Source organism: Salinivibrio sp. MA427, assembly GCF_001996115.1.
GTDB classification, from domain to species: domain Bacteria; phylum Pseudomonadota; class Gammaproteobacteria; order Enterobacterales; family Vibrionaceae; genus Salinivibrio; species Salinivibrio costicola.
The window spans coordinates 1-44,767 of record NZ_MUFH01000010.1; the positions used below are offsets into that span (position 1 = coordinate 1).

Annotated in this window: 33 protein-coding genes and 2 pseudogenes; 21 read left to right on the top strand and 14 right to left on the bottom strand. The window is 49.7% G+C overall.

Features of this window, described 5'->3' with window-relative positions; all coding sequences use genetic code 11:
* From BZG79_RS02150 to BZG79_RS02175, 6 genes and pseudogenes are all read left to right on the top strand, one after another.
* On the top strand, positions 1-2,263 hold a 2,263-nt coding region (locus BZG79_RS02150; protein ID WP_206779490.1), incomplete at its 5' end, for a type I secretion C-terminal target domain-containing protein.
* Positions 2,264-2,478: 215 nt separating this feature from the next.
* Positions 2,479-4,279: pseudogene (locus BZG79_RS02155) on the top strand (ATP-binding cassette domain-containing protein).
* Positions 4,276-5,670, top strand: coding sequence for an HlyD family type I secretion periplasmic adaptor subunit (locus BZG79_RS02160; RefSeq protein WP_077678986.1), 1,395 nt, complete (start codon positions 4,276-4,278; stop codon positions 5,668-5,670). Before BZG79_RS02155 ends, BZG79_RS02160 begins: the two are co-directional and overlap by 4 nt.
* A gap of 24 nt (positions 5,671-5,694) precedes the next feature.
* Positions 5,695-7,083, top strand: coding sequence for a TolC family outer membrane protein (locus BZG79_RS02165; RefSeq protein ID WP_077577128.1), 1,389 nt, complete (start codon positions 5,695-5,697; stop codon positions 7,081-7,083).
* Positions 7,083-7,685, top strand: a complete 603-nt coding sequence (locus BZG79_RS02170; protein WP_077773629.1) for an OmpA family protein — start codon at positions 7,083-7,085, stop codon at positions 7,683-7,685. Before BZG79_RS02165 ends, BZG79_RS02170 begins: the two co-directional genes overlap by 1 nt.
* Positions 7,686-7,743: 58 nt before the next feature.
* Positions 7,744-9,666 carry an EAL domain-containing protein gene (locus tag BZG79_RS02175; RefSeq protein WP_077773630.1) on the top strand — a complete coding sequence of 641 codons (1,923 nt, stop codon included), beginning with the start codon at positions 7,744-7,746 and terminating at the stop codon, positions 9,664-9,666.
* Positions 9,667-9,674: 8 nt separating this feature from the next.
* On the opposite strand, the gene rimI is transcribed toward BZG79_RS02175, so the two are convergent.
* From rimI to BZG79_RS02190, 3 genes are read right to left on the bottom strand one after another with little or no spacing between them, the layout of a single operon-like run.
* Entirely contained in the window at positions 9,675-10,136 is a 462-nt protein-coding gene (gene rimI, locus BZG79_RS02180) for a ribosomal protein S18-alanine N-acetyltransferase (protein ID WP_077773631.1), read from the bottom strand.
* A complete protein-coding gene (locus tag BZG79_RS02185) occupies positions 10,129-10,521 on the bottom strand; it encodes a DNA polymerase III subunit psi (protein WP_021023633.1) in 393 nt (130 codons plus the stop codon). Before BZG79_RS02185 ends, rimI begins: the two co-directional genes overlap by 8 nt.
* A gap of 16 nt (positions 10,522-10,537) precedes the next feature.
* Positions 10,538-10,939: a hypothetical protein gene (locus BZG79_RS02190; protein WP_077773632.1), complete on the bottom strand. Its 402-nt coding sequence runs from the start codon at positions 10,937-10,939 to the stop codon at positions 10,538-10,540.
* 333 nt (positions 10,940-11,272) lie between these two features.
* Between BZG79_RS02190 and BZG79_RS02195 the strand changes: the two genes are divergently transcribed.
* Positions 11,273-13,348: an EAL domain-containing protein gene (locus tag BZG79_RS02195; RefSeq protein WP_077773633.1), complete on the top strand. Its 2,076-nt coding sequence runs from the start codon at positions 11,273-11,275 to the stop codon at positions 13,346-13,348.
* A 79-nt stretch (positions 13,349-13,427) separates the two neighbouring features.
* Here BZG79_RS02195 and nlpI read toward each other — a convergent pair whose 3' ends face one another.
* Together nlpI and pnp are read right to left on the bottom strand one after the other, a co-directional pair.
* Positions 13,428-14,258 carry a lipoprotein NlpI gene (nlpI, locus tag BZG79_RS02200; RefSeq protein ID WP_242414113.1) on the bottom strand — a complete coding sequence of 277 codons (831 nt, stop codon included), beginning with the start codon at positions 14,256-14,258 and terminating at the stop codon, positions 13,428-13,430.
* 116 nt (positions 14,259-14,374) lie between these two features.
* Positions 14,375-16,522 carry a polyribonucleotide nucleotidyltransferase gene (gene pnp, locus BZG79_RS02205; RefSeq protein ID WP_077461819.1) on the bottom strand — a complete coding sequence of 716 codons (2,148 nt, stop codon included), beginning with the start codon at positions 16,520-16,522 and terminating at the stop codon, positions 14,375-14,377.
* Between the two features lie 425 nt (positions 16,523-16,947).
* Here pnp and prfC point away from each other — a divergent pair.
* From prfC to deoB, 7 genes and pseudogenes are all read left to right on the top strand, one after another.
* Positions 16,948-18,387 (top strand): annotated as a pseudogene (gene prfC / locus BZG79_RS02210) (peptide chain release factor 3); the annotation flags it as partial.
* Between the two features lie 156 nt (positions 18,388-18,543).
* Complete coding sequence (locus BZG79_RS02215; protein WP_077773636.1) at positions 18,544-19,314, top strand: TatD family hydrolase; 771 nt, start codon at positions 18,544-18,546, stop codon at positions 19,312-19,314.
* Between the two features lie 210 nt (positions 19,315-19,524).
* Positions 19,525-20,811 (top strand): NupC/NupG family nucleoside CNT transporter, encoded by a 1,287-nt coding sequence (locus tag BZG79_RS02220; protein WP_077461821.1) that lies wholly within the window; start codon positions 19,525-19,527, stop codon positions 20,809-20,811.
* Positions 20,812-20,944: 133 nt separating this feature from the next.
* Complete coding sequence (locus tag BZG79_RS02225) at positions 20,945-21,115, top strand: XapX domain-containing protein (RefSeq protein WP_021023640.1); 171 nt, start codon at positions 20,945-20,947, stop codon at positions 21,113-21,115.
* A gap of 369 nt (positions 21,116-21,484) precedes the next feature.
* Positions 21,485-22,261, top strand: coding sequence for a deoxyribose-phosphate aldolase (gene deoC, locus BZG79_RS02230; protein WP_077577113.1), 777 nt, complete (start codon positions 21,485-21,487; stop codon positions 22,259-22,261).
* Between the two features lie 83 nt (positions 22,262-22,344).
* On the top strand, positions 22,345-23,676 hold the full coding sequence (gene deoA / locus BZG79_RS02235) for a thymidine phosphorylase (RefSeq protein WP_077461823.1): 1,332 nt from the start codon (positions 22,345-22,347) through the stop codon (positions 23,674-23,676).
* An 11-nt stretch (positions 23,677-23,687) separates the two neighbouring features.
* Positions 23,688-24,908 (top strand): phosphopentomutase, encoded by a 1,221-nt coding sequence (gene deoB / locus BZG79_RS02240; protein ID WP_021023643.1) that lies wholly within the window; start codon positions 23,688-23,690, stop codon positions 24,906-24,908.
* A gap of 96 nt (positions 24,909-25,004) precedes the next feature.
* Here the strand turns inward: deoB and BZG79_RS02245 are convergent, their stop codons facing one another.
* Positions 25,005-25,598, bottom strand: coding sequence for an AhpA/YtjB family protein (locus BZG79_RS02245; protein ID WP_021023644.1), 594 nt, complete (start codon positions 25,596-25,598; stop codon positions 25,005-25,007).
* 131 nt (positions 25,599-25,729) lie between these two features.
* Between BZG79_RS02245 and serB the strand changes: the two genes are divergently transcribed.
* Entirely contained in the window at positions 25,730-26,704 is a 975-nt protein-coding gene (gene serB / locus BZG79_RS02250) for a phosphoserine phosphatase (RefSeq protein ID WP_077773637.1), read from the top strand.
* Here serB and BZG79_RS02255 read toward each other — a convergent pair.
* Complete coding sequence (locus BZG79_RS02255; RefSeq protein ID WP_077773638.1) at positions 26,701-29,058, bottom strand: PilZ domain-containing protein; 2,358 nt, start codon at positions 29,056-29,058, stop codon at positions 26,701-26,703. The genes serB and BZG79_RS02255 overlap by 4 nt on opposite strands.
* A 123-nt stretch (positions 29,059-29,181) precedes the next feature.
* On the opposite strand from BZG79_RS02255, the gene radA reads away from it, so the two are divergent.
* Positions 29,182-30,558, top strand: coding sequence for a DNA repair protein RadA (radA, locus tag BZG79_RS02260; protein ID WP_021023647.1), 1,377 nt, complete (start codon positions 29,182-29,184; stop codon positions 30,556-30,558).
* A 15-nt stretch (positions 30,559-30,573) separates the two neighbouring features.
* Here radA and BZG79_RS02265 read toward each other — a convergent pair whose 3' ends face one another.
* The 3 genes from BZG79_RS02265 to ettA form a co-directional block, all read right to left on the bottom strand.
* On the bottom strand, positions 30,574-31,578 hold the full coding sequence (locus tag BZG79_RS02265; RefSeq protein WP_077678977.1) for a peptidoglycan DD-metalloendopeptidase family protein: 1,005 nt from the start codon (positions 31,576-31,578) through the stop codon (positions 30,574-30,576).
* A gap of 48 nt (positions 31,579-31,626) precedes the next feature.
* Entirely contained in the window at positions 31,627-32,007 is a 381-nt protein-coding gene (locus BZG79_RS02270; RefSeq protein WP_077678976.1) for a PilZ domain-containing protein, read from the bottom strand.
* 209 nt (positions 32,008-32,216) lie between these two features.
* Positions 32,217-33,884 (bottom strand): energy-dependent translational throttle protein EttA, encoded by a 1,668-nt coding sequence (gene ettA / locus BZG79_RS02275; RefSeq protein ID WP_021023650.1) that lies wholly within the window; start codon positions 33,882-33,884, stop codon positions 32,217-32,219.
* A gap of 207 nt (positions 33,885-34,091) precedes the next feature.
* On the opposite strand from ettA, the gene sltY reads away from it, so the two are divergent.
* Positions 34,092-36,098 carry a murein transglycosylase gene (sltY, locus tag BZG79_RS02280; RefSeq protein ID WP_241833870.1) on the top strand — a complete coding sequence of 669 codons (2,007 nt, stop codon included), beginning with the start codon at positions 34,092-34,094 and terminating at the stop codon, positions 36,096-36,098.
* Between the two features lie 41 nt (positions 36,099-36,139).
* A complete protein-coding gene (gene trpR, locus BZG79_RS02285; RefSeq protein WP_025744414.1) occupies positions 36,140-36,454 on the top strand; it encodes a trp operon repressor in 315 nt (104 codons plus the stop codon).
* A gap of 71 nt (positions 36,455-36,525) precedes the next feature.
* Here trpR and yjjX read toward each other — a convergent pair whose 3' ends face one another.
* On the bottom strand, positions 36,526-37,041 hold the full coding sequence (gene yjjX / locus BZG79_RS02290) for an inosine/xanthosine triphosphatase (protein WP_077461829.1): 516 nt from the start codon (positions 37,039-37,041) through the stop codon (positions 36,526-36,528).
* Between the two features lie 5 nt (positions 37,042-37,046).
* Positions 37,047-37,886 carry a sterol desaturase family protein gene (locus tag BZG79_RS02295; protein WP_077773639.1) on the bottom strand — a complete coding sequence of 280 codons (840 nt, stop codon included), beginning with the start codon at positions 37,884-37,886 and terminating at the stop codon, positions 37,047-37,049.
* A 343-nt stretch (positions 37,887-38,229) separates the two neighbouring features.
* On the opposite strand from BZG79_RS02295, the gene BZG79_RS02300 reads away from it, so the two are divergent.
* The 3 genes from BZG79_RS02300 (at position 38,230) to BZG79_RS02310 (ending at position 41,998) form a co-directional block, all read left to right on the top strand.
* Positions 38,230-40,137, top strand: a complete 1,908-nt coding sequence (locus BZG79_RS02300) for a S8 family serine peptidase (protein WP_199877511.1) — start codon at positions 38,230-38,232, stop codon at positions 40,135-40,137.
* Positions 40,138-40,149: 12 nt separating this feature from the next.
* Entirely contained in the window at positions 40,150-40,554 is a 405-nt protein-coding gene (locus BZG79_RS02305) for a hypothetical protein (RefSeq protein WP_077773640.1), read from the top strand.
* A 199-nt stretch (positions 40,555-40,753) separates the two neighbouring features.
* On the top strand, positions 40,754-41,998 hold the full coding sequence (locus tag BZG79_RS02310) for a dicarboxylate/amino acid:cation symporter (protein WP_077773641.1): 1,245 nt from the start codon (positions 40,754-40,756) through the stop codon (positions 41,996-41,998).
* Between the two features lie 45 nt (positions 41,999-42,043).
* Here BZG79_RS02310 and BZG79_RS02315 read toward each other — a convergent pair whose 3' ends face one another.
* Together BZG79_RS02315 and BZG79_RS02320 are read right to left on the bottom strand one after the other, a co-directional pair.
* On the bottom strand, positions 42,044-43,102 hold the full coding sequence (locus BZG79_RS02315) for an alanine/ornithine racemase family PLP-dependent enzyme (RefSeq protein WP_077669969.1): 1,059 nt from the start codon (positions 43,100-43,102) through the stop codon (positions 42,044-42,046).
* Positions 43,099-44,199: a DUF1611 domain-containing protein gene (locus BZG79_RS02320; protein WP_077773642.1), complete on the bottom strand. Its 1,101-nt coding sequence runs from the start codon at positions 44,197-44,199 to the stop codon at positions 43,099-43,101. Before BZG79_RS02320 ends, BZG79_RS02315 begins: the two co-directional genes overlap by 4 nt.
* Positions 44,200-44,767 lie beyond the last annotated feature (568 nt).

A 44,767-nucleotide genomic window follows, 5' to 3' on the forward strand; every position in this document is an offset into this window, starting at 1 on the left:
CAACGGCAGCGTCGCGACCTCGTTCGATGCGCCAGCGGAAGGTGAAACCCTCACCGTGACAGCGGTGCTGGAAGACCAGTTCGGCAACACCTCGGCAGAAGGCAGCGACAGCGCCGTGCTCGACACCACACCTACAATAACTATTGTTTCTGAAGTGACTGTTTCTGAAGAAGGACTGGCAGGCGGTATTGAGGATTCATTACCATCTGGGACGGATACAACGAATAGTGTTTCAGGTTCTGGTCAATTTACCGTAACAGGCGGTTCAGGAGATATGACCGTCGCACTTGCCGGCGGCAGCGGATTGACCTCAAACGGTGAAACGGTAGCTTGGACCTGGGATGCATCTACAAACCGTTTGTTGGGTCATACAAATGCGACAGATCCTGTCATAACTGTCACGCTCAATGAGCCAATGAGCGGAAGTCTTGAATGGACTTATGATGTCGAGCTACATAGCCCTCTGGATCATCCGGACACAGAGATGGAAGACACATTGTCGCTTCCTATTAGTGTCGTCGTAAACGATGATAACCGTACTGACTTGAGTAAGCCGTTAAGTGTCACTATTGAGGATGACAGCCCCGAAACTATAGCGGTAGAGGTTGTACCGGTCGAGTTGCAGGATATTCCCGATGTGCTGATAGGCAAAGTCTCGTTCACAGGGCAAGGCTCGGGAGACCGTCTCACCCTTGATGATGTTACGGTGACTGCCCTCGGGTTTGCGAATGACTACAACACTCAACTTGAATACGACAAAGTTAATTTATCGTCTGATGGTATTGGTGTTGATAGTGGTTCTTCGTCTACTCCTTGGCCTTGGCCAAGTAATCCTGATGAACACGGTCATCCTTTGTCCAATGAGATTGAATATCGCATCACGGACACCGGCCAAGGCGTATCTGAGCAACTGATATTCTCGTTGAATGGCCAAGTTGCTTATGGCGCACAAATTGAGTTCTCTAAAATGTATGGGGGAGAACTCGAGTCTGGTATTGCACGCTTCTATCGAGATGGCGAACTGGTCGCTGAAAGAGAATTCACGTCCGATGAGACAAGTGGTGACTACGCGAAGAACTTTGATATTCAAGAAGGTGGGTTTGACCAAATCACCATTGAAGCGACTGATAATGGAAACCGTAGTAGTCAAGATAATAGTGATCTAACCGTTAAGTCGATAACTTTCACGGGCGCATCGGATGAACAAGCAATTGCTGTTGCTGATGGTACGTTGCAGTATCATGCAGGCGCTGACGGACTTGACTCTATCATGCTTGAAGGCATTGAAGATGGTTTATTCACGGCGCAAGGTTTAGCGATTACGACTCAATTTGATGGCAATAATCGTCTGATAGCAACAGATGAAAATGGCGCGTTGGTCTTTGAGGTGCAACTGACGCCAGCAACAGGTAAGTGGGAGTTCTACCAGTATCAAGTGATGCAAGCACCTGAGGGTGATTCAGACATTGATTTCTCCTATAAGGTTGTTGATGGTGATGGTGATACTACATTAGGCGAATTCGCCGTTCAGCCTACAAGTAAACCTGAATCGCAAAACCACTCAATAGAAACCGGTGATGGTGTTGATCAAATTGATATGCTTAGTAGCGCTGGCGTCGGTTGGTTATCGCTAAACGTCGGTTTAAGCGGGTCTGAAAAAGTTGTCATTAATGACGAAAACTTCAGCATTAATGGGCCAGAGGTTCATTGGATGTCAGAATTTGAGTCAGATTGGCAAACAACAGATAACCATTATATTGATGCCGGGGATGGAAATGATCAGGTTCGTGGTGGAGAAGGTGATGATATTATCGTCGGTGGCCGTGGCAGCGATATGCTTACCGGTTCTGAGGGGGCAGATACCTTCTCCTGGTCAATGGATGATGTGAATTCACAAAATGGTCATGAATACACCGACACGGTCAGTGATTTCTCCGCTGAGGACACTCTAAATCTAAATGATCTGTTCAAAGGTGATGAGGTGAATGGAGACTTTAGTCGCTTTAGTGTCACCATGAATGATACGAATCCTTATGATGATTCGGTGAATGTGACGCTGAAGTTTGACTATGACAAAAAAGAGGACGCGGATCAGACAATTGAACTTACCAATGTCAAGTTAGAAGGCGGTCAAGTGGTGCTTAACACGCTGATTGAAGGTGAGAAAGGCTCTTTGACCATCAATGATAATGGTGATGGCACCATATCGGTATCCTCCGACATGACAGCCCTCGATGATATTGAGATCGATACAGACTGGTAATCACCCTCAGGCAGCGGCTATCATGTCGCTGCCTTTTGTTTTCGGTCAAAAGAGAGATGTAAGTGACTGACCCTTCGAATAATAATCAATCGGTGCAGTGGCGAATCGCAGCGGGCGAACAGCCCACCGACGATCCCTTGCTAGATTGTTTGGTATTGCTGACCGAACACTATGGCACCCCCTGCTCGGGGGATGCGTTAGTTGCGGGCTTGCCGATGACCAATGCACTACTTACCCCGGATATGTTTCCGCAAGCGGCGGGTCGTGCGGGCCTTGCTGCACGTTTGTCACGCCGTAATTTGGATAATTTAGGGCCGTTATTGCTCCCTTGCGTGTTACTGTTAGCAGATCAAAAAGCCTGTGTGCTGCGTGAAATTGATAATGAGGCAGGCACTGCCCTGATTCAGTTGCCCGAAAATGGCGGCGAGCAAACCATGCAGCTTGAAGCCCTTGAGGCGATGTATGTCGGGTATTGCTTTTTTATCAAGCGCCAGTACCGCGGTGATCAGTCGGTCGATTTACACCTGCACGACAATAAAATCCACTGGTTTTGGCAAACGGTCAAAGACGCTGCGCCTATTTATCGCGATGCGTTGCTCGCCTCCGTGTTGGTGAACCTCTTTGCTTTGGTGTCGCCGCTGTTCGTAATGAACGTCTATGACAAGATCGTTCCTAATTTGGCGTTTGAATCCTTGTGGGTGTTAGCTAGCGGCGCCACCTTGGCCTACTGCTTTGACTTTATCATGCGCAAGTTGCGCTCCTACATGATTGATATGGCCGGGAAGAAAGTCGATATTATTGTTTCGTCTCGACTGTTTGCACGGCTGATGGGTACGCCGCTGGCCAATCGTGGCGGCAGTGTGGGGGCCGAGTAATAAATACGCGTCTGAGCGCCATGGCCATCTCATTGAAAGTTTATCGGCGTTGGAAGGCATCAAAGCCAATGGCGCCGAAGGCATCGTGCAGCGCAGTTGGCAGCAAATGACCGCGCACACGGCGAATTGGAACTTTAAAGTCAAACAAATCACCAATAACGTTTCTTACATTGCCACTTTCATCACCCAGATGATGGCGATCGCCGTGGTGATCTTGGGGGTGTATCGGGTGGCGGACGGCGATATCTCCATGGGGGGGATCATCGCGGCAGTGATGCTTTCCAGCCGAGCGGTATCACCCATGGCGCAGATGGCGAGTTTGTTCAACCGTTGGAATCAAACCAGCACCTCGCTGCGCCAACTGAATGCGATGATGGAGCAAGAGGATGAGTTTGCTGATAAAGGACATCTTGTCAGTCGTAAACGCCTTAAAGGTGAACTCAGTGCCGACAACTTGGCCTTTAATTATCCAGAGACGGAAAAACCGGCGCTTTATCCATTGAATTTTCGCGTTCAGCCGGGTGAAGTAATCGCCATCTTAGGTAAAAATGGCTCGGGTAAAACCACGTTACTCAAACTGTTAGCCGGCCTTTTTCAGCCCAACCAAGGCAGTTTACGGTTTGATGGCGTCGATAGCCGTCAAATCCATCCTTCAGATTTGCGTCGCAACGTGGGCTATTTGGCACAAGATGTGACGCTGTTTCATGGCACTATTCGCGAAAACATTATGTTTGGTACGCGCCAAGTCACTGAGCACCAGCTGATGCGCGCCGTGCAGCTGTCAGGCGTGAGTTTGTTTACCGCGCAAGACCATGAAGGCCTAGATAAACAGGTGGGAGAGCGTGGCGAACGCCTTTCTCGCGGTCAGAGGCAGGCGGTGTCTTTAGCACGGGCGTTGCTTAATGAGCCGCCTGTGCTGGTGATGGATGAACCGACGGCGAGTTTAGACGCACACGCTGAAAACCAATTTATTAAAGCCATGGAAGTGGCGGCCAAATCACGAACACTGGTGATGGTGACCCATAACATGTCACTGCTCAACCTCGCGCAGCGGGTGATTGTGATGGACAAAGGACGCATTGTGATGGATGGTCCGCGCGACAAAGTCCTCAGTAAGCTCAACAAAGGAAATGCGTCATGAGCAAGGTCGTTAAAAAGGCCAGCCAACCCGCTGATCTCGACATGATTGACGATGTTTATGGCGCGATGATGACAGATACCCCGCTCAAGTACCGTGCGGTGGTTTGGGTTGCCTTGCTGCTGATTGCAAGCTTTATTGTATGGGCCGCGGTGGCGGAGCTGGATCGGGTCACTCGGGGCAGTGGTAAAGTCATTCCTCCTTCTCATGTCCAGCTGATCCAAAGCCTAGATGGTGGCATTTTGCAGGCGATGTATGTTGATGAAGGGCAATTGGTTGAAAAAGGGATGCCTCTCGCGCGTATTGATGCCACCCGCTTTCGTTCTGATCTGGCTCAGCAAGAGCAAGAAATTGACAGTTTGCGGGCTTCGGTCACGCGCATGTACAGTGAACTTGATAGTGTCATTCTGCAGCCACCTAGCCAGCCATGGCAGCAACAAATTGAGATTGTGCCGCGTCCCATCAGTTTTCCTGACTCACTCACCAGCCGTAAACCCCAGTTAATTGCACGGCAAAATTCGGAATATCGGAGCCGACTGGACAGTCTGCGCAATCAACTGGAGATTCAGGGACAACAAATCGTTCAGAAACGTCAAGCGTTAGAAGAAGTGGGCTCCAAGATAAAAACGCTGACTAACTCGTTATCGATTATGGATCGTGAGATCAATATCACACGTCCTTTAGTAAAAAAGAAGATTGTCTCAGAAGTGGAGCTTCTCAAACTGGAAAGACAGATCAATGATATGCAGGGTGAGCTGACCAACTTAAAACTGTCGCGGCCTAAAATTAAAGCAGCGTTAGATGAATCTATCTTAAAACGCCGTGAGGCTGCTTTGCAGTTTATTGGTGAGACACGGGCCAAGCTGAGTGAAAGCGAGGCACGGCTGTCTCGACTCACAGAGGCGACCGTCGGGGCACAAGACAAAGTGAACAAAGCCGTCATTACTTCACCTGTCGATGGCACGGTGAAAACGGTGCACATCAACACATTGGGTGGTGTCGTGGGCCCCGGGGAAGATGTGATAGAAATTGTACCCACTGAAGATCAGCTGCTCGTACAAGTGAAAATTTTGCCCAAAGACATTGCATTTTTACATCCTGGGTTACCGGCCGTTGTAAAAGTCACCGCGTATGACTTTACCCGCTATGGCGGGCTAGACGGTAAAGTGGAGCACATTAGTGCCGATACCACGCAGGATGAAGAAGGGAATAGCTTTTACCTCGTGCGAATCAGGACTGAGGCATCGCACTTAACGCGGGATGATGGCACGCCGATGCCGATTATTCCTGGCATGCTGACCTCGGTTGATATTATTACCGGCAAGCGCACGGTGTTGGATTATCTTCTCAATCCTATTTTACGGGCAAAAGAAAACGCACTACGCGAGCGCTAAATAATCACAACAAGGAGAAACAAGATGCCGACCCTTTCGCATCTGTGTCATAAAACGCGCATAACGGCTATCGCGCTAGCCATGAGCTTGATTTCACCCGTTGCAATATCGCAAACATTGGAGCAAGCGGTGGCTCGCTCACTCGAGTCTCATCCACAAATACGTGAAGCCTTTGCGCGCTATAAAGCGCGTGAGCAATCTATAGACCAAGCCAAAGCCGGTTATTATCCCACACTGGATGCGACCGCTGGTGTGGGGCAGGAATGGACGGACTCACCAGGCACTCGCCGTGATACCAGCACGGATGATGAAGTAGACCTAACTCGTCGTGAGCTTGGGTTATCATTACGCCAAATGCTTTTTGATGGCTTTCGTACCCAACATGAAGTGGCGCGGACACAAAACGAAGCCACGGCCGAGCAGTGGGGCTTGATTGCCACCGCAGAAGATAAAGCGTTGGAAGTGTCACGTATTTATCTGGATGTGCTCGTAGCTGAAGAGATTGTGATCCTGGCAGAAAAAAACCTAGATAACCATCAGGAAATCTACGATGCGATTGAAGAAAGCAATCAAGGTGGATTTGCCAAAGCCAGCGACTTGTCTCAGGTGACAGGACGCTTAGCGCGTGCGAACGCAAACTTAATGTCGGCGCGTAATAACCTCGCCGATGCGCGTAGTGCTTTTATGAAGGTCGTCGGTATCGCACCTGAGGATTTACACTTACCCAGCCCCGATGCCGCGATGCTGCCGCAGTCGCTGGATACTACCTTGGATATGGCGTTAGATAACCATCCGCGTTTGCAATCTGCACAAGCAGATATTGCGGCGGCGAATGCAGCCCGTGATGGCTCTCGTGCCGCGTATTTACCGACCATCAACGTAGAAGTCGATGCTAATTGGAACGAAAACATTGGTGGCGAAGACGGTGCGGGTCCGCCAGATGTCGGTGGCGAGAATAATAATATCCAAGCCATGGTACGCATGCGCTACAACTTATTTAATGGTGGTGCCGATCGTGCCCGAGAGCGACAAACGGCTTATCAAACCATCGAGGCGCGAGAAGTTAATGAGATGACCCATCGCCAAGTGGTTGAAGGGGCCACTTTAGCCTGGAACGCGCGAACCTATCTTGAACAGCAGCGTGACTTTATGCGCCAACATGTCGAAGCCGCTACCGATACCCGAGATGCCTATCGCGAAGAGTTTCGCCTCAATGCGCGGACGCTTTTGGATGTATTGGACTCGCAAAATGAGTTGTTTGAAACACGCCGTGAATACCTAAGTAAAGAAGCCGATGAGCGGTATGCACAATATCGAATATTAAACGCTACTGGGCAATTACTGGCCTCACTAAGAATCGATACGCCTGCAAGCTGGGACACGGCATCGCTGTACAGTGAGGGGAGTGAATAATGAAGCAGTTGAGTTTACTTCTTTTTACCGGGCTCATGATCAGTGGCTGTGCGCCACAGTTGGTTGATCCCATGGAAATGAAGATCATACAAAGCCGTGACCTCACCGATCAAGACAAAGATGGTGTAATTGCCGCGCGCGATCAGTGTAACGCGACGCTTGAACAAGCTCGGGTCAATAATGAAGGATGCCCGCAAGAGCGAATAGAAACAGCATCGTTCGAGCTGAATGTCCAATTTGCTACGGATTCGGCCCAGGTTCGTGAGAGTCAGTATGGTGATATCCGTGATCTTGCCGAATTTATGCGCCGTTATCCTAAGGCGTCGGTACTCATTGAAGGTCATGCCAGTAAAGTGGGTGCGGCGAGCTACAATTTAGCGTTGTCACAGCGACGCGCAGAGGCGATTGCGGACGTGCTCGTTAATCAGTTTTACCTTGACCGCAGTCGTGTTAGCGCGCAAGGCTTCGGTGAGACACGCCCATTAATCGATGCTGAGACAGACAGAGCCAATGAAACAAATCGCCGAGTGGTCGCGACTGTTTCTGGCGAACACGGCATAACGGAGAAACGATGGACTATTTATTCATCGGAATCAGATTAGCGGCTACGCCAATGGTCACTTCGATAGTCATTTCACGTATCGGCTGGCGAGGCGCGCAATGACACTGCATCAACGTGTGCTTTCGTTTGTTGTCGCCGCCACTGTGGTCACTGTATTGGTGACCACAGCAGTGGTATTGCAGTTGAGCGCGGAACAACGCAAACAACAGCAGCAGCAACAATCAAACTTACTCAGCAAGACGCTGGCTGAAGCGCTGCCCGCGGTACTTGAACAAAGTGATGGACAACGACTCACGCAGTTAGCTTCCCAGTTTATCAGTATGCCCCAAGTGAGTCAGATCACGATCGAGCCCATGCTATCTGGGGAACGCCAAGTATGGGAATCTGACCGTCCGGCAATGCATGTGCCGAATTGGTTCGCGACAGCGACGGGCTTAACGGTGAACACAACCTCCGTCTCGGTGAGTAACGGCTGGACACAGTTAGCGAAGCTGACCATGACGTTCGATCCTCATCAAGATATTGCTGAGTTATGGCAACGACTGATGCGATTAGTCGGTTGGTTATTGGCTGCGGGTGTGGCCGTTATTGTCGCCGCGTCTTTTATGTTCCGTCGTGTTACCGTCCCTCTGGGGGAGCTCAGTCAGCGACTGACGTCGTTAGGACATGGTGATTTTCATCCGACACAAGTGGCAACCAGTGTGAGTGATTTATCGGCACTGCAAAACGCCTTTAATCTTGCCGGGCAACAAGTCGCACGGATGCAGCAATCACAACAAGACGAATTGGCACGCTTGCGCGATAAACTCATGGTGGATCCGGTATCACGCTTACCGAACCGTGGCTATTTTCAGCACCAGCTGCAAAGCTTTATCAACGATGAAGTCGGTTGCAGCTTAATTCTGTTAGAGGCGGATTGGTTATCACGTTTACGTGCGCGTTACGGATATCAATACCGGGATCAATGTTGGCGATTACTAGGAGAAGCGTTAACGCAGGAGAGCTTAGCCAGCACGCATCAAGTCGTGGCAAGGTTGAGTCATAATGAAATCGCGATCTTACTGGTTACCGATGAAGAGAAAGCATTACGGCGTTACTTACGCCAGTTATTACGGGTGATCAATCAAGAGCTAGAGAATATCTCGCTACCGGTCAATCAAGGCTTTCACTTAGGTATTGCGCAAACGCGTACCGACGAGACGGTGAGCCTGATGGCGAAAGCGGATAATGCATTACAACACGCGAAGCGCCAAAACGAGGTTTACTTTTGGCCAACGGATGAACAAGTTGATAGTCGGACCCGAGAGCAATGGCGGCATATTTTGCTTGATGCGTTGCACAAAAACCCATTAGCGCTTTATGCCCAACCGGTTCGTCATCGTGATAATCAATATAATTGGCATCAAGAGGTGTACGCACACCTTTGGGTGGACGATAGCTGGCTATCTGCGGGTCAGTTGCTCAACCGTATTGAGATGTATGCATTAGGCGAAGAGTTTGATATTCACGTGCTAAATAGGGTGAGTGACTACCTTAATAAAAATCCTCACAGTGACAAGCTCGCGATCAATATCACCATTGAAAGTGTCCAAAGCCAAACATTCTATGATTGGTTAAGTCACTTTTTACTCAAAACCTATCTCGCCGATAAACTGGCGTTTGAAGTGTCAGAAAAAGCGGTGCATGCTGATCCTGAAGCTTGCAAGGCATTGTTTCGTTTAATCCGTGGTCAAGGCTTTGCCGTTGGGGTTGATCACTTTGGCCGTAATATGGATAACGTCGACTACATCAAAAATATCGAGCCTGATTATGTCAAATTGGATATCGGGTTTGGTCAGCAGTCGAGCGATGTGGATGATGTATTCATTCGCATGCTAGTCAATATTGCGCTGGGACGAGAGATCACTGTCATTGCCACTGGGATTGAACAATCAGAGCAGCACCAGTATTTTCATCAGTTAGGTTGTCAGGGCTATCAAGGCTATATTCTGCCACCGATCAGGTTAGATAGTGGTGAGTAGCCTTAGTTTCAATCGGCTATTTTTTGCATCACCCACGCATCTTCTCGTCGACCGTCGGCACACGCATAATAGTGTTTTCGGCGGCTGACGGGCTTAAAGCCATATTTTTGATACAAGACTTGCGCCGCGATGTTGCTTTCGCGTACCTCCAGCCAGATACTCTCCGCACCGGCTTCATTTAGGCGTTTGATCATCGCCTCAAGTAAAATACTTCCCCATCCTTGCCCTTGATAGGTGGGCTCAATCGCAATGTTCAATAATTCTCCCTCCCCGGCGACACAGCGCGCGTAAAAATACCCAATCAGTAATGCGTGTGGCTGCATTAAATGAAGCCCATACGCGTGGTCAAAACGGCCAGTTGACGCCGCTAGTTGGGTGTCTGACCAGGGGGAACTGTGGGCGCGCCGCTCGATGGTGCTGATGGCTGTGATGTCATCGTGCGCCAGCGGACAAAGATAATAATCAGTCATATTGGCAAATCTGCCGCCACAGATCGCGTTTGGCGGTTGGGTTATCGTGCATCTGCGCTAAGGGAATCGAATCTAAACGTCGTACGCCATCAATAATCACATCCGGTGTGTCAATATACCAGCACCAAGTTAAGCGATGTTCACCCAGTGCCGACAACGCTGCATGCGGTAATTGACGCGCCTGCTCGGGGCGCAACTTCATGCTCTTGAGTATATTGCCGAACAACCACGCATCTTTTTCACTGAGCGGCGTATCACAGACCAGCAATAATTGGCAGGCGTCTGGTAACTGAATAACTTCGTGCGTTTGGTCATAAATGGCTGGATGACGTAACTGCCAGACGTCTAGGCCCATCGCTTGTAAACGTTGAATGTCGGTTAACATCGTTTTGGCATCCGTATTAAGCGGTCGCGGCGGCTAATTGCTTATACCACCAGGTATCGTTGGCCTGTATCGGGGCAAACTCAGCGCGCGCCGCCTCAGCGCTGGGCATTATTTTAAGCCGGGTATAGCCAAACTCAAAGAGGGTGGATTCCGCTTCGTCCAAGAGTGGCATTAAAAGGTCGGGATCTGGACTGTGCCATAACGCGATTTCTTGGCTGTTGTTATCCATTTGCGCATCAATCACCACAATATGGCCCTGTACCTCTCCCATATCGCTGGTCGCGAGCAACGACAGAGAAATAAGCCCGGCTTCACGCCATTGCTTGAGTTGGTCGGCTTGATAAGGACGCGTGATATCGTCGCGCCACCAACGATCCAGTTTAACCAAGTCGGCGGGCGCTTCTGAGCGAATAAGCATAAGACATACAGCGGTGAGTAAATGTTGTGGTCAGGATAACCGATTCCCGATCCGGTGCAATAGTGACAGTGAGTCTCGCACAGATTGTTACGCAGCTAAATGCATAAATAGCCGCCAAATTGTGCGATTTGGCAACATACTCTCGCTTTTTTACTGATTTTGAGTGCCTTTTCTCTTTTTACCGATAAATGTGCGGTATATAGTGAGAAAAGCTTGAACCTATGACGTGTGCCTCATAAAGTGCTACTGACAATGAAGTTAAAAGTGTCTAATATATGAGACGCTTGTCTCGATGATGATATAATCGAGCGTGATTACCCAATGTGAGCCCCCATGCCAATATCGTCGTTAAATGATTGGTTTTACTGCTTAACCGATAACAGTCCGTTCCTTTTTGCCATTCTAGATAGTACCGATCGCTACGTGTACGCTAACCCGCGCTATTGTGAGTTGGCGGGTCTTTCTTCTGTCTCGTTGAAGGGGCTTTGTGACAAAGACACGCTAGGCGAGGCGTTTTATCAAGCGGTAAAACCGCATTATGAGAAAGCAAGACGCGGGGATGGCGCGGAAGGAGAAGTGGTGATTGCGGATGAGTATCATAGCTCAAGCTTTCATTTCAGTGTGGCACCGCTTAAAAACTATAAGGATGAGCAAGGACAGCCTTGTGTTATTTTCCATGCAGTTGACACCTCGGAGCGTCAAATCTTAGCCAGTGCGCTGGAAGAAGCGGATGAAAAATATCATCGTTTAAGTTCGTTGATCGACGATGGCTGTTGCCTGGTGGAGGACGGTTGTATTCTCTCCGCGAACCCTGCTGCAGCGACCTTGCTAGGGGTGGCATCCGCAGACGACTTGCTCGGTGAGCCGGTGGCGAATTATTTAGCGCTTGCCGATCAAAACCATTCGGTGATAGAGCGCTTGGCGAGTGCCAATGATCGCGAGTGCATTGACGCATTGAGTAGTAAAAAAGGTGCGTCTGTGCGCCTTTCTCAGTCGCCGATTCAGGTATTAGGTAAACAAGCCACTATGTTGCGCTTACACGCGCCTTATACAGAGGTGAAGCGGCTGCAACCCGCACAACACGATGAAATAAGCAAAGTCGGCGAGCCGCAATGGGCCAATATCGATGCCTTGACAGGATTGTATAATCGCTATGGCTTTAGCAGTGAACTGGATAAACTGATCCGTGCGCAGACGCCTTTAGCCATGTTATATCTTGACGTGGATAATTTTAAAAACATCAATGACTCGCTAGGCCACCACGTGGGTGATCGGGTGTTGCAAGATATCGCACAACGTTTACGCGCACTGCTTTCCGCCGACACCATTATTGGTCATTTGGGGGGCGATGAATTTGCGGTGATCCTACCCAAACCTGCCACTGAAGACATGGTCGAGCAGTTAGCTGACAAGGTTGTTGGCGCGATTAGCCAGCCTTTTGAACTGCACTACTTTAGCAAATATTTGGCCTGTTCCCTGGGGATGGTGCGCTACCCTGAAGACGGCAAAGATGCCAGACAATTACTGCAAAATGCCGACACGGCAATGTATGAGGCGAAAGAGCAAGGCCGAAACCGTGTGGTTGAGTATAACGACAGTATGAGTAAAGAAGCGCGGATGCGTCTGTGGCTGGAAATTGAGCTGCAAAAAGCATTGCAAAGCAAAAGCCTAGAAGTCTGGTATCAGCCCAAAGTGAATGCGGGTGATTTTCGTATCAATGGCGCAGAGGCTTTGGTGCGCTGGAAGCATCCAGTGGAAGGTTACATCAGTCCAGGGCGTTTTATCCCTGTGGCTGAGCGCTGCGGCTTGATAGAGGCGCTTGGGCGCCATGTGATGCGGGAAGTGTTTCAAAATGTTCATCGTTGGCGGCAACAAGGATTATTACCGGGCCGGGTCGCGATCAATTTATCGCCTGAGCAATTTAGTAGTCCTAAGTTAATTGAACANACCGGCGCCAATCCTGAAGATATTACCTTTGAACTTACCGAAAGCGCGGTAATGAGAAATGATGAGCACGCGCTGACCATGTTGAATGCGATTAAATCATTAGGGTTTGCGTTATCGATTGATGATTTCGGGACAGGGTACTCGTCGTTGTCCTATCTCGCGCGCTTTCCGCTTGATGAGCTCAAAATCGATCGCGCCTTTATCCATGAGATGGATGCGCTCAGTAAGCAGGTGACGCTGGTGGAAAGTATTATCCACCTTGGGCGAGCGATGGAGATGACGGTGGTGGCTGAGGGCGTCGAAACTCGCCAGCAAGCATCGGTGTTAACCAACCTACATTGCGACACCATTCAAGGCTATTACTTTCACTCTCCGATGCCGAAGCGAGAGTTTGAACAATTGCTACATAAAAATAAGCCGCAAAATCAACCGCCACAGCTATTAGCGCCCACCCGCCCGTGATGATTATGTGTCAGTGAAAATAAAAAAGAGCAGGAAAACCTTGCTCTTTTTAGTGTGGCATATTGGTCGCAAGCATGGGCTATGGCTGACGGTAAGCCAGGCGGTTGAGTTCAAGTAGCGCGTAACGATGCTCAACAAATTGATAGACATTGCCTGACATGGCGAGCTTATAAAGCGCGACAGCGCGATCGTTATCGCCTTGATATTGGTACCGTTTGGCGAGATAAAAATACGCTTCACACAGGCGCTCTGCTAATTGTTGGTTATCTTTGCCCTGAGCGGCTAATTGTTCAAGCAACTCGCGCTCGCTGATCACCCCCAGATACATGTCTACCAGTTGCCAGCCCCAGCCGGTTGTCTCGGCGTTTGCTTTGCGGGTTAACAATGCTTGTTGAGCTTGGGATTCACCTTGCCAATCGCGCTCCACTAAATAAAGCCAAATCAGGCGATAAGGGTCGTCGCGATCTTCTTGGTAGTGATTAAGTAAGTCTTGATAGGCCAGACGATAGCGCCCGCCATAATACAGGGCAATACCGCGGTTACGTTCGGCATAACTATGGCTATCATCAAGCTCTAACGTTGAGTCAAACGCTTCGTAAGCCGCATCGTAATGGCCATTTTGAGTAAAATAGACACCGAGAATATTGAATACATCGGGTTGGTCAGGCTTTAAAGATAAAGATTGGTTGAAATCTAATCGTGCTAAGTCGCGCATGCCAAGATTATCGTGCATTAATCCACGTTCATAATGCAGTTGCGCACGTGCCTCGTCGCTTAAATCCTTTCGTGCGAGTAATTGATCGATGCGTGCCAAGTGGACTTCCTGTTGCAGTGTTGGCTGCAAGGGAACGGCCATCGGTGGGAAGGTCCACTGACTGCTACATCCTGTCAGCAACAATGACGTCATCATCAGCAATAACAGCGCCACATTGGTCAGTGGTTTATAAAAAACGGTCATGAAGGCGCATCTCCGTGTAAAAAAAAGGGGGCCTCAGCCCCCTTTATATCATGAATAACTCGATGACTCTAAGCGTCAGTACTTGGCGCTTGCTCCGCAGGTGCGGCGTCTTCTGAAGGCTTGTCTGAGCCTTTCTCAGATGCGGCTTCTTTCATGCTTAGGCGAATGCGTCCTTGGCGATCAACCTCGAGCACTTTGACGTCCACTTCTTGGCCAACTTCAAGATAATCGGTCACTTTCTCAACACGCTCATCGGCGATTTGAGAAATGTGAACCAGGCCATCTTTACCGCCAATCACAGAGACGAACGCACCGAAATCAACAATGCGCTGGACCTTACCGGTATAGATGCGGCCCACTTCTACTTCGGCGGTAAGCGCTTCGATACGAGAGATCGCATCTTTTGCCGCGTCGCCATCAGTAGCAGCAATTTTTACCGTACCATTGTCGTCGATTTCGATCGTAGTGCCGGTCTCTTCGGTCAGCTGACGGATCACCGCGCCGCCTTTACCAATCACATCACGGATCTTATCAGGATTGATGCTCATGGTATGGATACGAGGGGCAAACTCAGAGATATCATCACGGGCTGAACCAATCGCTTGATCCATGACATCCAAGATGTGCAGACGTGCGCCTTTTGCTTGGTTCAGGGCGATTTGCATGATCTCTTTGGTGATCCCTTCGATTTTAATGTCCATTTGTAGCGCAGTCACACCGTCGTCGGTACCGGCCACTTTAAAGTCCATATCACCGAGGTGATCTTCGTCACCCAAGATGTCCGAAAGAACAACAAACTCGTCGCCTTCTTTCACCAGACCCATGGCAATACCTGCAACGGATTTTTTCACCGGTACACCGGCATCCATCAGCGCAAGCGATGTACCACAGACAGATGCCATGGATGACGAACCGTTAGATTCGGTGATCTCAGACACCACACGCAATGTGTACGGGAAATCGTCTTGGCTTGGCATCACCGCGGCGATACCACGTTTAGCGAGACGGCCATGGCCGATTTCACGGCGCTTTGGTGAGCCAACAAATCCAGTTTCACCCACACAGTATGGAGGGAAGTTGTAATGCAGCATGAAGCCTTCTTGGCGCTCACCCATGATCGAGTCAATGGTTTGCGCATCACGCTGGGTACCCAAGGTCGCCGTTACTAGCGCTTGCGTTTCACCACGGGTAAACAAGGCACTGCCGTGTGTACGTGGCAATACGCCGGTACGGACATCAAGGGCGCGAACCATGTCTTTTTCACGGCCATCAATGCGCGGTTCGCCGGCGATAATACGACCACGAACCACGGTTTTTTCTAGGTCGCCAAGCATGCCGAGGATTTCACGTTCATTGAGACTTTCGTCTTCACTTAGCAAAGCGGCAACCACGTCTTGCTTCACCTGGCCAACTTGCTCGTAACGGGCCATTTTTTCAGTGATCTGGTATGCCTGAGCCAATGGACCTTGTGCCATTTCTGCCACACGGGTTTGTAGGGCAGCGTTAACTTCAGGTGCTTTCCAATCCCACTGAGGCGTGCCGACTTCAGCCGCGAACTCTTTAATGGCATTGATAGCGGTTTGCTGTTGCTCGTGACCAAACATCACGGCTTGCAGCATTTGCTCTTCGCTCAAGCGATCAGCTTCTGATTCAACCATCAGTACTGCGCCTTCTGTCCCTGCAACAACCAGGTCCAGCTTACTTTCGTCGAGTTGCGCTGGGCTTGGGTTAAGAACCAACTCGTCGTTGATATAACCTACGCGTGCCGAGCCAATCGGGCCGTTGAATGGGATGCCTGAAATCGCTAGGGCGGCAGAGGTACCCAGCATGGCGACAATGTCAGGGCTAACGGCTGGGTTAACAGACACAACCGTCGCAATGACTTGTACTTCGTTTTTGAACGAATCAGGGAAAAGCGGACGGATTGGGCGGTCAATTAAGCGTGCAGTGAGGGTTTCTGACTCAGATGGACGGCCTTCACGTTTGAAGAAACCACCTGGGATTTTACCTGCAGCGTATGTACGCTCTTGGTAGTTGACGGTTAGAGGGAAAAAGCTTTGGCCTTCGGCGGCTTCTTTTTTACCTACAACAGAGACGAATACCGAGGTATCGTCCATGCTGACCATGACGGCACCATTGGCTTGGCGTGCCATGACGCCCGTTTCCAATGTCACAGTATGATTGCCGTATTGGAATGTTTTTACGATTGGATTCACAGATTATTTCCTTGTTGCTGAGGGATAAACCCTTTGATTTATCTCACTAATTGTCGGCTTTCAGCTGTTCACCATCGCGACTAATGAAAGCACGCTGCGCGGATGATTGATCTTGATGGGCAGTATGCTGTCAATAGTCGCGACCTAATGGTCGACGTTGTTGACTGTTTTACAGCTGAAAGTGGCGCTAATTATACACGTGCTTCACTAATAACGACACCACAGGGCCGTCAATTGACGACATTTGTGATGGATTTGGCAAGCAAGCTTGACCCTAACGTGTGCAGATAACCGTGCCAAGTCAGATTTGTGAATTGAAGCTGGCTACAAGATCAGCGAAAATACGCCACCTTTGTGATTTACCTCCTCAGTTGGCGCTCGATTGCCGCCTGAATCAAACAAGAAGATAACCTGCTATGTCAAATACTAACCAGCATGCCAAGTCAGATTGGATGGACATGGAAAAAGAGCGTGGGATCTCGGTGACCACCTCGGTGATGCAATTTCCTTACAACGACTGCTTGGTAAACCTGCTTGATACCCCAGGGCACGAGGATTTCTCGGAGGATACCTATCGAACATTGACGGCGGTTGACTCTTGTTTGATGGTCATTGATGCCGCGAAAGGGGTTGAGGACCGGACCCGTAAGCTGATGGAAGTGACTCGCCTTCGTGATACGCCGATCATCACCTTTATGAACAAATTGGRTCGAGATATTCGCGATCCGATGGAGCTGCTTGATGAAGTCGAAAGTGAGCTCAATATTGCCTGTGCGCCAGTATCATGGCCAATTGGCTGCGGCAAAGGCTTCCAAGGTGTTTATCACATTCACCGTGATGAAAGCATTCTCTATCAGTCTGGTCAGGGGCATAAAATCCAGGATGCTCGTATCATCAAGGGCTTGGACAACCCTGAGCTGGATGACGCAATTGGCTCTGACATTGCGCAAGATTTGCGTGACGAGCTGGAGTTGGTGATGGGGGCCTCGCATGAATTTGATCGTGAGCTGTTCTTAAGCGGTGAGCTGACGCCGGTATTCTTTGGTACCGCACTGGGTAACTTCGGTGTGGATCATATGCTGGACGGCTTGACCGAGTGGGCGCCTAAGCCGATGGCGCGGTCAACTCATGATCGTGAAGTGAGTGCCGATGAAGATAAATTCTCAGGCTTTGTGTTTAAAATCCAAGCCAATATGGATCCACGTCACCGTGACCGTATTGCCTTTATGCGTATTGTCTCCGGTAAGTATCAGCAGGGAATGAAGCTGCGCCATGTACGTTTAGGCAAACAAATCAATATTTCTGATGCGGTGACCTTTATGGCAGGGGATCGGTCACGGGCTGAAGATGCGTTTGCCGGCGATATTATTGGCCTGCATAACCATGGCACCATTCAGATTGGCGATACCTTTACCCAAGGAGAAGATCTTAAATTTGCCGGGATCCCGAACTTTGCGCCTGAGCTATTCCGTCGCATTCGTCTCAAAGATCCATTGCGTCAAAAGCAACTATTGAAAGGCCTCATTCAGTTATCTGAAGAGGGCGCGGTACAGGTATTCCGCCCGATGCAGTCGAACGATCTAATTGTTGGCGCGGTCGGTGTCCTGCAGTTTGATATGGTGGTGGCGCGCTTGAAAGCCGAGTATAACGTTGACGCACTCTACGAGCCGATCAATGTCGCCACTGCGCGTTGGGTTGAGTGCAAGGATGAGAAGAAGCTGGATGAATTCCAGCGCAAAAATCAAGCTAATCTCGCGCTGGATGGCGGCGATAACCTGACCTATATCGCGCCGACGATGGTCAACCTCAACCTGACGCAAGAGCGTTTTCCAGACATTGATCTCAGAGCCACCCGTGAGCACTAAGTGATTTTGGCTTATGTCAAAGACATCGCAGTGAGGTAGGCAGAGCGTCTTGCCCCACTGTGAATGAGGGGTAAACCTTCTATAATGCCGTCTATATAGACGGCATTCTACTCTCGAGAGGACAGCGATGATGAAGGTGGTTTTGGCGGTTAAAGCATGATTGATACCCATTGTCACTTCGATTTTTCCCCTTTTAATCAGGCGCCGGATCAATACTGGCAAGCGGCGCGTGAGGTGGGCGTCACGCGCATGGTGGTACCGAGTGTCAATGAACAAAACTGGCCGGCGGTATTAGCGCTGACGGAACGTTTTGCTGAGATGTATGCTGGCTTGGGGTTACATCCATGTTTTCTCGATACGCACACAGACAACAGCCTCGCCGCATTAGAAGACGCGTTGGTATCACGGCCATTGTCCTGCGTGGCGGTCGGCGAAGCCGGTCTGGATTATTTTGTCGCGCACACTCCAGAGATGAAGCAGCGCCAGCACGCCTTACTTGATGGTCAGTTATGGCTTGCTCGCCGTTATGACTTACCCATTATTTTGCATAGCCGTCAATCTCATAACGACTTGCTGCGTCTGGTGAAAGCGTATCCTGGCGTGCGCGGTGTGCTGCATGCGTTTAGCGGTAGCGAGCAACAAGGCAAACAATTTATTGATGCTGGGCTAATGCTCGGCGTGGGGGGCACCGTCACCTATGAGCGGGCGAATAAAACGCGTCAAGCTATCGCGCGCTTACCGCTCAACCATTTGCTCTTGGAAACCGATGCTCCTGACATGCCGCTTGCGGGATATCAAGGAAAACCCAACACACCCGCCCAGGTATCTCGGGTGGTCGATGTGGTCACCGCGTTAAAAAGCTGTGATAGAGATCACCTGGTGGCTGAAACATCAGGCAATGTTGAAAGAATGTTTGGCTTTCACTAAGCGCGAACGTGCGTGAGACAAACGTTTGCGGTTGCATAAGCTCACAAAACTAGATCAAAGTCATACTTATTGATGCATTGCAAAATAGTTTTACAGCGAACTGTGATTGGAATATTACTTTAATGTGACTGCTCTGCGTATAATCCCTCCCCGGAAGCCAAATTCCACTCTGTCGAGACGCCAACTTTTTACTTTGAGGATGCCAATACTATGAGCCTGCTGATGAGCGTAATCGGGATGGTTGTACTGCTAGGAATAGCTGTTCTCCTTTCTGATAATCGCAAAGCCATTAACCTCCGTACCGTGGGTGGCGCATTTGCTATCCAACTCTTTTTCGGTGCTTTCGTACTGTATGTCGACGTAGGTCGTGACATTCTTTACGGCGCATCACAATACGTTGCCAACGTCATCGCATATGGTGACGAAGGGATCAGCTTCATCTTTGGTGGACTGGTTTCTGACAAAATGTTTGAACTGTTCGGCGGTGGCGGTTTCGTCTTCGCACTGAAAGTTCTGCCTGTTATCGTATTCTTCTCATCACTGATCAGTGTGCTTTACTACCTGGGTATTATGCAGGTTGTGATTAACGTACTCGGTGGTGGTTTGCAAAAAGCCTTGGGGACCTCGCGTGCCGAATCCATGTCTGCGACTGCGAACATCTTCGTGGGTCAAACAGAAGCGCCACTCGTGATTCGTCCCTTTGTCCCGCGCATGACCCAATCAGAGCTGTTTGCCGTGATGTGTGGTGGTCTTGCCTCTGTCGCCGGTGGTGTATTGGCCGGTTATGCGTCAATGGGTGTACCGCTTGAGTACTTGATTGCCGCTTCATTTATGGCGGCGCCTGGTGGTCTGTTGTTTGCTAAAATCATCAAGCCAGAAACTGAAGAGCCAGTTGAACAAATGGCCGATGCCACCGCAGAAGGCGTTGAAAAGCCAGCTAACGTCATCGATGCCGCTGCTGGTGGTGCCTCTTCAGGTATGCAACTGGCCCTGAACGTGGGTGCAATGCTACTTGCCTTTATCGGTTTGATTGCTCTTATCAACGGTATGCTAGGTGGTATCGGCGGTTGGTTTGGTTATCCAGACATTACGCTTGAGCTGATCCTGGGTTACTTGTTTGCCCCATTTGCGTTCCTTATCGGTGTGCCATGGGAGGAAGCAGTGGTTGCCGGCTCTTTCATCGGTCAGAAGATCGTCGTCAACGAATTTGTCGCTTACCTCAACTTCACCCAATATCTTGGCGATAACGCACAAGTTGTTGCGGCAACGGGTGTTGAGATGACGGAGAAAACCAAAGCGATTATCTCATTCGCATTGTGTGGTTTTGCTAACTTGTCATCGGTGGCCATTTTGCTTGGCGGTCTCGGTGGTCTGGCGCCTAGCCGTCGTCCAGAGATTGCACGCTTTGGTGTCAAAGCGGTGGTTGCTGGTACCTTGTCTAACCTGATGGCGGCAACAATTGCGGGTCTATTTGTGACGCTAACCATGGCTGGTTAATCGTTTACGCGCGAAAAAATCGTGCCACATAGAACGCCACACAGTGAATCTGTGTGGCGTTTTTTTATAGGGTGTATACTCAGGGAGTATCCGATAAATAAAGTGAAGCTGGTTAACAAAATAAGGAAAAACGATGCAGGAAGTGCTCCTTGCGGTAGTCGCCGGGTTTTTAGTCGGTGTTTTGTTTAGTGCGATCAAGTTACCTATCCCCGCGCCACCGGTTTTGTCGGGCGTGATGGGGATTGTTGGTGTCTACTTAGGTGGGATCGGCTACCAGTGGATTATCGAACGGTTTTTCAGCTAACCCGTATTGATTCTGCCAAGCAACACTGTATTTTCCAACAGAAACGGTAAAAACTAGTTTTGCCGAAACGGCGTTGGTAAAATAAGTGAAGGCCGTCAAAGTTTGGTGGCGCCACAATCTTTATTTTCCTCTTATGGTTAGCAACAAAGGTGTGGCTAGCCCCAATCGAAAACGTCCAATGGTAGAACTGCGAACACAAATGTGTTTGCACGCGGCAACAAGGATGGTTGGTTGAAGGCGGCGCAAGGTCCAGCCTCAAACTTCATGGAGCCAAGTCCGCTGAGCAGCAACCGGCTACAAGTGACGGTTGCCAACACAGTGGCCAACCCAATACCTGTTTGGCAAAAGAATGAGGACTGGAGATATCCAATGAACGAATTACATACCGCGGCCCTACGCGCACTCAAATTAATGGATCTGACCACGCTGAATGATGATGACACCGATGAAAAAGTGATCACCCTGTGTCAGAACGCGAAAACGGCTGTTGGTAATACGGCTGCTGTCTGCATTTATCCGCGCTTTATTCCGATTGCGAAAAAAACATTACGCGAACAAGGCACGCCAGATGTCCGTATCGCGACCGTGACTAATTTCCCCCATGGCAATGATGACATTGATATTGCGGTAGCAGAAACTAAAGCTGCCGTTGCCTATGGCGCCGATGAAGTGGACGTTGTTTTTCCATACCGTGCGCTGATTGCTGGTGACGAAAGTACTGGCGCTGAGCTGGTGAAACAGTGTAAAGCGGCATGTGGTGACAAGGTGTTGCTTAAAGTGATCATCGAAACCGGTGAACTTAAAACTGAGGCGTTGATCAAGCGCGCCTCGGAGATTGCCATTGAGGCGGGGGCCGACTTTATCAAAACCTCTACCGGTAAAGTGGCTGTCAATGCCACGCCTGAAGCGGCTGAGATCATGCTGAATGTAATCAAAGACAAAGGCGTTGCAGCACGTGTTGGCTTTAAGCCAGCCGGTGGCGTGCGCACCGCAGAAGATGCGCAGCAATACCTGGCTATGGCCGATCGCATTCTCGGCGACCAATGGGCCGATAACCGCCACTATCGTTTTGGCGCATCTAGCTTGTTGGCGAACTTACTCCACACCTTGGGTGAAGGCGAAAAAGCGGCTGAAGGTGGCTATTAAGTAAGTTGCCACTCACCCAAACGGTAGGGCGAGCGAGGATCGTGTACTCGGTCGCTCACGTATTGTGCTGGTAAGGAGGATGCATGATCTTACCTCAGGAAATTATTCGTAAGAAGCGCGACAACATCGCGTTAAGCAAAGAAGAAATTTATTCGTTCATCCAGGGTGTTGCGAATGACTCGGTGTCGGAAGGCCAAATTGCTGCATTTGCGATGGCGATTTACTTCAATGATATGACCATGGATGAACGTGTGGCTCTGACCTGTGCGATGCGCGATTCCGGTATGACCATCGATTGGTCACACATGCATTTTGATGGCCCAATCGTGGATAAGCACTCGACAGGGGGCGTTGGTGATGTGACCTCGTTAATGCTGGGCCCAATGGTGGCGGCATGCGGCGGTTATGTGCCGATGATTTCAGGTCGTGGCTTAGGCCATACCGGCGGCACACTTGATAAACTGGAGTCTATTCCCGGTTATAACATCATGCCAAGCAACCAGGTGTTTGGTGATGTCACACGTGATGCTGGCGTAGCGATCATTGGCCAAACTGGCTCTTTGGCACCGGCCGATAAACGTGTGTATGCCACCCGAGATGTCACCGCCACCGTCGATAATATCTCATTGATCACGGCGTCAATCTTGTCGAAAAAGCTCGCGGCAGGTCTCGATGCTTTGGTTATGGATGTCAAAGTAGGATCGGGGGCGTTTATGCCCACGTATCAAGATTCAGAGGCGCTGGCGAAATCGATTGTGGGCGTGGCCAATGGCGCCGGCACCAAAACCAGTGCGTTGCTCACTGATATGAACCAAGTGTTGGCATCGTCGGCGGGAAATGCATTGGAAGTGAAAGAAGCGGTCGACTTTTTGACCGGTCGTTACCGCAACCCTCGCCTGTACAATGTGACCATGGCACTGTGTGCGGATATGCTGGTGGTGAGCGGACTAGCGTCAGATGTGACGCAAGCGAAACAAAAATTGGATCACGCATTGGATAGCGGTCGTGCTGCCGAGTGTTTTGCCAAAATGGTCGCAGGCCTAGGGGGTCCCTCTGACTTTGTCGAGTCGCCGGATCAATACCTGGCCAAAGCGTCAGTCATTAAGCCTGTCTATGCCGACCGTGCTGGAACGGTCAACGCGATGGATACGCGGGGATTGGGCATGGCTATTATAGAAATAGGTGGCGGCCGTCGGGTTGCCAGCGATAAAATTGATTATGCCGTTGGGTTGAACGAAATGATTCGTCTGGGGCAAAACGTGGATGAGCAAACACCGCTCGCCATGCTCCACGCTCAAACTGAAGAGCAATGGCAACAAGCGGCCAATGCGGTGCGAACCGCAGTAAAAGTAGCTGATGAGGCACCCAATTCTACGCCGGACGTATATCGTCGTATCAGCTTACAAGACGTCTAATGGAGGCGATCATGAAACGCGCAATTGTATTAGTTTTAGACTCATTTGGTATTGGCGCCACTGAAGACGCCGTAAAATTTGGTGACCAAGGCGCTAACACCCTTGGCCACATCGCACAAGCGTGCGCAAAAGGTGAAGCCGACAACGCCGATCGCAAAGGTCCACTGTCTTTGCCTAACATGACCAAACTTGGACTCGGCAAAGCCTGTGAAGAATCATCAGATTATTTCCCTGAAGGACTGGATCCTCACGCCGAGATCATTGGTGCTTATGCGCATGCCAAAGAGCTGTCGTCAGGGAAAGATACCCCATCTGGCCACTGGGAAATTGCCGGTGTGCCTGTCTTGTTTGAGTGGGGGTATTTTTCTGATTTGACCAATAGCTTCCCAGAAGTACTGCTTGACCGCATTGTTGAGCGTGCAGGGCTACCGGGCTATATCGGTAACTGCCATGCATCGGGAACGCAGGTGCTCGACGATCTTGGTGAAGAGCACATGAAAACCGGGAAACCGATCTTCTATACCTCGGCAGACTCTGTGTTCCAGATTGCCTGCCACGAAGACACCTTTGGGCTAGACAATCTGTATGATCTTTGCCAGATCGTGCGTGAAGAGCTGGAAGACTACAATATTGGCCGTGTGATTGCGCGCCCGTTTGTTGGTCCAGGTAAAGGCCAGTTCGAGCGTACCGGTAACCGCCGTGATTTATCGGTTGAGCCACCGTCAGCCACCGTACTGCAAAAAATTGTCGATGAGAAAGGCGGTGATGTCATTTCTATTGGTAAGATTGCTGATATTTATGCTCACTGCGGGATCACCAAGAAAATCAAAGCAACTGGCCTTGAAGCGCTGTTTGATGCCACTAAAGATGCGATCAAAGAAGCGGGCGACAACAGTTTAGTCTTCACTAACTTTGTCGACTTTGATTCCGCGTATGGCCACCGTCGTAATGTTGCCGGCTATGCGGCTGCACTCGAGTATTTCGACCGCCGCTTGCCTGAAATTATGGCGATGTTGGAAGACGATGATGTGCTGCTACTGACTGCAGACCACGGCTGTGATCCAACCTGGCCAGGTACGGATCATACTCGTGAGCACATCCCGGCATTGGTCTATGGTAAAAAAGTGCCAGCCGGCTCGCTAGGTCGCCGCGAAACATTTGCGGATATTGGCCAATCGTTGGCACAGTATTTTGATACCTCACCAATGGATTACGGCAAGTCATTCTTGTAATCGTCTCCGAGTGATCGCAATAAAAAGAGATGGCAGCATGCCATCTCTTTTTTTGTTGCCTATCAAACTGATTAGATTGCCGACACTATGATGGCGTTACCAAGGCAGTATGCGTGATCGGTTGTCGCGCCGTAGTAGCATGGCCATCAATAGCGCGCCGAGAAACAGCGCCAGTCCCAGTAGGGCACGAAGCTCAGTAATGGTCGATTGGATCTGTTGTTTGGCATGATCAATCACCGATTGGTGTTCAAGCGTGAGGCGTAAAAAGCCGATAATATCGCCATCACGGCTAATGGGCGTCATTAATTGCTGTCGTCCTTCGCTTTCGAGTCCAAGCGGCGTGGTGAGGCCCACGGCGGTTTCAAGCGGCAACGCATGGGTAGAGCGGACAACGGGGCGCCCGTTAAGTTGATAAAAGCTGGCATCGCGAATCAAAGGCTCGGTCGCTAGCTGGTCGGCGAGGGTTTGCAGTGGCTGGTAATTTTTGTCGACCAATGCATCATAGGCTTGCGCGCCGATTTGACGTGTCATTAACTGGGCGAGCTGATCGGTTTGCTGATAAAGCGCTTGATACTGGCGTTGGCTTAAGGTCGTACTATAGAGCATTAACGCCGCAATGGCACTGAATGCACTGATCAGAATTCCCCACCGAGTGGTTCGCCGTAGCGCTTTGCGCGAAATTGAAAACATACCTACCTCAAAGCCGTCTTGACGGCGTAATTAGCACTGGAGCTGAGTACACTTTTTATGGTATCACAGCCTCATCTCGATTGTTTTATTGACGAGGCTCTGCTTGAGAGCTGAAAAGGAAAATACTGACCATGGATAAGGCTAAGCCCTTGGCAATTTACCGCGGATCCGGACTGTATCGTCGCTTTCCCACTGTTACCCGCACGCTTCCCTATCGTCGCCGAAACGGTGGCTGGATTCTCTTCGCTGAGACCATTAGCGTTGATCATTTAGACAATATTGCTTTTTTTACCGGTCACGTAGTCGACGTCATGGATGCGTGGTGTGTCGGCCCGTATCAGGTTTTATTAATGAGTGGTGAGCTCACGCCCGATCACCGAGCCGTGATTGATGCTCTCGGATTAGATTGTGCAGATCTGCACGCATTGCCAGATTTAAGTAAACCTGGATTGGCTGTGTTTGATATGGACTCAACAGCCATTGAGGTTGAATGTATTGATCAAATTGCCGCACTTGCAGGTGTAGGTGAGGCGGTCTCGGCGGTGACAGAGCGGGCAATGCTCGGAGAGCTTGATTTTGAGGCGAGCCTGCGCCAACGTGTGGCTGCGCTTAAAGGTACAGATATTGCTGTTCTTGATGAGGTGAAAGCGCATTTACCGTTAATGCCAGAAATGGCGGCGTTAGTCGCAAGCTTAAAAGCACACGGCTGGTACGTGGCAATCGCGTCTGGCGGCTTCACTCACTTTTCTGATCACCTTCAGCATCAGTTAGGGCTAGATTATGCCGAATCAAACCAGCTTGGCGTTGACGAGGGGAAATTGACTGGCGACGTGGTAGGGGCTGTTGTTGATGCCCAGCGCAAAGCGGATATTTTAACCACACTGGCGCAGCAGTACGATATTGATTCTGAGAATACTTTAGCGGTCGGGGATGGCGCCAATGATCTGGCGATGATGGAGGCGGCTGGACTCGGCATTGCCTATCACGCCAAGCCAACCGTGAATGCTCGAGCACAAACCGCAGTGAAACATTGTTGGCTTGGGGGCGTGCTCTGCGTGCTCTCTGCGAGCTTGCGAGCGGGGAAAATTAGCTGGCAACCCCGTTAACGGCCCAAGCGCATCAATACTTCGTCGGTGACATCCACTAATTCACCGTACGCACACAGCGAGATAAATTCGTCTTCGAGTTGGCGTGCTTTATGGGTGTCACGCTTGAGTAGCGCCGATAATTGTGATGGCTCAATGTCTTGCTCTGCGTGAGTCAGAGGCGTCATGCGATTGCGTATCACGGCAAACGTGCCGCCTTTTTGTGCCAACTGAACGAATTTACGTCGTGCATCGTCCGATTCAAACTCGCTATCGGCAAAGGTATGTACCGCTCGCACTTTGTCGGCTTGGATATCTATCCACACAAAGTACTCACGGACTAATTCATTGAGCGGTTGCGATGGACGAGTCACTTCATGGGTTCGCGTTAAAATTTTATCGCCGAAAACCGGATAAAAAGATAATTGACGTCCGCCACCCGCCCGTTCGAGAAAACGGTGTAAGCGGCTCGGTGGTAAGTTGATCCCAACAGCAGACACCGACAAAGCGCCATTATCTCGTTGGACAAAATAGGGCTGTACGGTCAAACGCGTCAGCAACAGCTGGTGCATGGCCCAAACCAGAGGCGGATCGGGTAAGCGTTCATCGAGTACCGTTAACTTATCCTGATTATGTTCAATCAATCGGCGTAAGTATTGTCGGCGCCGGGTATTCGGTGACTCGGTGGTCAGTTTTAGCTGAATATTGTCTCTTTTCGGACTCACTCGAATCACTTGATACGGCATATCGACCAAGGGAGCGCGCGGGTCAATATTGACAAATGCATCGAGCGATACCGAGACAATATCATCTCTTGCCCCTTGAAACGGTTGCTTCAGCGTCACATTGAGTCCCCCAGAGGAAAAGTCAATCAGCTGACCTTTAAGAGGCCCTTGTTCAGCGTGAACCATTGATACTTCCGATCGATAAGCGTATCGGGGCTCCCGTCGTTGTGGCTGGCGATCGGATGAGATGAGCTGTGCACGRCAAACGGGGTTGCGCTGGTGTAAAAAACGTCGCAGGACCTGGCTAGAGCATTGAGGTTTTGGGTGTTCAAGGTAACTGCGTCTTCCGTCGGCATGAGTGACATCTTGTACCAGCGCAACATGGGTCAGCGTTTTGAGGGTGTTAAGCCAATCGGGTGACACATCTTGGAGGCGTTCAATATCTGTCGCATTAATGGCAGACATCGTCACTTTAAACACGCGCCACGAGGCGCGCTTGGCTCCCAGGTGCCAAAAAAGCTGGCGCTCTTCTTCGCTCATTTCACTGGGGGAGGCGGAGTAGAAAAAACGCTGTTTGTTTTTTTCAACAGAAAAGCAGTACAGCAACAGCTGGCTGGTGGAGGCACCGTCGAGTTGGAGCAGTGATAACCGTTCAGTGTTAAACAGGTGATTGATCACGGGTTGATTACGGTTATCGTGCCAGTAGGCCCATAGCCCCTGATTCTGTCGCGTTTGTAGCACATATTCCATTTTATCTTGTGCGAAATAGAGCGGTAACACACTGGTATGATGCAAAAAAGATTGCTCGTAACTTTGCAGTTTTAACGTGAGCAGTTTGTCTTCGCCATCTTGCTTGCCGCGAAAATCTGGCGCGGTCATTTCTGCTTCTAATGCTTGTTTTATCGCGTCACTGCTCGTGTCTAGCCGCAACCGCAGCCAGACATTGCTGGTCGAGTCTTTGTTGTCATCGACGCCGATAATCCGATAACTCAACCCCTGTTCAAGATCGGGGTCCGGGTATGTTTGTGCGAGAGTGGTAAAGCGAACCACCACCTCTGAGCTCGGTGGATAATCGAACGCAGCAGGCACACGAACCCGACAGCCCGAGTTCGATAAATCACTGGTCACTCCATGCACTTCATGGCCAGTGTTGAGCGTAATTAAGACTTGTGTAGCAAAATGAATGCGGCTTTCACTGCGTGATAAGTAATGACCAAATGTCAGCTTTTCGGGTAAGAGTGCCGACTGTGACGCATCGCTGACCGGCCCTTTTCCTTGCTGTTGGCGCTGTTTCTCTTTTTCGTGCTTCACCCGAAAGTTATTCGGTGTGTTATGCAAATCTTCCCATAATCCTTGGGTGATTTGGCCGTTATACATAGGGAGGCGATCGTAGTAGCGGTTAATCGCCACATCATCGAGCCAGTGCTTTTGACCGTGCAGGCTGTATWCGTGGCATTCGCCATCCACTTTCCCGCGTAAGTCGATGGCGCGATTGCATGGGGTCATCAGCCGTCTGATCTCCATTTTGATCAGCAGCTTTGCGGAGCTGGGCTCGTTAGCCGTGAGCTTATCGAGCAACACCTCAAATTTTGGGGTTTGGGACAGAGGAAGCAGTTGCTCAATCAGTCCCTGGTAATCATCCTGCTTCATGGCAAAGTCTGGTAAAGTAATCGCTTACTTTGTTAACGGCATCTTCTCTGAAAAGTGTCGGGATAATGAATAAGATAGCAATCATTTTGTGAATTAGCTGACATCATACGTATTGGAGAGCGAATGGCAAAAACAAAACGAGCCTACGTGTGTAATGACTGTGGGGCAGATTTTCCGCGTTGGCAAGGGCAGTGTTCTGCATGCGGGGCGTGGAACACGATTACCGAAGTGAGGTTAGCGGCTTCACCTCAAGTCGCACGCAATGAAAAATACGCCGGTTATACTGGCAGTGCCGAGGGTGTCGTACAAACCTTACAAGATATTAACTTGCAAGAAGTACCGCGTCTGAGCAGCGGTTTTAAAGAGCTTGATCGGGTACTCGGTGGTGGCATTGTGCCGGGGGCGGCGATTCTTATCGGTGGTAACCCAGGCGCGGGTAAAAGTACCTTACTATTGCAAACCATGGTGGGCTTAGCACACCACTTTCCGACACTGTATATCACCGGGGAAGAATCGCTCCAACAAGTCGCGATGCGGGCTGACCGACTCGGGTTACCCAAAGATAAGCTTAAGTTATTGTCTGAAACGGGCGTTGAAACCATTTGTCAGGTTGCGAAAAAAGAACAGCCTAAGATCATGGTGATCGACTCCATCCAGGTGATGCATGTCGCCGAGGTGCAATCGGCTCCTGGGAGCGTGGCACAAGTCCGTGAATCTGCCGCCGCCTTAACCCGTTACGCCAAACAAAACAATGTGGCCATTTTTATGGTCGGACACGTGACCAAAGATGGTTCACTGGCAGGCCCGAAAGTGCTTGAGCATTGTATCGACTGCTCGGTGTTATTGGATGGATCGAGCGATAGTCGCTTTCGCACTTTACGCAGCCACAAAAACCGCTTTGGGGCGGTGAATGAGCTGGGCGTGTTTGCCATGACAGGTCAGGGATTGAAGGAAGTGAGTAATCCGTCGGCGATTTTTCTCTCCCGTGGTGAGGAGCAAACCTCTGGCAGTTCGGTCATGGTCGTCTGGGAAGGCACGCGCCCATTATTGGTCGAAATACAGGCGCTGGTGGATTATTCGCAATTGGCTAATCCCCGTCGGGTGGCTGTGGGGTTAGAGCAAAATCGTCTAGCGCTGTTATTGGCGGTGTTACACAAGCACGGCGGGCTGCAAATGTCTGATCAAGATGTGTTTGTGAATGTGGTTGGTGGCGTCAAAGTGACTGAGACTAGCGCGGATCTGGCCTTGTTGCTTGCGTTGATCTCAAGCTTTAGAGACCGGCCTTTGCCAAGAGAATTAGTCGTGTTTGGCGAAGTCGGTTTGGCCGGTGAAATTCGCCCGGTACCCAGTGGGCAAGAGCGGTTAATGGAAGCGGCGAAACATGGCTTTAAAAAAGCGGTTGTCCCTAAAGCCAATATGCCCAAACAGACGCTTGAAGGCATGACCGTGTACGGTGTGAGCAAATTATCAGATGCGTTGGCAGTATTAGAAGAGTTATAGCTGCGGTTGCTTGAGCTACATAGCAGCATTAGCCGGGGCGCGATCATCCTCTGCGTCACGCTGCTGTGCGGTGCTTAGCGGTGGGTTAGGGGCGGGCATGTTGGCGACTTGGACCTGGGTCTGGACCAAGTTTTCAACCACTGCGACCAAATGTCCCCAGCTCACGCGTTTTTCGTTTTCGAGTAAGGAATCGAACTCTTCAGTACTCCATTTTATAAAGCGACGAGGGTCAAGGGCGCGGCCCAAAAAGCGCACTTCATAATGCAAATGCGGGCCAGTTGATAGTCCGGTGTTACCCGACCATGCAATTAAATCCCCTTTTTTCACAAATTGCCCGCTCCGGACATTGAATTTATCCAAATGGGCATAGAGTGTCATAAAGCCAAAGGCGTGGTCGATTTTGATAAAGTTACCATAGCCTTTGCGGCGGCTGGGACGGACATATTCGATGACGCCATCCGCGGGGGCATACACCGGCGTGCCGACGTCCGAGGTCAAATCTAAGCCCATATGGAATTTTTCTTTCCCTGTCACAGGGTGAGTTCGTGAGCCATATCCCGAGGAGCGTCGGTAGCTTTCAAGCGGTTTACCATTCGGGATTAGCTGGAGCATGGTGTAACGCACCGCTGAGTTAATCGCTGCGACATCGAGACGGTGAGTGAGCGAGGCGTCTTTGGCCACTGATTCTAGCCCGAGCATATCTTCAACCGTGACCACGCGTTGTGTCAGGGCGGTGAGTTCAACATCTTTGTTCTCGATGGTTTGTGACAGCGCATCACGTTTTTGTTGCAACATCGCCACCTCGTTATTTAAGGTCGCGCGCTCTTGGCGTAATCGTTCAACAGCCGCTTCGGCCTCGGTCGAACGCTCAGAAAGCAGGTACAGACTAGCAAAGGTGATGGTGAGGGCCGCGAGTATCACTAATGCAAGGGTTTGCACGACCTTTTTACGGGTCGGGCAGAGGGTATAGTGTTTTACCCCGTTCGGGTGCGTTACGGCAATATGGATGTGGTCTGTCATGACTGGTTACTGCTGGCCTGCATTAAATACCGTCCATGACCGTGCGGATTAAGTGTTCGGTTCCGCCATGTGGTCAGTCAATTGCGCAAGCTCGCGATGAAGCAGTTCATCGTTACCCACGTTCAGTTCAACGAGCCTTTTTAAATGACTGGCGCTATCAATGTCAATGTGATCGATGTAAAGATGGAGATAATTTTCGCAGTTATTTACCAGAATGCAGTCCATGTCTAATTCTACATCCGAGTCATGGAGGTAAAACACCAGTAGAAACGCGTTATGTTCGGGATCAGCTTGCCAGTTCTCAGGACGGCTGAGCAACACGCCTTTGAGAGATAGATCCAGTACCTGTGCGTGCCATTGCTGCTCGTTTTGTTTGAGTATTGCCGGCACACGATACATGACGCGGGAAAATTTTCTACGCTCTGTCATGATGACATCTCCTCATTCACTGTCTCTAGTGTAGGTGATATGGGGCAATCACAATACTGATTTAGTGGCTTGTCTCACATTTAAAACGTTTTCGTGGTTCTGCTGAGCTAAGTACAGGCGGCAATACGGTTTATTGAGATGACGAGTGAGAAGATGAAGAGTGGGAAGGTAAAGGGCAGCCGTCGCTGCCCTTACCGTGGTATGCGTTATTATTTGACTGCACGCTTGTACTTGATCCGGTGCGGCTCCGCCGCTTGTGCACCCAGTGTTTTTTTCAACCAATCGGTGTATTCAGCAAAGTTACCTTCAAAGAAGTTCACTTGGCCTTCATCACGATAGTCAAGAATATGGGTCGCGACACGGTCAAGGAACCAGCGGTCGTGCGAGATCACCATGGCACAGCCTGGGAACTCTAAGAGTGCCTCTTCAAGTGCACGGAGCGTTTCCACGTCCAAGTCGTTAGTCGGTTCGTCAAGGAGCAACACGTTACCGCCAGCTTTTAGCAATTTGGCGAGGTGGACACGGTTACGCTCACCGCCTGACAAATCACCAATGCGTTTTTGTTGGTCACTGCCTTTAAAGTTAAACCGTGACACATAAGCGCGTGCCGGTAACTCAAAGTTATTGATGCGAATGATGTCCGCCCCTTCGGAGATCTCATCATAGACGGTGTTATTATCGTCCATACTGTCTCGGAACTGATCGACCGAGGCCAATTGTACGGTATCGCCTACTTCAACGGTGCCGCTATCTGGGGTTTCTGTGCCACTGAGCATCTTAAACAGGGTTGATTTACCCGCGCCGTTCGGACCAACAATACCGACAATTGCCCCTTTTGGCACGCTAAAGGATAAGTCATCGATCAAGATGCGATCACCAAACGACTTGGTCAGATTATTGACCTCAATGACTTTTTCACCCAGACGTGGACCTGGTGGGATAAACAGCTCGTTGGTCTCGTTACGGCGTTGATAGTCCGTGGTGTTGAGCTCTTCAAAGCGGGCCATACGGGCTTTTGATTTCGCCTGACGGCCTTTTGGATTCTGGCGAACCCACTCAAGCTCTTTCTCAATGGTTTTCTGACGCGCTTTTTCTTGCGACGCTTCTTGCTTTAACCGTACATCTTTTTGTTCGAGCCAAGATGAGTAGTTGCCTTCCCACGGAATACCTTCACCACGGTCAAGCTCAAGAATCCAGCCCGCTGCATTGTCGAGGAAGTAACGGTCGTGCGTAATAGCAACGACGGTACCAGAGTAGTCGACTAAGAAACGCTCAAGCCATGCAACGGATTCAGCGTCTAGGTGGTTAGTTGGCTCATCAAGCAGCAGCATGTCGGGCTTTTCGAGTAGCAAACGGCAAATAGCAACACGACGACGCTCGCCCCCTGAAAGGTGCTTGATTTGCGCATCCCACTCGGGCAAACGCAGTGCATCTGCTGCACGCTCCAACGTATTATCGAGGTTATGCCCGTCTTTAGCTTGGATCAGTGCTTCGAGTTCACCTTGCTCTTGCGCTAAGGCATCGAAGTCGGCATCTGGATCAGCGTAAGCGGCATAGACACCATCGAGACGCGTTAATGCATCTTTGACGTCACCGACCGCTTCTTCAACGGTTTCCCGGACTGTCTTTTCTTCATCCAGCTTCGGCTCTTGCGGGAGATACCCGATCTTGATCCCGGGTTGCACACGGGCTTCGCCCTCAATCTCGGTATCGATACCGGCCATAATGCGCAATAGGCTCGATTTACCGGCCCCGTTGAGACCCAACACCCCAATTTTGGCGCCTGGGAAGAAACACAAAGAAATATCTTTAAGAATTTGACGCTTAGGTGGCACGATCTTGCTCACCTGCGACATGGTATATACGTACTCAGCCATTTCTGCTCACGTTAATCGTTGTGGTATAAAAAACGCTATTCTAACGTTAACTTTGCCAAGTTTAACAGTGATTGTCATATTCGGTCACTAATATGGCGAGACGTGCCGACAAACAACGCTTACCACCTACAGGGAATTTGCGGGCGGAACTGTTGTCTACTCGGTGTTACACAGTCGGTGTTGCATACAATAGGAGCGATCTTTGACATGGAACGATTCATCGCATTATCCGGGCCAATCAAGTCAGCATATCGAGCGGCTTTTCGTCACGCCCGTGCCTTCTTTCCTGTATGGGTGTCAGGGTTCGTGTTGATTTCCAGCTTATCAGTCCCGATGGTTGAGGCTTCCGCCAGCCCTGATAGTCGTCAAATGACACCGCACCAGCGCCAGTATGAAGCGGCAATCGATGCGATTGAAAGCGGTGATTTGCATCAGTTTCAGCGCTTAAAAGCACAACTGCGTGATTATCCTTTGTATCCGTATCTCGATTATCGTGATTTCACTCGTAACCTTTCTAAAAAGCCTCACCACGCGGTCACTAACTTTATTCAGCGTTATAGCACTATGCCATTCGCGAATAGTTTGCGTGCGGATTATCTCACCCTGTTGGCGGACAGAGGAGATTGGAAGACCTTGATCGCGTTCCAGTCTGATGTGCCACGGAGTGATCGTTATCAGTGCCAATATTATTATGCGCACAGTCAAGCGGGGAATCAGGCTTTAGCGCGCAGTGGCGCCAAATCGCTCTATTTGTCGGGTCAATCCGTGGATAGCAGTTGCAATGACTTATTCGATTTTTTATCGGAACAAGGGCTGCTGACCGGTGACTTGATATTGCAGCGTATGCTTCTAACATTCGATGCGCGCAACCGCAGTTTGATGCGTTATTTGTTACGCCAGTTACCCGAGGCGGATCGTGCGGTTGGCAAGCAGGTGTTGGACTTATATGACCAACCTGAGAACGTGGCCGACTTTTCGAAGCGTAGTTATGTGACGCCGTTTAATCAAAAACTGACTCGCTTGGCGTTTGAGCGTTTGGCTCGCAAGGATGAAGCGCAAGCTATTCGCCACTTTCGTCGCACGGTCGAGGGCCAGCATTACGATAAACGAGAGCGACAAGACATTGCCGATTACTTGATTGGCCAATTAATGAATGATGACGAGCCTGCATTGGCTGGCTGGCGAGATCGTATGCTGCGTCAGAGTCATGATGATGGTTTATTGGAAAGACGGTTTCGCCTTGCACTTATCGAGGGTGACTGGCACGCGCTGGATCAGTGGCGCGCATTGCTCAGCGAAGCGGCTCAGCAGTCTTTAAAGTGGCGGTATTGGCAGGCGAGAATCAAGCTAGAGCTTGGTGATAGTGCGTCAGCAAATCAAGCATTTGCTTCCATGCTTGGTGAGCGTAATTTCTATAGCGTGGCAGCGGCGCAGCATTTAGATAAACCGATTTCAATACCCTCACGCACAGCAGTCCTAAAAGAAGCAGGGTTAATGCCGATCAATGATGTAGTGGCAAGAGTGAATGAGCTTATCGCGCTCGATAAAATCTATGCGGCTAAGCGTGAATGGTATTATGTATTACAACGTGCCAGTGATGAGCAGATTGCCTTACTGGCGGCCTATGCCAATAAAAAACATTGGTACCACTTCGCGGTTCAAGCCACGATTGCGGGAAAAATGTGGGACCATTTGTCACTCCGCTTCCCGTTAGCACACCAGTGGTGGTTTGAGTTTTTCAGCCGCGAGCGTGGCGTAGACAAAACCACACTGATGGCCTTATCGCGTCAAGAGAGTGCCTTTTTTACCCGCGCAGTATCCCATGTGGGTGCAAGAGGCTTGATGCAATTAATGCCAGGCACGGCACGCGAAACCTCTCGTCAGCTGGGATTTGATTATCAAGGCCCTGCTAGCTTGAGTGATCCGGGCGTCAATATTCGTCTTGGCAGCGGCTACTTAAAAATGATGTTAGATCGTTTCGACAGTAATCGTATCTTGGCATTCGCGGCCTATAACGCCGGCCCGCATCGTGTGTCGCGTTGGTTGGAACGATCGCAAGGTCATATGGATGCGATTGCTTTTATTGAGTCGATTCCGTTTTACGAAACGCGCCATTATGTGCAGAACGTCTTGATGTTCGACATTTATTATCGTCAGCTGTTAGGTGAGCCGGTGCAATTTTTAAGTGCGCACGAGCTGGCTCAGCGCTATTGATGTTATCATTGCTGTCATCACGTAAAGAGCGAGAGGAAACCATGTCGCAATCGCCTGCATTCTCTGGTTGGCAAGATGTTATTTCTTTAGTGCGTTTAGCAGGAAAAGACGATAACGATGATGCATTACTGACAGCACTACTGACGCCTGATGAGCGAGATACTCTGGTCGCTCGGATCAATATCTTGCATGAATTATTAGAAGGCAGAATGAGTCAGCGCCAGCTCAGTCAGTTACTTGGGGTAGGGATCGCGACCGTGACCCGAGGCTCTAACGAATTAAAGCGGATGGATGAGGATACCAAAATTTGGCTCGCCGACTTGCTCAAGCGCGAGGCGGAGCAAACCCGCTCTTGATCCCCTGTCTATCAAACAAAAACGGAGCCCACGGGCTCCGTTTTTAGTGCTGGGTTTTTAGCGCTGGGTTTTTAGCGATAAAGGTGTGGATGCATAAACGGGATCAGTGCCATGATCAAAGCTTGATGATACACGCTTGATCGCGTTAATCGGTGTCCGGTAAGCATACCGATGGCGCCCCCTTTTTGTTTTACATTTTGTTGGCTAAACATTCGATCCATCACATCACCGAGCTCCTCGCCTTGATGCAATGCCTTGAGCGCGTCTGGTGGAAGGGGAAGTGACGCTGAGCGTGCTTCGCCGTGCGCGTCGTCTTTTGCTATGATCATCCAAGCAAAGGTATGTTGGCCATCCAAGCCTGCTTCTATCCCCACATAATAATCGCCTTGATAACGTCCTTGTGCATGCCGAACCCGATTGCATGCGCCTGAATAGGTTTCTTTCTCTGTCATGGGTTGGTCGGCGACATCACTGGGTACGGACACGCCGGTAAACGTGAAGTCGGTATTGGGAAAAACGTCATAAAATGCTGCTTTAACGGCAGAAATCTTGGCAGGGTTTTGTGAGGTAACGATTACGTGGGTCATACGCCCTAGCGCTCCTTATCGTGTTGGTAGGTGCGCTGCAGTATACGCCAGCGTAAAGGTAAGCGCAGCATGCCTGTTATGCGACTCGCATCATTGGCTTGCGCCACTTCATTTAAGCCAATTCGCATTCCCTGATGCCCTTTGCGAGGCTGAGCAACATAGGTATTAAACCAGCGATCCCAGCAAGACAAATTAAAGCCATAGTTGGCATTGCACTCATGAAAACGAGTGGAATGATGAACGCGATGCATATCGGGCGTGACGACGATACGGCGCAGCCAGTCATCGAGACGCAGTGGTAAACGGACGTTGCTGTGGTTAAACATCGCCATGCTGCTTAATACGGTTTCAAACAGAATCACGCCTAAAACAGGGGCACCTAATAAGGCTACCAGTGCACATTTTATCGCCATTGAAAGCCAGATTTCGACGGTGTGAAATCGCGCGCCAGTGGTGACATCAATATCCATGTCGGCATGATGAACCAAGTGCAATCGCCATAACCAAGGGATCTCATGGAATAGCTTGTGTTGATACCAAATCGCCAAATCCATGATAATTAGCGTGAGGATTACCGTTGCCCAAAGCGGCAAAGAGAGCTGATTAAGCAGTCCCCACCCTGATTCATCGACAAGGCTGGCAACACCAACGGCTGAAAGCGGTGCCAGTAGCCGAAGCGTTAGCGTGTTAAACGCGGTGAGCGCAATATTGCCCCGCCAGCGTTCACGTCGAGTACGGGTTAACTGACGTTTGGGCCATTGCCACTCGGCGACCAGCATGATCACGAGTACGAGCACGAATAGACCAAGTCGAAATCCCGCTTCATGTGCTTCAATCCAGTTCATTATCGCTCCTTGTTCGCCTTTATATTACGCGAAAAGCAGATAATACGTTTAGTCAAACAGCAAAAATTGCCGAAGTGGTTACGATGGTGGATGGGGCAGCATCAATAGATTTATGGTTGGGCATAGGCTCTGGGATTCTTTCACATCACACGCCTTGAATATGAATGTAACGTAAACGTTAATTTTGCTGGCCTTGTTCAACGAATTAGATTACTTGCTCTAAAAATTAGGCACAAGATCACGTTTATACTAATAGCCTGTTTCTATTGAGTTTGTTTCTTTTTACTAATGATGAGTATCTCATGAATGAGACATCTCTCGTTAGTGTAAAAAGGAATGATAAATGCACAAACATAGCTCTCTTGCGCTCATTATCGGCGCGCTCTTTCATACCTCCGGGGCTTGGGCGATGGCAAAAGTGCCTGAACCCGTTGAGCCACCGACGGAACCAGGCTCACAAGCCTGTATTGTGTTAACAGGAAGTGAACCTATCGATATTGGGCGCACCAGCCCCGAGCGCTGTCTACCGGGCGACGATCCTTTTACCGCAGAGCAATGGCATTTGCTAAATAGTGGACAGAATGCATTTGCTCGCGAAGGAGGGCAGCCAGGTAATGACTTAAATCTTTGGTGGGCTCATCGACAAGAGATTTTAGGCCAAAACGTCAATGTCGCCGTGGTTGATGACGGGTTAGAGATCGCACACCCTGATCTAGTGGCGAATATGCGTGCAGGAAAATCTTACGATTTCGTTGATCGTGATGACGATCCGACGCCTGAAGGGTGGAGCAATCGAAATACAGCTCACGGCACTTCGGTGGCCGGTATTATCGCGGCGGCGCGTGATAACGGCTTGGGAGGGATGGGTGTTGCACCGCTTGCCAATCTACAAGGCTATAATTACCTGGCATATCAGAGCCAAAAAGCATGGGAGATCAGTCACGGGCGTGAAGGTTATTCAGATGATGTCCGAGTCTTCAATCAAAGCTATGGTGGCTCAGGGGTGCGCAGCTATCCTTATAGTGATGATCCTATGAGCTATGATGGTCGCCAAAATGCCCAATACAAGACAATGACCACGGAAGCTTTTGGTGGGCGTGGCGCAGTATTTGTTAAGTCAGCGGGAAATGGCTTCAGTCGCACCTCGTTTAACCGAGAGCGATTTGGTCCTGTGGGTAATAATAATGGATTGCCATGGCAAAACAGTAACCAGTCATCCAGCAACGCAAATTATTGGAATGTGACGGTCAGTGCCTTGAATGCAGATGGCAAACGATCGTCGTATTCTTCTGTCGGTAGCAACGTATTCTTGACGGCTCCAGGAGGCGAATACGGCACCAATAAACCCGCACATATCACCACAGATTTGACCGGTTGTACCATGGGCTATAACCGCAATGATCGTATTCCTTATGATTCGCATGACCTACACGGTGGCACTGAAATAGACAACACGTGTGACTTTAATAGCGTCATGAATGGCACATCATCGGCTGCACCAAACACCTCGGGTGCGTTCGCGCTACTAATGTCGGCCTATCCGAACCTTTCCCAGCGTGATATTCGCCATTTGTTAGCGACGACGGCTACACGTGTGGATACGAATAGTGATGATGTACGCTTAAGCTACCAAACGGCACAAGGGCAGACTCGCACTGTCACGGGACTAGAAGGTTGGCAACAAAACGCGGCAGATCGTTGGTATAGCCCAACCTATGGGTTTGGCTTAATTGATGTCAATGCGGCGCTTGAGGCGGCAAAGACGTATCAACCTTTGCCTGAGCAAGTGTTTACGGATTGGACTTGGTCTTATCACAACCAAAATGGTGACACAGGGCTACCGATTGCTGACTCAGGAGTAGCCGCCACCGCCGATAGCGTGCGAGTGACAGATGACCTCACTATTGAGGCGGTGCAAGTACGTAGCTCAATTGATCATAGCCGTATGTCCGATTTGTTGATCGAGCTCGAATCGCCATCTGGCACACGCAGCGTGCTTATGTCGCCGCGTAACAGCATGTTATCGAATGCGCTGGATAGCACTTATCCAGAGGGTTTTACCGATCACTTAATGCTCAGCCATAAATTCAATAGCGAAAGTTCAGCGGGTCAATGGACGTTACATGTTACTGACACCGATGGTGAAACACGTCAATACAGCTTGGGAGGGGAAGTGAAATCCCTACCCAATAACAGCGCTGATGGCAAACTAATGCAATGGTCATTGCGTGTTATTGGTCACCGCGGTTAATAGGAGAAAAGTATGAAAAAGTTAATTGCAGTAATCGCAGCGATGGGGCTGACAATGAGTGTCCATGCCGCTACGGTTGAATTAAATGGTGACCGCTATGTTGTGGTCGATACGGCCGATAATGCTCGCAATATGAATGGCGAGCAAATGGGGGTGATGGTCGGTGACAAGGTTGCCTTGTCTGCTCAGAGCACACCATTAACAGTCACTGGTTCTATTTTGGTGAAAGCGAGTCAAGCACGAGCGGGTAAACTCGCTGATCAATATGGTCTGGATCTGGTGAGCTATATGGATGGTGTCGCGCTGCTCGAAGCCAGCCCGGGTGTGAATGTATCGGCGCTGGAAAAAGCACTCAATCAATCACTCGAGACGCCGGTCAACCTTGAACTCAATCCTCAAAACCAACAGCCTCAGTAATTCGTGTACTGCTAGCCCGCCAATCACTGGCGGGCTTTTAATCGCATCCAACCAACGATTTTGTTACTAGATATTCCAGAATGTTCATAACTTTTACATGAGCTAAACGCCTCATCTTGCTATGATTTGCCGCCATTAAACCCCAATAAACTAGACAAAACATCAGCATGTAGACCCGTCTGCAGCGAGGGAAAAAACGATGTGGAAAAAAGTTAAACATTCTTTACCATTGCAAATTGCATTGGCAGCAGCACTGGCTTGGCTGGTGGGGACTGTATTTGGTCCCATAGAAAATGCGGAGCAGACCACTTGGTATCCATTGCTCATGTTGGCCAAAGTCAGTTATATCGGTTTACTGAAAGCCGTCATCGGCGTGATGGTGTTGCTCTCGCTGCTGGAAGGGATCAGTAATATTGGCAACGTTGTCCGCTTAAAACGTCTCGGTGGTGCCACCCTTTTGTTCTACGGTTTTACCACCACCATAGCGATTATTCTGGGACTTGGCGCAGCGTTACTGATGCCAGAGTGGCAAACGCTTAACAGTGCGCCACCGGTGGATGAGAGCATCAGCTTTATCAATCAAGATGCAGCAGGAGCTGGCGCGATTGCCACCAAGCTTTTTAACATGGCGTTAGTGAATCCCGTTGAGGCGCTAAGCAGTGGTAATCTACTGGCGATTGTCGTTTTCACCATTTTGTTTGGTATTTCACTGATTGTAGCTTTGCCGGAAAAACACCCGCTATTTGATACCATTCGTGGTTTAAACCAAGGTATTAACACGCTGGTGGCCGGAATCATCAAACTGGCGCCGTTCGCCGTTTTTGCGATTGTCTTTCAGTTTTCGCATCAAGGAGACAATGACTTATTTGGTCAGCTGTTTAGCTTCGCGGCTTTAGTGTTTGCTCTGACGATGGTACATGGCGTCATTGTATTGCCGCTGATCGCACGTGTCGCGGGAGGCGTTGGTTTTATCGCTTTATTTCGTGCAATCTCTGCGCCTCTGGCGATGGCATTTGCTACCTCATCAAGCGCGGCAACACTGCCGGTATCTATGCAGGCAGCCAAGGAAGAGCTCAAGATCACCCCATCTACGGCGAGCATGGTATTGCCTTTGGGGGCGGTGATGAACATGGATGGCACCGCGCTGTTTGAAGGGATTGCTGCCGTGTTCCTTGCGCAATTGTTCGGGATTGATTTGTCTACGACCGGTATTGTGATGATCTTCATTATGGCGATGGTGTCGTCGGTGGGCGCGCCAGGGATGCCATCGGGCTCGATGTCTGGGATGCAGTTGGTGCTGCTGGCAGCGGGGATCCCGCTTGAAGCCATCGCTATCTTGCTGATCATTGAGCGCCCGCTTGATACGTTCCGTACCGCAGTCAACGTGCAAGGTGATCTGATTGGCGCCACGGTTATCGATAAATGGCAAAAGCGTGTAGGTTAATCTTGCTGTTACCCGCTTAAGAACAGGATGCGATGAAGCTAGCGGCTATCGATAAACTTTATCGACAAACTCGGACGTCATGGCTGAAAGAAAAGCACTATAGTCCAACCCAAATGTGACGGTTTCACCGACCGCTAGCATTTTTTCTGGTGTCTCAACCATTAAATGATCACTGCATGATGAAACGATTGTCATGCCGCTGGGAGGATGTAATCCGTCAATACATACATCCTGTCGGCCTAAGGCAAGAATGGCCTGGTTGACCTGACCTCTATTTTGTAGGCTGATGGTTTCACCAAAGGCATTAACGCCTCGTTTTCCCCATGGATATGAGGGTTTTTGGCTCGACTCTATGACCTCGGCTGTTAATGTGATCGCTGTGGATGATAAGCCCGATATTTGTGGCTGATTTTTTGGGACTAGGCCTAAAAATATTGCTTCGCCAAGCCGTAAATGGTTAATACGGGTTTGGCCTTGATGGGCTAGTACCCAATTAATCGAGCCCGAGTTACCGCCCGAAATGATGTCTAGCCTTATCGAAAACGTCGTCTCGATGTGTTCAGCAAGATCCGATAAAAGCTGCATATTGATATCGTCTGGCTCAACACCGTATCGGCAGGTTAAATTCGTACCTATGCCTTTGAGTGTAATGTTGGGCAGTTTAATGACATCGTTGATCAGATTAATAAGGTTGTCGGGCATGACACCTTCTCTTAAATCTCCCAGCTCAACCATAATGATGATCTGATGAATACGATTACATCGCCCAGCGGCGTCAGAGAGTTTTTGGATCACTGCAATTTCAGTATTCAGACTGATATCGCAGTCAATGACGACTCGCTCTATTTGGCTTAGCATCGGGGAACGTATTAATAGAGTGGGTACCGTGACACCTGCCTCTCTCATCCGTTTTATATTATCTACTCTTGAGTCAGCGAGCATCGTTGCGCCGGCATTAATGAGCGTATTGGCAATGATAGGGTGGCCCAAACAGCTTTTGGTCACGGGAGTGACAGTCACGCCTTTTAAAGTCAGTTGTTCAATCAGCCGTTGGGTGTTGAGGGATATTTTAGCGCAATCGAGTTCTATTTTTGGGTAGCTCACTGCTTTGCTTCAATTTTATCTTCTAGCAGTGGGAACGCTGAAAGTAGGATCTGTACTAATAGCTCTTTCGGTTGCGATAAGGGATCGGTGACCGGGAGTTTAAGTTCATGTGTATACGCATGATACAGGCGTTTCGGTGCATGCTGTAAGATAACTGCGGTCGGGCAACTTCCTCGCAGTATGAATGAGCTCGTGGAAAAGGCTGGATGACTCAGAGCACCTTGGCCTTCCACTAAAATAATATCTGGGTTTTCTTGGGTGTAGGCATCGACGATCACGGCCTCCAATTCGCCAGCACAAAATTGAGAAGGAACAGCATCGAGTGCCACACAATAACGTTCACCCTGAATAATACCGGTTTGTCCGGTGGCGATCATGACGACGTTTAACCCTAGCTTTCTGAGCTCTTGAGCCAATATTGTCGTAGTGGTCCGTTTCCCGAGCGCACAATCTGTTCCCAAAATAGCGACAATGGGACAGGTCACACTATGGACTTGCCCAGTAAATGTTTTTAACGCCTCTTTTTTCTTGGGTTTGCGAATATCCAGTATGTGGACGTTGTTCTTCTTGCTCGCATCAACAAAAATGGCATCGTCATTGAGAAATTCATGTAAACCATTAACGATATTGAGCCGTTTTGACATGGCGTCGAGGATGACATTTTTATCTAAATCAGACAGTAAGCCTGTGGACGGCGCGACACCAAAAATAAAATAATCTGGTCGTGTAGACTCATGATGTAAAGCCTCTTCGAGGTCGGCGAAAATAGGGATGTTGTTTTTGGTTTTGTCGAGAATGTCGCCCGCGTCTTTGTTTGCAAGGGAGCTGTCTATAACGGAGAGAATACGATATTTTTGAGAGTGTCGGACAAGACCATTGGCAGTTTTCCCATCAATTTTACCAAAATGACCTTCACAATAAACAATTGCCGTCGGGGTTAATGCCCCTTGGCTCTCGATTAACCTCTCTTGGCTCTCGAGTAATGTTTCTTGGTTATCGAATCGAGTCGTTGGTGATGCTAAATCGACGTCTTCGTGCGACGTTTTACCTGCTACTAATCGAGTTGGAGTGTGTGCTGATTTTGGTGATATGGACATTATTGAAGCCTGGTTAGGCTTAGAAGGGCCGCTAAGGATTGCCGAGTCTTTCGCCCGGTAAAGAAAAGAGCTCCTACTAAGCTGTAGGAGAGAACTAAACAGTAGCACAGTTTCTGAGAAGGCAAAGGGTTATTTGTTTAGGGACGAGTTTTTAGGCAATAAAAAAGACGCCCTAAGGCGTCTTTTTCAATCGGCTGGCGTAACTTGAACTGTAATTATAAGTTAATGTATTTATTGATTTTTTACAGTTTAACTTTAATTAGGTGTACCATTGGGTGTATCTAAAGTGCAGGCTGTGTGCTTAGGCTCAGTATAAAAGGCACCTACTCACCACGTTTAAGGTAATGCTTGTAAGACATGGTACAAGGTAGTGACACCAGCTTTGTGTACTCAAAGACACGGCCGTCTCTTGGCAAGTTGATGGATAAGCAGAGAATAGATCTACATTTTATTAACGACTAGTGATAGCCATAAATGATGTTCAATGCTTATACGCTACCTTCAGCGAAAACCCGATAAACGCTCCGTCTAGAACCTTCAGAAACAGTCGCGCATCGATGTTATGATG

What these genes read in the sequence shown, in the direction of transcription:
- BZG79_RS02160 (WP_077678986.1), top strand. Translation starts at nt 4,276, where the DNA reads ATGAGCAAGGTCGTTAAAAAGGCCAGCCAACCCGCTGATCTCGACATG.
- BZG79_RS02165 (WP_077577128.1), top strand. Translation starts at nt 5,695, where the DNA reads ATGCCGACCCTTTCGCATCTGTGTCATAAAACGCGCATAACGGCTATC.
- BZG79_RS02170 (WP_077773629.1), top strand. Translation starts at nt 7,083, where the DNA reads ATGAAGCAGTTGAGTTTACTTCTTTTTACCGGGCTCATGATCAGTGGC.
- BZG79_RS02175 (WP_077773630.1), top strand. Translation starts at nt 7,744, where the DNA reads ATGACACTGCATCAACGTGTGCTTTCGTTTGTTGTCGCCGCCACTGTG.
- rimI (WP_077773631.1), bottom strand. Translation starts at nt 10,136, where the DNA reads ATGACTGATTATTATCTTTGTCCGCTGGCGCACGATGACATCACAGCC.
- BZG79_RS02185 (WP_021023633.1), bottom strand. Translation starts at nt 10,521, where the DNA reads ATGTTAACCGACATTCAACGTTTACAAGCGATGGGCCTAGACGTCTGG.
- BZG79_RS02190 (WP_077773632.1), bottom strand. Translation starts at nt 10,939, where the DNA reads ATGCTTATTCGCTCAGAAGCGCCCGCCGACTTGGTTAAACTGGATCGT.
- nlpI (WP_242414113.1), bottom strand. Translation starts at nt 14,258, where the DNA reads ATGATGACGTCATTGTTGCTGACAGGATGTAGCAGTCAGTGGACCTTC.
- BZG79_RS02215 (WP_077773636.1), top strand. Translation starts at nt 18,544, where the DNA reads ATGATTGATACCCATTGTCACTTCGATTTTTCCCCTTTTAATCAGGCG.
- BZG79_RS02220 (WP_077461821.1), top strand. Translation starts at nt 19,525, where the DNA reads ATGAGCCTGCTGATGAGCGTAATCGGGATGGTTGTACTGCTAGGAATA.
- BZG79_RS02225 (WP_021023640.1), top strand. Translation starts at nt 20,945, where the DNA reads ATGCAGGAAGTGCTCCTTGCGGTAGTCGCCGGGTTTTTAGTCGGTGTT.
- deoC (WP_077577113.1), top strand. Translation starts at nt 21,485, where the DNA reads ATGAACGAATTACATACCGCGGCCCTACGCGCACTCAAATTAATGGAT.
- deoA (WP_077461823.1), top strand. Translation starts at nt 22,345, where the DNA reads ATGATCTTACCTCAGGAAATTATTCGTAAGAAGCGCGACAACATCGCG.
- deoB (WP_021023643.1), top strand. Translation starts at nt 23,688, where the DNA reads ATGAAACGCGCAATTGTATTAGTTTTAGACTCATTTGGTATTGGCGCC.
- BZG79_RS02245 (WP_021023644.1), bottom strand. Translation starts at nt 25,598, where the DNA reads ATGTTTTCAATTTCGCGCAAAGCGCTACGGCGAACCACTCGGTGGGGA.
- serB (WP_077773637.1), top strand. Translation starts at nt 25,730, where the DNA reads ATGGATAAGGCTAAGCCCTTGGCAATTTACCGCGGATCCGGACTGTAT.
- radA (WP_021023647.1), top strand. Translation starts at nt 29,182, where the DNA reads ATGGCAAAAACAAAACGAGCCTACGTGTGTAATGACTGTGGGGCAGAT.
- BZG79_RS02265 (WP_077678977.1), bottom strand. Translation starts at nt 31,578, where the DNA reads ATGACAGACCACATCCATATTGCCGTAACGCACCCGAACGGGGTAAAA.
- BZG79_RS02270 (WP_077678976.1), bottom strand. Translation starts at nt 32,007, where the DNA reads ATGACAGAGCGTAGAAAATTTTCCCGCGTCATGTATCGTGTGCCGGCA.
- ettA (WP_021023650.1), bottom strand. Translation starts at nt 33,884, where the DNA reads ATGGCTGAGTACGTATATACCATGTCGCAGGTGAGCAAGATCGTGCCA.
- sltY (WP_241833870.1), top strand. Translation starts at nt 34,092, where the DNA reads ATGGAACGATTCATCGCATTATCCGGGCCAATCAAGTCAGCATATCGA.
- trpR (WP_025744414.1), top strand. Translation starts at nt 36,140, where the DNA reads ATGTCGCAATCGCCTGCATTCTCTGGTTGGCAAGATGTTATTTCTTTA.
- yjjX (WP_077461829.1), bottom strand. Translation starts at nt 37,041, where the DNA reads ATGACCCACGTAATCGTTACCTCACAAAACCCTGCCAAGATTTCTGCC.
- BZG79_RS02295 (WP_077773639.1), bottom strand. Translation starts at nt 37,886, where the DNA reads ATGAACTGGATTGAAGCACATGAAGCGGGATTTCGACTTGGTCTATTC.
- BZG79_RS02300 (WP_199877511.1), top strand. Translation starts at nt 38,230, where the DNA reads ATGCACAAACATAGCTCTCTTGCGCTCATTATCGGCGCGCTCTTTCAT.
- BZG79_RS02305 (WP_077773640.1), top strand. Translation starts at nt 40,150, where the DNA reads ATGAAAAAGTTAATTGCAGTAATCGCAGCGATGGGGCTGACAATGAGT.
- BZG79_RS02310 (WP_077773641.1), top strand. Translation starts at nt 40,754, where the DNA reads ATGTGGAAAAAAGTTAAACATTCTTTACCATTGCAAATTGCATTGGCA.
- BZG79_RS02320 (WP_077773642.1), bottom strand. Translation starts at nt 44,199, where the DNA reads ATGTCCATATCACCAAAATCAGCACACACTCCAACTCGATTAGTAGCA.